This window comes from Tardiphaga sp. GW821-FHT12E02, assembly GCF_058807155.1.
Genome location: NZ_JBXAQK010000001.1, coordinates 2,584,021 through 2,641,691 on the forward strand (window position 1 = coordinate 2,584,021; position 57,671 = coordinate 2,641,691).

General features: G+C 62.4%; 47 protein-coding genes (2 of these 47 only partly in view). 20 read left to right on the forward strand and 27 right to left on the reverse strand.

Features of this window, described 5'->3' with window-relative positions:
- A protein-coding gene (gene cnbZ, locus AC1RQ5_RS12155) for a 2-amino-5-chloromuconate deaminase CnbZ (protein ID WP_493199211.1) crosses the window boundary here: on the forward strand, positions 1–625 show its 3' portion. Its footprint begins 119 nt before the window's first position; 625 of the gene's 744 nt are visible here — the last part of the coding sequence; its start codon lies beyond the left edge, outside the window; the stop codon is at positions 623–625.
- A 122-nt stretch (positions 626–747) separates the two neighbouring features.
- Here cnbZ and AC1RQ5_RS12160 read toward each other — a convergent pair whose 3' ends face one another.
- Together AC1RQ5_RS12160 and AC1RQ5_RS12165 are read right to left on the reverse strand one after the other, a co-directional pair.
- The gene (locus tag AC1RQ5_RS12160; RefSeq protein ID WP_493199212.1) at positions 748–2,208 is read right to left on the reverse strand and encodes a UdgX family uracil-DNA binding protein; all 1,461 of its coding nucleotides are present in this window, start codon (positions 2,206–2,208) and stop codon (positions 748–750) included.
- 148 nt (positions 2,209–2,356) lie between these two features.
- Positions 2,357–3,598 (reverse strand): putative DNA modification/repair radical SAM protein, encoded by a 1,242-nt coding sequence (locus AC1RQ5_RS12165; protein ID WP_493199213.1) that lies wholly within the window; start codon positions 3,596–3,598, stop codon positions 2,357–2,359.
- A 221-nt stretch (positions 3,599–3,819) separates the two neighbouring features.
- Here AC1RQ5_RS12165 and AC1RQ5_RS12170 point away from each other — a divergent pair, with 221 nt between their 5' ends.
- The 7 genes from AC1RQ5_RS12170 to AC1RQ5_RS12200 all read left to right on the forward strand — a co-directional run bounded on the left by AC1RQ5_RS12170 (position 3,820) and on the right by AC1RQ5_RS12200 (position 18,241).
- Entirely contained in the window at positions 3,820–4,620 is an 801-nt protein-coding gene (locus tag AC1RQ5_RS12170; protein ID WP_493199215.1) for an ImuA family protein, read from the forward strand.
- Positions 4,508–6,100 carry a Y-family DNA polymerase gene (locus tag AC1RQ5_RS12175; protein WP_493199217.1) on the forward strand — a complete coding sequence of 531 codons (1,593 nt, stop codon included), beginning with the start codon at positions 4,508–4,510 and terminating at the stop codon, positions 6,098–6,100. The genes AC1RQ5_RS12170 and AC1RQ5_RS12175 overlap by 113 nt, the downstream gene beginning before the upstream one ends.
- Positions 6,097–9,447: an error-prone DNA polymerase gene (locus AC1RQ5_RS12180; protein WP_493199219.1), complete on the forward strand. Its 3,351-nt coding sequence runs from the start codon at positions 6,097–6,099 to the stop codon at positions 9,445–9,447. Before AC1RQ5_RS12175 ends, AC1RQ5_RS12180 begins: the two co-directional genes overlap by 4 nt.
- 90 nt (positions 9,448–9,537) lie before the next feature.
- A complete protein-coding gene (locus AC1RQ5_RS12185; protein ID WP_493199221.1) occupies positions 9,538–10,935 on the forward strand; it encodes a CoA transferase in 1,398 nt (465 codons plus the stop codon).
- A 256-nt stretch (positions 10,936–11,191) separates the two neighbouring features.
- Positions 11,192–12,328, forward strand: coding sequence for an efflux RND transporter periplasmic adaptor subunit (locus AC1RQ5_RS12190; protein ID WP_398477455.1), 1,137 nt, complete (start codon positions 11,192–11,194; stop codon positions 12,326–12,328).
- Positions 12,329–12,364: 36 nt separating this feature from the next.
- Positions 12,365–15,493, forward strand: coding sequence for an efflux RND transporter permease subunit (locus AC1RQ5_RS12195; protein WP_493199223.1), 3,129 nt, complete (start codon positions 12,365–12,367; stop codon positions 15,491–15,493).
- 195 nt (positions 15,494–15,688) lie between these two features.
- Entirely contained in the window at positions 15,689–18,241 is a 2,553-nt protein-coding gene (locus tag AC1RQ5_RS12200) for an HWE histidine kinase domain-containing protein (protein WP_493199225.1), read from the forward strand.
- Between the two features lie 119 nt (positions 18,242–18,360).
- On the opposite strand, the gene AC1RQ5_RS12205 is transcribed toward AC1RQ5_RS12200, so the two are convergent.
- Positions 18,361–19,779, reverse strand: coding sequence for a TolC family outer membrane protein (locus tag AC1RQ5_RS12205; protein WP_398477387.1), 1,419 nt, complete (start codon positions 19,777–19,779; stop codon positions 18,361–18,363).
- 300 nt (positions 19,780–20,079) lie between these two features.
- On the opposite strand from AC1RQ5_RS12205, the gene AC1RQ5_RS12210 reads away from it, so the two are divergent.
- Positions 20,080–21,921: an acetyl-CoA hydrolase/transferase C-terminal domain-containing protein gene (locus AC1RQ5_RS12210; protein ID WP_493199227.1), complete on the forward strand. Its 1,842-nt coding sequence runs from the start codon at positions 20,080–20,082 to the stop codon at positions 21,919–21,921.
- Positions 21,922–21,991: 70 nt separating this feature from the next.
- Here AC1RQ5_RS12210 and AC1RQ5_RS12215 read toward each other — a convergent pair whose 3' ends face one another.
- Positions 21,992–22,771 carry an enoyl-CoA hydratase gene (locus AC1RQ5_RS12215; RefSeq protein ID WP_398477391.1) on the reverse strand — a complete coding sequence of 260 codons (780 nt, stop codon included), beginning with the start codon at positions 22,769–22,771 and terminating at the stop codon, positions 21,992–21,994.
- A gap of 76 nt (positions 22,772–22,847) precedes the next feature.
- Positions 22,848–23,528: a hypothetical protein gene (locus tag AC1RQ5_RS12220; RefSeq protein ID WP_493199229.1), complete on the reverse strand. Its 681-nt coding sequence runs from the start codon at positions 23,526–23,528 to the stop codon at positions 22,848–22,850.
- 232 nt (positions 23,529–23,760) lie between these two features.
- Here AC1RQ5_RS12220 and AC1RQ5_RS12225 point away from each other — a divergent pair, with 232 nt between their 5' ends.
- The 5 genes from AC1RQ5_RS12225 (at position 23,761) to AC1RQ5_RS12245 (ending at position 29,279) form a co-directional block, all read left to right on the forward strand.
- Positions 23,761–24,309: a sigma-70 family RNA polymerase sigma factor gene (locus AC1RQ5_RS12225; RefSeq protein WP_398477395.1), complete on the forward strand. Its 549-nt coding sequence runs from the start codon at positions 23,761–23,763 to the stop codon at positions 24,307–24,309.
- Between the two features lie 2 nt (positions 24,310–24,311).
- Entirely contained in the window at positions 24,312–24,950 is a 639-nt protein-coding gene (locus AC1RQ5_RS12230) for an NrsF family protein (RefSeq protein ID WP_493203397.1), read from the forward strand.
- 161 nt (positions 24,951–25,111) lie between these two features.
- Positions 25,112–26,116 (forward strand): hypothetical protein, encoded by a 1,005-nt coding sequence (locus AC1RQ5_RS12235; RefSeq protein ID WP_493199231.1) that lies wholly within the window; start codon positions 25,112–25,114, stop codon positions 26,114–26,116.
- A gap of 129 nt (positions 26,117–26,245) precedes the next feature.
- On the forward strand, positions 26,246–27,979 hold the full coding sequence (locus tag AC1RQ5_RS12240; protein ID WP_493199232.1) for a type I secretion system permease/ATPase: 1,734 nt from the start codon (positions 26,246–26,248) through the stop codon (positions 27,977–27,979).
- Complete coding sequence (locus AC1RQ5_RS12245) at positions 27,972–29,279, forward strand: HlyD family type I secretion periplasmic adaptor subunit (protein ID WP_493199233.1); 1,308 nt, start codon at positions 27,972–27,974, stop codon at positions 29,277–29,279. Before AC1RQ5_RS12240 ends, AC1RQ5_RS12245 begins: the two co-directional genes overlap by 8 nt.
- Before the next feature lie 124 nt (positions 29,280–29,403).
- Here AC1RQ5_RS12245 and AC1RQ5_RS12250 read toward each other — a convergent pair whose 3' ends face one another.
- The 3 genes from AC1RQ5_RS12250 to AC1RQ5_RS12260 all read right to left on the reverse strand — a co-directional run bounded on the left by AC1RQ5_RS12250 (position 29,404) and on the right by AC1RQ5_RS12260 (position 32,899).
- A complete protein-coding gene (locus AC1RQ5_RS12250; protein ID WP_493199235.1) occupies positions 29,404–30,387 on the reverse strand; it encodes an NAD-dependent epimerase/dehydratase family protein in 984 nt (327 codons plus the stop codon).
- A gap of 171 nt (positions 30,388–30,558) precedes the next feature.
- Positions 30,559–31,671, reverse strand: coding sequence for a DUF2336 domain-containing protein (locus tag AC1RQ5_RS12255; RefSeq protein ID WP_493199236.1), 1,113 nt, complete (start codon positions 31,669–31,671; stop codon positions 30,559–30,561).
- Between the two features lie 79 nt (positions 31,672–31,750).
- Complete coding sequence (locus tag AC1RQ5_RS12260) at positions 31,751–32,899, reverse strand: GGDEF domain-containing protein (RefSeq protein ID WP_493199238.1); 1,149 nt, start codon at positions 32,897–32,899, stop codon at positions 31,751–31,753.
- A gap of 418 nt (positions 32,900–33,317) precedes the next feature.
- Between AC1RQ5_RS12260 and AC1RQ5_RS12265 the strand changes: the two genes are divergently transcribed.
- The 3 genes from AC1RQ5_RS12265 (at position 33,318) to AC1RQ5_RS12275 (ending at position 35,764) form a co-directional block, all read left to right on the forward strand.
- Positions 33,318–33,887 (forward strand): sigma-70 family RNA polymerase sigma factor, encoded by a 570-nt coding sequence (locus AC1RQ5_RS12265; RefSeq protein ID WP_398477410.1) that lies wholly within the window; start codon positions 33,318–33,320, stop codon positions 33,885–33,887.
- Complete coding sequence (locus AC1RQ5_RS12270) at positions 33,884–34,684, forward strand: hypothetical protein (protein ID WP_493199239.1); 801 nt, start codon at positions 33,884–33,886, stop codon at positions 34,682–34,684. The genes AC1RQ5_RS12265 and AC1RQ5_RS12270 overlap by 4 nt, the downstream gene beginning before the upstream one ends.
- 525 nt (positions 34,685–35,209) lie before the next feature.
- A complete protein-coding gene (locus tag AC1RQ5_RS12275; protein ID WP_398477414.1) occupies positions 35,210–35,764 on the forward strand; it encodes a TIGR03809 family protein in 555 nt (184 codons plus the stop codon).
- 63 nt (positions 35,765–35,827) lie between these two features.
- On the opposite strand, the gene AC1RQ5_RS12280 is transcribed toward AC1RQ5_RS12275, so the two are convergent.
- From AC1RQ5_RS12280 to AC1RQ5_RS12355, 16 genes are all read right to left on the reverse strand, one after another.
- Positions 35,828–37,189, reverse strand: a complete 1,362-nt coding sequence (locus AC1RQ5_RS12280) for a TIGR03808 family TAT-translocated repetitive protein (RefSeq protein WP_493199241.1) — start codon at positions 37,187–37,189, stop codon at positions 35,828–35,830.
- A gap of 333 nt (positions 37,190–37,522) precedes the next feature.
- Positions 37,523–37,786, reverse strand: coding sequence for a hypothetical protein (locus AC1RQ5_RS12285; protein ID WP_398477418.1), 264 nt, complete (start codon positions 37,784–37,786; stop codon positions 37,523–37,525).
- A gap of 127 nt (positions 37,787–37,913) precedes the next feature.
- The gene (locus AC1RQ5_RS12290; RefSeq protein WP_493199243.1) at positions 37,914–39,164 is read right to left on the reverse strand and encodes a multidrug effflux MFS transporter; all 1,251 of its coding nucleotides are present in this window, start codon (positions 39,162–39,164) and stop codon (positions 37,914–37,916) included.
- Positions 39,165–39,389: 225 nt separating this feature from the next.
- Positions 39,390–40,019, reverse strand: coding sequence for a pyroglutamyl-peptidase I (locus AC1RQ5_RS12295; protein ID WP_493199244.1), 630 nt, complete (start codon positions 40,017–40,019; stop codon positions 39,390–39,392).
- Positions 40,020–40,137: 118 nt separating this feature from the next.
- Positions 40,138–41,127, reverse strand: coding sequence for a methylmalonyl Co-A mutase-associated GTPase MeaB (gene meaB / locus AC1RQ5_RS12300; protein ID WP_493199246.1), 990 nt, complete (start codon positions 41,125–41,127; stop codon positions 40,138–40,140).
- The gene (locus AC1RQ5_RS12305) at positions 41,124–41,915 is read right to left on the reverse strand and encodes an RsiV family protein (protein WP_493199247.1); all 792 of its coding nucleotides are present in this window, start codon (positions 41,913–41,915) and stop codon (positions 41,124–41,126) included. The genes meaB and AC1RQ5_RS12305 overlap by 4 nt, the downstream gene beginning before the upstream one ends.
- Entirely contained in the window at positions 41,912–42,247 is a 336-nt protein-coding gene (locus AC1RQ5_RS12310) for a HepT-like ribonuclease domain-containing protein (protein WP_493199249.1), read from the reverse strand. The genes AC1RQ5_RS12305 and AC1RQ5_RS12310 overlap by 4 nt, the downstream gene beginning before the upstream one ends.
- Entirely contained in the window at positions 42,247–42,564 is a 318-nt protein-coding gene (locus AC1RQ5_RS12315; RefSeq protein WP_493199251.1) for a nucleotidyltransferase family protein, read from the reverse strand. Before AC1RQ5_RS12315 ends, AC1RQ5_RS12310 begins: the two co-directional genes overlap by 1 nt.
- A 35-nt stretch (positions 42,565–42,599) precedes the next feature.
- On the reverse strand, positions 42,600–44,756 hold the full coding sequence (gene scpA / locus AC1RQ5_RS12320; RefSeq protein ID WP_493199253.1) for a methylmalonyl-CoA mutase: 2,157 nt from the start codon (positions 44,754–44,756) through the stop codon (positions 42,600–42,602).
- A gap of 125 nt (positions 44,757–44,881) precedes the next feature.
- Entirely contained in the window at positions 44,882–45,349 is a 468-nt protein-coding gene (locus AC1RQ5_RS12325) for a GFA family protein (RefSeq protein WP_398477435.1), read from the reverse strand.
- A 3-nt stretch (positions 45,350–45,352) separates the two neighbouring features.
- Positions 45,353–47,218 (reverse strand): methylmalonyl-CoA mutase family protein, encoded by a 1,866-nt coding sequence (locus AC1RQ5_RS12330; RefSeq protein ID WP_493199255.1) that lies wholly within the window; start codon positions 47,216–47,218, stop codon positions 45,353–45,355.
- A 354-nt stretch (positions 47,219–47,572) separates the two neighbouring features.
- Entirely contained in the window at positions 47,573–48,064 is a 492-nt protein-coding gene (gene folK / locus AC1RQ5_RS12335; RefSeq protein WP_493199256.1) for a 2-amino-4-hydroxy-6-hydroxymethyldihydropteridine diphosphokinase, read from the reverse strand.
- 3 nt (positions 48,065–48,067) lie between these two features.
- Positions 48,068–48,433, reverse strand: coding sequence for a dihydroneopterin aldolase (gene folB, locus AC1RQ5_RS12340; protein WP_398477442.1), 366 nt, complete (start codon positions 48,431–48,433; stop codon positions 48,068–48,070).
- Complete coding sequence (folP, locus tag AC1RQ5_RS12345) at positions 48,430–49,260, reverse strand: dihydropteroate synthase (RefSeq protein WP_493199257.1); 831 nt, start codon at positions 49,258–49,260, stop codon at positions 48,430–48,432. The genes folB and folP overlap by 4 nt, the downstream gene beginning before the upstream one ends.
- Before the next feature lie 142 nt (positions 49,261–49,402).
- Positions 49,403–49,810, reverse strand: coding sequence for a DUF4332 domain-containing protein (locus AC1RQ5_RS12350; protein ID WP_493199258.1), 408 nt, complete (start codon positions 49,808–49,810; stop codon positions 49,403–49,405).
- Between the two features lie 65 nt (positions 49,811–49,875).
- Complete coding sequence (locus AC1RQ5_RS12355; protein ID WP_398469401.1) at positions 49,876–50,235, reverse strand: DUF2267 domain-containing protein; 360 nt, start codon at positions 50,233–50,235, stop codon at positions 49,876–49,878.
- Between the two features lie 361 nt (positions 50,236–50,596).
- Here AC1RQ5_RS12355 and AC1RQ5_RS12360 point away from each other — a divergent pair, with 361 nt between their 5' ends.
- The 3 genes from AC1RQ5_RS12360 (at position 50,597) to AC1RQ5_RS12370 (ending at position 54,133) form a co-directional block, all read left to right on the forward strand.
- Positions 50,597–52,225, forward strand: a complete 1,629-nt coding sequence (locus tag AC1RQ5_RS12360) for a helicase HerA-like domain-containing protein (RefSeq protein ID WP_493199260.1) — start codon at positions 50,597–50,599, stop codon at positions 52,223–52,225.
- Positions 52,226–52,279: 54 nt separating this feature from the next.
- Complete coding sequence (locus AC1RQ5_RS12365; RefSeq protein ID WP_493199262.1) at positions 52,280–53,686, forward strand: M20/M25/M40 family metallo-hydrolase; 1,407 nt, start codon at positions 52,280–52,282, stop codon at positions 53,684–53,686.
- Between the two features lie 231 nt (positions 53,687–53,917).
- Positions 53,918–54,133, forward strand: coding sequence for a hypothetical protein (locus AC1RQ5_RS12370; RefSeq protein ID WP_493199263.1), 216 nt, complete (start codon positions 53,918–53,920; stop codon positions 54,131–54,133).
- 91 nt (positions 54,134–54,224) lie between these two features.
- Here AC1RQ5_RS12370 and AC1RQ5_RS12375 read toward each other — a convergent pair whose 3' ends face one another.
- The 3 genes from AC1RQ5_RS12375 to AC1RQ5_RS12385 form a co-directional block, all read right to left on the reverse strand.
- Positions 54,225–55,007, reverse strand: a complete 783-nt coding sequence (locus AC1RQ5_RS12375) for a class II aldolase/adducin family protein (protein WP_398482552.1) — start codon at positions 55,005–55,007, stop codon at positions 54,225–54,227.
- Positions 55,008–55,105: 98 nt separating this feature from the next.
- Entirely contained in the window at positions 55,106–55,963 is an 858-nt protein-coding gene (gene bla / locus AC1RQ5_RS12380) for a class A beta-lactamase (RefSeq protein ID WP_493199265.1), read from the reverse strand.
- A 72-nt stretch (positions 55,964–56,035) separates the two neighbouring features.
- Positions 56,036–57,671: the 3' portion of a glycosyltransferase family 39 protein gene (locus AC1RQ5_RS12385; RefSeq protein ID WP_493199266.1), read on the reverse strand. Its footprint extends 14 nt past the window's final position; 1,636 of the gene's 1,650 nt are visible here — the last part of the coding sequence; its start codon lies off the right edge, out of view — the gene reads right to left on this strand; the stop codon is at positions 56,036–56,038.

Below are 57,671 nucleotides of genomic sequence, written 5' to 3' on the forward strand. Positions count from 1 at the left end.
GCCTCTCGGGGAAGGCTTTGCGCGCATCGCCGACTACATCCGCGCTGCAGGAAGACCGCTGACGTCATTCTGTGCTTGCGAATTGCGTTCACCTGCGGTCGTCGATGAAGCCGGCTTTCGCACATTCAACGAACACTATGTGAAGACGCTCGCCGAATGGGGTCTCTTCGACGGCACCAACAATCCCGTCGCACGCAGCAATGTCTGTCTCGAAATCGATCCGCCAAGTGAACCGTCGTTCTACGCATTCTCGTTCGTGCGGGAATCGAAAGGTGCGGGACCAAGCTTCGTGATCGCCGGCGGCGCCGAAGCGCGCAGTGGTCCCGGCACATATCCGGAGCGCATCGTGCGCTATCGCGAAACTTCGGCGGATGCCTTGCGCGAGAAGGCGCGCATGACAATGAATACGATGGAAGAGCGCCTCGGTGCTTTCGGCTTCGGCTGGAAGGACACGACGGCGACACAGGTCTATACGGTGCAGGATTTTCACCCGGTCGTTGCCGATGAGCTGGTGAAGCGTGGCGCTGCACGCCAGGGCATGACCTGGCATTTTGCACGTCCGCCTGTGGTCGATCTCGAATTCGAGATGGATACGCGGCGCGTGATGCGGGAGATCGTGATCTAATCTCAGCCCCTCATGGTGAGGAGGCGCGAAGCGCCGTCTCGAACCATGAATTGCTTGGCTCTGAGCGTACCACCATTCTTCGAGACGCGCGCTTTGCGCGCTCCTCAGGATGAGGGCCGAGTTTAGGCGGCTCTTGCCGACGCGCTCAAATGCGCCGCTACGATGCGCAAATCCTCAACGAAATTCGCATATTCACGCAGCCTTGCATCCTCATCCGGCAATCGCAGCAGATAGGACGGATGCACGGTCACGAGCACGCGCGTGCCGTCGGCCAGATCGATCACGCGGCCGCGCGTCTTGCCGACCGGCATGATCTTGCCGAACACGCTCTGCGCAGCCGTCGCGCCCATGGCAACGACGAGCTCCGGTTTCACCAAAGCCTTTTCGCGTTCATACCAGGGCCGACACGCCTTGATCTCAGGCGTCGCCGGTTTCTGATGCAGCCGGAATTTGCCACGCGGCACGAATTTGAAATGCTTCACCGCATTGGTGACATAGACCTTGTCGCGGATGATGCCGGCTTCCTTCAGTGCCTTGTCGAGCATCTGGCCGGCCGGACCGACAAATGGCTTTCCGGCCAGGTCTTCCTTGTCGCCGGGCTGTTCGCCGACCATCATGACCGAGGCTTGTTTCGGCCCTTCGCCAAACACGGTCTGGGTCGCATCCTTCCACAGCGCGCAGGCGCGGCAATCGGCGGCCTCATCGCGTAGCGCGCTGAGGCTGTTGTCGTTCGAGTGCTCGGCCGATGCGGTGTGTGATCTCGTCATGGCGTCCTCGCGGCGCTGCGGCTTTTTCGGCTCCTGCGCCTCGGCTGCAATCATTTCGCCCGTAACTCGTTCCGCCTTCTCGATCAGCGGCTTGATCAGCGCCGCTTCGGGCAGGTTGCGCCAGTATTTCTTCGGCATCTCTTTCTGCATCGCCTTGGTCTTCAAGCGCGCCGGATTGAAGATGTTGGCGTAATAGGTCAGCCAGACCTCCTCGAGCCGATCGCTCGATGGCGCCATGGATTTATCGACGCCCGGCGAGAACGACACTGTGTGTCCGTCCCAATGTGCACACAGATCCGGCGTCAGGATCGACCACGCCATATCGGCAAAGCGCCGCGCGAAAAACGGCGCGCCCAGTTCGACGATATGATGCTCCGGCTCGAACCAGGCGACGAAATGCGATTTCGGCTCGCGGCCGATTTCGCGAAACCGCACGAAGGCATGCATCTTGTGCTCGTCGCGGCGGATCGCCTTGGCCATGCTTTCCAGTTTTGTGGTGTCGGGATCGGTGGCGAGCTGCAGCAGGTCATGATTGCCGCGCAGCCGCCACAACATGCGATAGAGCAGGGCAAAGCGCTGCGGGTCGCGATGCAGGATGACCTGCTTGGCCAGATCGACGAATTGCGCGGGCACATTGAATGTGCCGCGAATGTCTTCGAGCGGTGCGCTCTGCGTGGCCGGAAACAGCTCCGGCTCATCGCCGCCGGCGACGAGCCACGTCACATCCGCAGGCGCAACACCATTCATCGCCAGCAGACGCGCGGCCTTGCGCCAACCGTCGAAATCAGTCTCGCCATCGAGCGTGATGGTGTGCATTTATGATCCCTTGCAACAATCTCCGTCCTCATCCTGAGGAGCCGCAAAGCGGCGTCTCGAAGGATGCTGGCCTGGCACTTGTGGCCCATCCTTCGAGACGCCGCGCGTTGCGCGGCTCCTCAGGATGAGGGAGGAGCGTGTTGCGCGTCTAGAAAGCGAAGCCCAATTGCTTGGCTTTCGGCTTAAAGCGTTCGGCCAGTTGCGCGCTGTCGAGCAGATGCACCGCCGGTCGGTGATCGGGAAGAACGATGAACGGCAATGCCTTGTTCCGCGGAATATGCAGGGCTGCGAGATCGCCCACGCGGATCGATGAAATCCGCCGCGTCTCGATGATCCGCTGCACGGCCCGCGCACCAAAACCGGGCACGCGCAGCAGGTCCTCGCGGCTGGCGCGGTTGATGTCGAGCGGGAAACGGTCGCGATGGCGCAGCGCCCAGGCGAGTTTCGGATCCATGTCCAGCGACAGCATGCCGTCATTGCCAGCCACGATCTCGTCGGCATCAAAACCGTAGAAGCGCATCAGCCAGTCGGCCTGATAAAGCCGATGCTCGCGCATCAGCGGCGGCGCGCGCAGCGGCAATGAGCGGCTCGCATCGGGGATCGGGCTGAAGGCCGAGTAATAGACGCGCTTGAGATTGTAGGAGCCATAAAGATTGGCCGAGGTCTTGATGATGGTGGCATCATTGGCGCTGTCGGCGCCGACGATCATCTGCGTGCTCTGGCCCGCTGGCGCAAAACGCGGCGCAGTTCGGCCGCGCGGCGTCGGTTTGGCGCCCTCGCGTGCTTCATCCAGCTTCAGCCGTAAACGTCCCATCGTGCGGCGGATCGCACGCACGTCCTTTTCCGGCGCCAGATGCTTCAGGCTGCCTTCATCAGGCACTTCGATATTGATCGAGAGCCGATCCGCATATTTGCCGGCCTCGGTAATCAGTGCCTCATCCGCTTCCGGAATGGTCTTCAAATGGATGTAGCCGCGAAAGTGATGCTCTTCGCGCAGTTTGCGCGCGACGGCGACCACTTGCTCCATGGTGTAATCCGCGCTGCGGATGATGCCCGATGAGAGAAACAAGCCCTCGATGTAATTGCGCCGATAAAAGTCCAGCGTCAGCTGCACCACTTCATCGACCGTGAAGCGCGCCCGCGTCACATTGCTGGAGGCGCGGTTGACGCAATAAAGGCAATCGTAATTGCAGGCATTGGTGAGCAGGATTTTGAGCAGCGAGATGCAGCGGCCATCCGGCGCATAGGAGTGACAGATGCCCATGCCTGCATCGGTCGAACCCATGCCCTTGCCGTCGCGGGAATCCCGCTTCTCGGTGCCGCTCGATGCGCATGAGGCGTCATATTTGGCGGCATCCGCGAGGATCTCCAGCTTGCGCTTCACGTCCATTCCAAATCCTTCCAAGTCCGCCGCAAAAATTTGGGTCGCGGTCCCCATCACAACCACTTGGTTGTGATCCCCATCGCGCCCGCAAAAATTGAAACGCGGCCGCAATGATCCGATTGACTCAGCCGAGCCTCTCGGCGTTATATAGAACGTATCATGAACAAATGGGCCAGTCACGGGTTCATTGAAAACCCGTCACTGGCAAAGATTTTGAGGAGCGGCGCATGACCGGCGCACGCATAGACACGCTTGCGCGCCTGCGCGGCAGCATCGAACGGATCGAAGGGCATGAAGATACCACGCGCCTCGATCGCGTGGCGCTCGGCCATGCCGAAGCGGATGCAGTGCTGCAAGGCGGCCTGATCAGCGGAACCCTGCATGAGGTGTTTGCGCTGGAGACACGGCAGGTCGGCGCCGCCACAGGCTTTGTCGCCGGCATTGCCCAGCGCCTGAGCAAGAGCAAGCCGCTGCTCTGGATCCGGCAGGATTTTGTCGCCCGCGAAGCAGGTGGCCTGTCGATGAGCGGGCTCAATGAACTCGGCCTCGATCCGCGCCGCATCGTGCTGGTGCAGGCGGCCGATCACGAGATGGCGCTGCGCGTCGGTGCCGATGCGCTGGCCTGTGATGCGCTCGGCGCCGTGGTGCTCGACCTGTGGGGCGAGGTGCGCGCCTTCGATCTCGTCGCCAGCCGCAAATACACGCTGGCCGCGCAAAATTCCGGCGTCAGCTGCGTGATGCTGCGCACCTCCGCTCTGCCGATGGTGAGTACGGCGGAGACGCGCTGGGTGGTGCAGGCCGCGCGTTCGCCGCCGACAGCCGCTTGGGAAGCCTGGGGCGCACCGATCCTCGACACGCAGCTTGTTCGCAATCGCCATGGCCAGACCGGCCGATGGATCATGGAATGGAAATGTGATGAGTGCCTTTTCCGTGAGACGGCGCATTCTCAGCCTGTGGCTGCCGCGCCTGCCGACCGACCGCATCAAGCGCCAGCGCGCCCGCAGCGGCGCGTTGCACGACGCGCATAGACCGCTGATATCAGCCGCCAAGGAAAGCAATGCCTGGCAGATCACGGCAGTGAACGATGCTGCGGCAAAACTCGGTCTTGAGATCGGCCTGCCGCTCGCCAATGCGCGCGCGGTGTGTCCTGATATCGATGTCTGCGATGCCGATCCCGTCGCCGATAGCGAGTTGCTGAACGCCATCGCCGACTGGTGCGATCGCTTCACGCCACTGGTCGCGCTCGATGCGCCGCACGGCCTGTTCCTCGACATCACCGGCTGCGCGCATCTGTTTGGCGGCGAGGCCGGCTTGATGGACCAACTCTGCGCCACGCTGACCAAGCAGGGCTTTATCGTCAGCGCCGCGATCGCCGGCACGTCGGTCTGTGCGCGCACGCTCAGTCGTCACCGGCATGGCCGCATCGTTGCGGCCGGTGATGAGGCGAGGGCCGTGAAACCATTGCCCCTGCATCCGCTCGGCGCCGATGAGGCGATCATTCGCGGGCTGCGTCGCGCCGGCCTCAAGACCATCGGCGATGTCGCCGCACGCGGCCGTGCCGAAATCACCGCGCGTTTTGGCGCAGCTTTTACGGCGTTGCTGGAAGCGGCACTTGGGCAAAGCGACAGCCCGATCAGCCCACGAAAACCGCTGCCGGATTACATCGTCGAGAAACGCTTCCCCGAGCCGATCGCGACCGACACCGTCATCACCGCAACGCTGACGTCACTGGCCGGCATGCTGATCGCCGCGATGGACAAGCAGGGCAAAGGCGCGCGCCACCTCCAAGCAGCCTTCTTCCGCACCGATGGTGTGGTGCGCGTGATCACGGCGCAGACCGGGCAGGCGGTGAATCGGGTCGAGGTCGTCGATCGCCTCTTTCGCGAGCGCCTCGACGCCATCGCCGATCCCCTCGATCCCGGCTTCGGCTTCGACATGATCCGGCTCTCGGCCAGCCACACCGAAATTGTAGTGCAGCAGCAGAGTGATCTCGATAGCCGCGCCCAGGACAATGACGAGGTGATCGGTCTCGTCGATCGTCTCTCGGCACGGATCGGCCCGCGCCGTGTATTCGTGCATCTGCCGGTCGATACGCATATCCCGGAGCGCGCGGCCGATCCGATGCCGGCGCAATGGGGCCTGATCGAAGCGTCTCTCGCGCCATGGCCGCTGCGCATCACCGGCGAACCGCCGCTGCGACCATTGCGTTTGTTCGAGCGGCCTGAGCCGATCGAAGTGGCGCTGGCCGAATTTCCTGACAAGCCGCCCAAATATTTCACATGGCGACGTGTCAATCACATCGTGCGCCGCGCCGAAGGTCCGGAGCGCATCGCCATGGAATGGTGGCGCACGCAGGAGCCACAGCCGACCCGCGATTACTTCCGGATCGAGGACGATATCGGGCAGCGGCTGTGGATTTTTCGCGATGGGCTTTACGGCGAAATCCTGGACGAGGAGGAAAAAAAGCGCGTCGATCCGAAATGGTTCGTCCACGGGATGTTCGCATGACGATTCCGGCCTATGCCGAGCTCGGCATCACCACCAATTTCTCGTTCCTGCATGGCGGCTCGCATCCGGAAAGCTATGTGCATCAAGCGAGCAGGATCGGCCTGCCGATCATCGGTATCGCCGATCACAATACGCTGGCAGGCGTGGTGCGTGCCTATAGTGAATTGGGGAACAAGGACGTTCCGCATCCCCCGCGTCTGCTGATCGGTGCGCGTCTCGTCTTTATGGATGGCACGCCTGACATCATCGTCTATCCCCGGGATCGCGAGGCTTATGGGCGGCTATGCCAGCTCCTCAGCCGTGGAAAGCTGAGGGCGGATAAAGGCGACTGTCATCTCACGCTGGCCGATCTGACCGATTTTGCCGAAGGGCAATTGTGCATCCTTTCTTTGCCGCATCGGTTCGACAAGGTCACGGCACTCAAAACGCTGGATCGCCTAACGCGCACATGTCCCGACAATGTCTGGCTCGCTGCGAGCTTCCTGCATCACGGCGACGACAAGCGGCGTCTTGCACGGCTCGAACGTATCGCAGGCACAGCCCGCGTACCGCTGATCGCGAGTAATGAGGTGCTGTATCACGCGTACAGCCAGCGACCCTTGCAGGATGTGCTCACCTGCATTCGCGAAAAGACGACGATCGACAAGGTTGGTCGTCGGTTGCAGGCAAATGCCGAACGCCATCTCAAATCGGCCGCCGAAATGGCGCGGCTGTTTAGCGATTATCCCGACGCCATTGCGGAGACGATCAGGTTTTCGGAGCGCATCACCTTCACGCTCGCTCAGCTCGAATATCAGTATCCCGACGAACCCGTTCCGCCGGGAAAGACGGCGCAGGGGCATCTCGAAGACCTGACTTGGGAAGGGTATCGCCGGCATTTTCCCAACACCGTTGATGAGGTTCTGGAAGCTACCTTGCGCAAGGAGCTCGCTCTGATCAGGGAGCTTAAATACGCCCACTATTTCCTGACCGTTCACGACATCGTCCAATATGCGCGCAGCCAGAACATTCTCTGCCAGGGGCGTGGCTCGGCAGCGAACTCCGCCGTTTGCTACATGCTCGATATCACCTCGGTAAATCCTGCTGAAGTCGACCTCCTGTTCGAGCGTTTTATTTCCAAGGAGCGTCTCGAGCCGCCGGATATCGATGTCGATTTCGAGCACGTTCGCCGCGAGGAGGTGATGCAATATGTCTATCGCCGCTATGGTCGCCATCGCGCGGCGATCATCGCCACCGTCATCCATTATCGTCCGCGCTCGGCGATCCGCGATGTTGGCAAGGCGCTCGGGTTGACGGAGGACGTCACCTCATCGCTGGCCGACACCGTATGGGGCAGCTGGGGCAAGGGCCTCAACGAGATGCAGGTGAAGCAGGCCGGGCTCGATCCGTCCAATCCGGCGATCGTGCAGGCGGTTGCGCTGGCAACACAGTTGATCGAATTTCCGCGCCATCTCTCTCAGCATGTCGGTGGCTATGTCCTCACGCAGGATAATCTCGACACCTATGTGCCGATCGGCAATGCGGCGATGGATGATCGCACCTTCATCGAATGGGACAAGGACGACGTCGATACGATGAAGATGATGAAGGTCGATGTGCTCGCGCTGGGCATGCTGACCTGCATCCGTCGCTGCTTTGAACTGATCTTTCGGCACAAGGGGCTACGTTATGAGCTGAAGGACATTAAAGCAGAAGCCAAGGACGCGCCGCCGGTTTTCGCGATGCTCCAGCGCGGCGAATCTCTTGGCGTCTTTCAAGTCGAAAGCCGCGCGCAGATGAACATGTTGCCACGGTTAAAGCCAAAGACGTTTTATGACCTTGTCATTGAGGTCGCGATCGTGCGTCCTGGGCCGATCCAAGGCGATATGGTGCATCCCTATCTAAAGCGCCGAGAGATGAATCCCGCGGATATCGAATATCCTGCACCAAAGGGCGCCGACAAGAATAAGAACGAGCTCCGAGATGTCCTGCATAAAACGCTTGGCGTTCCACTGTTTCAGGAACAGGCGATGCGCATCGCGATCAAGGCGGCAGAATTCACGCCTGAAGAAGCCAATGGCCTTCGTCGGGCAATGGCGACATTCCGTAATGTTGGCACCATAGGAAGTTTCGAAGAAAAGATGGTCGGAAACATGGTCCGCCGAGGCTATGACAGGACGTTCGCCGAGAATTGTTTCGAGCAAATCAAGGGCTTCGGCAGTTATGGTTTCCCGGAAAGCCATGCGGCTGCTTTCGCGCAACTCGTTTATGTGTCGTCATGGCTTAAGTGGTTTCATCCTGACGTCTTCTGTTGTGGTCTTCTGAATTCGCAGCCAATGGGGTTCTACGCACCGTCGCAGATCGTACAGGATGCCCAGAAAAACGATGTCGAGGTCCATCCGATCGACATCTCGTATAGCCACGCGCAAAACACGCTTGAGGGCATCGGCGGCAAATTTCACGCCGTCCGTCTCGGTTTCCGCCAGATCGATGGTTTCAAGTGGGCCGATGCAGATGAGGAGCGGCTAAGGCAAAGCAAGAACAATCCGCCGCCTCCTTCAGAAGACTGGGGCGCCCGCATTGTCGCTGCGCGTGAGAAACGCGCCTTCACCACCCTCGAAGATTTTGCCCGCGACACTGCATTGCCGAAGCGCGCGCTGATCATGCTGGCCGATGCCGACGCATTTCGCTCCATCGGGCTCGATCGCCGCGCGGCCCTGTGGGCTGTGCGACGCATGCCGGATGACGTGGCGCTGCCGCTGTTCGAAGTGGCAACCGCACGCGAACTGTCCGATGAGAACGCAGCGCCGCTGCCGCAGATGCCGCGTGCCGAAGAAGTCGTGGCGGATTACCAAACCATCCGGTTGTCGCTTAAAGGCCATCCGATGGAGTTTTTGCGTACGATGTTTGCGGCGGAAAAGGTGATGACCTGCGCGACAGTTGCTGCGTCGCCGAACAACACGCCGGCGCGTTGTGCCGGCGTCGTGCTCGTGCGGCAGCGGCCCGGCAGTGCCAAGGGGGTGATCTTCATGACGCTGGAGGATGAGACCGGCATCGCCAACATCGTGGTGTGGCCAAAGGTGATGGAGACATTCCGCAAGGAGGTGATGGGCGCACGGCTGATCTGGGTCGAGGGGCGCATCCAGAGCAGCAAGGAAAACGTCGTGCACCTCGTCGCCGAACGGCTGGTGGATCGATCGGACGAGCTGAAATTCCTCGCCAATGATGCGCTCGGATCGCCGCGTCGCATGCTGCCAGGTCCCGAACCGCTCAATGACGATCGCCGCGAACATCCCGACAATCCCGCCCAGCGCATCCGCCATCCGCGCGACGTCCGGATTCTGCCGCGCTCGCGGGACTTTCACTGACCTCGTTCAACAACCGTTCAGCCGTTGACCTGCACGATGCGAATACGGTCTGCTGGGAGGCACCAGCCACCGTCCTTCAGGCTCAACATAATGCAGACGCCGCGCGCAATTCTTGCCGAGCTGTGGACCGATCTGGGCGGTGATCGCACCGCGCTGGAGCGCGTCACGCTGACCGGCGCGGAGCCCGCGCTGCCATCCTCGTTCCGTACCGGTGCTGCCGCGCAGGTGTCGATCGCAGCCGCTGGTCTCGCTGCTGCCGAGATCTGGCGCGCGCGCAGCGGGCAGGCGCAGGATGTCAGCGTCGATATGCGTCACGCCGTCGTCGAATGCCGCAGCGAGCGTTATCTGCGCTGCGATGGCCATCCGCCGCCGCCCGCCTGGGATGCGATTGCCGGCGTCTACAAGACCGGTGATGGACGCTTTGTCCGGCTGCACACCAATTTCCCGCACCACCGCGATGCCGTCTGCAAGGTCCTGTCCTGCACAGCAGAACGCGAAGCCGTGCAAGCTGCGCTGATGCAGTGGAAGGGCGAGGCTTTCGAGACCGCAGCCTATGCTGCCGGCGGTGTCGTCGCGCTGATGCGCAGCCACGATGAATGGATGGCGCTGCCGCAGGCAAAAGCCATCGCCGGGCTGCCGCTGATCGAGATCACCAAAATCGGCGACGCCGCGCCAAGACCATGGCCCGCCGGCGAGTGCCCGCTCAAAGGCCTGCGCGTGCTCGATCTGTCGCGTGTCATCGCCGGCCCGGTTGCGGGACGCACGCTGGCCGCCCACGGCGCTGATGTGATGCTGGTTTCCAGTCCCAATCTGCCGGCGATCCCTTGGCTCACCATCGACACCGGTCGCGGCAAGCGGTCATGTTTTGCTGATCTCGACACCGGGCAGGGCAGGGAGACGCTGCGTGATCTGCTCACCAGCGCCGATATCTTCTCGCAGGGTTATCGCCCGCAATCGCTGGCCGCACGCGGCTTCGCGCCGGCCGATGCGGCGCGCATCAGCCCCGGCATCGTTTACGTCTCGCTCTCCGCCTATGGTCGCAGCGGTGATTGGGCGCAGCGCCGTGGCTTCGATTCGCTGGTTCAATGCGCGACGGGCTTCAATGATGCCGAAGGGAAAGCTGCGGGTGTCGAAGGTCCGAAGGAGTTACCCGCGCAGATGCTCGATCATGCCACCGGCTATTTGATGGCCTTCGGCGCCATGATGGCCAGGCTGCGCCAGGCCAGTGAGGGCGGCAGCTGGCACGTTCAGGTGTCGCTGGCGCGCACCGGCAAATGGCTGTGGGATATGGGGCGCCTTGAAAATGGCTTGAAGGCGCCGGATATCCCGGGCGACGCCGTGGCCTCATGTGTTGAGGATATGCCGTCGGGCTTTGGGGCCCTGTCGGCTGTTCGTCATGCAGCCGTGTTAGGCGGCACTCTGGCAACCTGGGCCCGCCCGGCGGTCCCGTTAGGGACAAACCCGCCGGTATGGGGGTCCGCGCCATGACACTTGTTTGCATGATAACGAAAGTTTAAACAAAAATGCGGGTCAGACCTGCGTTTTTTGATTGTCTCAACGTCCATATGCGCACTAATAGCGGCGCGTATGGGACAAAACGCCGCGGCATAAGCGGACTCGTATTCTAAGGGCTCGGCAGGTGACGAACGTGAACCAGGGATCTTCGAAATTCAGCCGCAAACAGCTGGCCATCAGCGTCTGCGCGGCCGTCGTTCTTGTCGGCGCCGGCTATGCCTATACGCAGATGACCGCGACGCCGCAGAAGCATTCGGACGTCTCCAGCCAGTCCCGCAAGAATCCGCAGCGCTACACGCCGAGCGCGTCCGAATGGGCGAGCCTGACCATCGAGCCGGTCAGCGTGAAGTCGTTCCGGTCGGAGTCGGTCACCGAAGGCAAGATCGCCGTCGATGAAGACAAGTCCACGCCGATCTTCTCGCCCTATGCCGGCCGCGTCACCAAACTGCTCGCCAAGCCCGGCGATCAGGTGGTCAAGGGCCAGCCGCTGTTCGTGGTGGAAGCAGCCGACACCGTTGGCGCGCAGAACGATTTCGTCGCCGCTGTCACCGCTGCGAATAAAGCCAAGTCACAGTTTGACCTCGCCACCATCCAGGACAAACGCGCCAAGGATCTGTTCGAAGGCAAGGCCGTGCCGCTGAAGGATTATCAGCAGGCCCAGGCCACGCTGCTCCAAGCCCAGAACGATCTGCGCACCGCCGATACCGCGCTGGAGGCTTCGCGCAACCGCCTGCGCATTCTCGGCCTCACGGAAGATGCGATCACCGCCTTCCAGGAGAAGGGCCGCATCAATCCGGAAACCACCGTGTTCTCGCCGCTTGCCGGCACCGTGGTCCAGCGCAAGGTCGGTCCGGGCCAGTTCATCAGCGCCGGCGCCAGCGATCCGGTGTTTGTGATCGGCGATCTCTCCACCGTCTGGCTCAATGCCTTTGTGCGCGAGACCGAGGCGGCATCAGTGCAGATCGGCCAGGAAATGACCTTCTCGGCGCTGGCATTGCCGGGCCGCATCATGACCGGCCGCATCGACTATGTCGCTACCGCGCTCGATCCGGCCACGCGTCGCCTGCTGGTGCGCGCCACGCTGAACAACAGCAACGGCCTGCTGAAGCCGGAAATGTTCACCACGGTCACGATCTATGCGCCGGGCGAACAGCCGACCGTCGGCGTGCCGAAGACCGCTTTGATTTATGAAGGCGATCAGGTCCGCGTCTGGGTCGCCAATGACGACAAGACCATCGAACTGCGCACCATCAAGACCGGCATGACCAATGCGGGCCTGGTGGAAGTGTTCGGCAACCTCCGGCCGGGCGAAAAGATCATCACCCGCGGTAGCCTGTTCATCGATCGCGTGGCGTCTGCTAGCTAAGTTCCAGCTTCGGCTTCTCTGAAAGGTCCGATCTGGATGGATCGTCTCGTCTCTATTGCCGTCGACCGTCGCTTCCTGATGGTTGGCATGTTCCTCGCCGTGTTTATCGGCGGCATCTTCGCCTTTCAGCAGCTGAACATCGAAGCCTATCCCGATCCGACGCCACCGATGGTGAACATCGTGACGCAATCGCCCGGCCTGTCGGCCGAGGAGATCGAGCGTTACATCACCATTCCGATCGAGACGCAGGTTGCCGGCATCAAGAACATGAAGATGATCCGTACAATTTCCTTGTACGGCCTGTCGGACGTCAAACTGCAATTCTCCTTCGACTACACCTATGATGAAGCGCTGCAGCAGGTGTTGAACAGGCTGGCGCAGCTCGGTCCGCTGCCCAACAATGCGCAGCCCGGTATTTCGCCGCTGTCGCCGGTCGGTGAAATCTTCCGTTATCGTCTGGTCGGTCCGCCGAATTACAGCGTGCTCGATCTCAAGACCTTGCAGGACTGGGTGCTGCAGCGTCGCTTCCGCGCCGTGCCGGGCGTCATCGATGTGGTCGGCTGGGGCGGCAAGACCAAGACCTATGAAATCCAGGTCGATTTCAACAAGCTCGTCGCCTATGGCCTGACGCTGCCGCAGATGCTGACGGCCGTCGGCAACGCCAACATCAATGTCGGCGGCAATACCGTCAATATCGGCCCGCAATCGGCAGTCGTGCGCGGCGTCGGTCTGATCCGCTCCATCGACGACATCTCCAACACGATGATCTCGCAGACCAATGGCAATCCGGTGCTGATCCGCGACGTCGCCTCGGTCACGGTGGGCGAGAAGCCGCGGCTCGGCATTGCCGGTCTCAACAATGACGACGACATCGTCCAGGGCATCGTGATGATGCGGCGTGGCGAGAAGAGTTCGCCGACCATCGCCAATGTCGAGAAGGCCGTGCGCGCCATTAACAATGGCAATGTATTGCCGCCCGGCGTGCGGATCGAGCGCATCTATGACCGCAAGGATCTGATCGATCTCACGACGCATACGGTGCTGCACAATATGGTGGTCGGCATCCTGCTGATCGTCTTCCTGCAATGGCTGTTCCTCGGCAATCTGCGCAGCGCATTGATCGTCGGCGCCACGATTCCGTTTGCGCTGTTCTTCGCCGTCATCATCCTTGTCGCGCGGGGAGAGTCCGCAAATCTGCTCTCGGTCGGCGCCATCGATTTCGGTCTGATCGTCGATGGCACCGTGATCATGGTGGAGGCGATCTTCCGGAGATTGACGCAGACGACGCCGCTATCGGACGCCGAGAAGAGTCACATCTCGCCCGAAACCATCATGGGGATGAAGAAACACGGCATCCTCAGCGCCTCCGCGGACGTCTCGCGATCGATCTTCTTCGCCGCGGCGATCATCATCGCGGCCTTCCTGCCGCTGTTCACGCTGTCGGGCGTGGAGGGCAACATCTTCGGCCCAATGGCGCGCACCTATGCTTACGCGCTGGCCGGCGGCCTGATCGCCACCTTCACCATCACGCCGGCGCTGTCGGCGCTGATCCTGCCCGCGCATGTGCAGGAGACCGAAACCTGGATCGTCCGCAAGCTGCACCACATCTATGTGCCGGTTCTGAACTGGGCGGTGAAGAGCCGCGCCGTGGTCATGGGGCTCGCCGTTGCGCTGCTGGTGGCCACCGCCATCATGATCCGGCTGCTCGGCCTCGAATTCCTGCCGAAGCTGGAAGAAGGCAATATGTGGATCCGCGCCACGCTGCCGCCGACCATCTCGCTGCAGGAAGGCAATACGTACGTCAACGAGATGCGCCGCTTCATCCGCCAGCAGCCCGAAGTGGAATCGGTGGTGTCGCAGCATGGCCGTCCCGATGACGGCACCGACGCTGCCGGTCTCTTCAATGCCGAATTCTTCACGCCGCTGAAGCCCGTCGCCCAGTGGCCGACGACGCAGGACAAGGACGTGCTGACGGCGCGCCTGCTCAAGGATTTGCAGACCAAATTTCCGGGCGTCGAATTCAACTTCTCGCAATATCTGCAGGACAACGTCTCCGAAGCCGTGTCCGGCGTGAAGGGCGAAAACTCGATCAAGCTCTATGGCAGCGATCTCGAAACGCTGACCAAGACGGCGAATGAGATCAAGGACGTGCTCTCCACCGTGCAGGGCGTCACCGATCTCGCGGTGTTCACCTCGCTCGGCCAGCCGACCATCCAGATCGACATCGACCGCGCCAAGGCCGCGCGTTATGGCCTGGCACCGGGCGATATCAATGCCACCATCAAGGTCGCGATCGGCGGCGACAGCGCCGGCGACCTCTATGAGGGCGGCAGCGATCGTCACTTCCCGATCGTGGTTCGTCTCGCACCAGAATTCCGCCGCAGCGCCGAGGCGATCCAGAATCTGCGCATCGGCGCACCCGGCCCGAATGGCACCATCACGCAGATCCCGCTCAGCGAGGTCGCCTCCATCAACCTGATTTCCGGCGCGGCTTACATCTATCGCGAGAACCAGGAGCGCTATCTGCCGATCAAGTTCTCGGTGCGTGAACGCGATCTCGGCAGCGCGATCCAGGAAGCGCAGGACAAGGTGAATGCGCTGGTCAAGCTGCCGCCCGGCTCGCGCACCGAATGGGTCGGTGAATTCGGCAATCTGCAGGATGCCATCGCGCGCCTGTCCATCGTGGTGCCCATCAGCCTGCTGCTCATCGGCGTACTGCTCTGGTTCAATTTCGGCTCCATGGCCGACACATTGCTGGCCATGAGCGTGATTCCCATGGCGGTGTTCGGCGGCGTGCTCGGCCTGTATATTTTCGGCATCCCGTTCAGCGTCTCGGCCGCCATCGGCTTCATCGCGCTGTTCGGCATCGCCGTGATGGACGGCATCCTGATCATTTCGCAATACAACCAGCTCATCGATGAGGGCATGGAGCGCATCAAGGCGGTCATCAAGACCGGCGAGCTGCAGCTGCGGCCGGTGCTGATGACATGTATCGTGGCGGGCATCGGCCTGTTGCCAGCTGCGCTGTCGGAGGGTGTCGGCTCGCAGGTGCAGAAGCCGCTGGCCGTGGTCGTGGTCACCGGCATGATGCTGGCGCCCCTGGTCATCCTCATCACATTACCAGTGCTGATGACCTTCTTCGCCAAGCGCTCGCGGCAGGGCTAAGATCTGACATAGGTGGCAAAGCGCAGCGTGCCCACCTACGGGTGCGCATGAGCGTGGACCCAAATCGCATCTCGATTGTTATCCTGATCGTGCGTTAGCGCGCCCTGGAACTATTCGCGCCAAGGGTCGTGCCGTTGTTTGTCAAAGTCTCCGGACGTGGCATTCTCCTGCTTATTGCCGTTCCCGAGACACTTGATGCTAACCACCTCCGATACCGTCGATCTCACCAATTGCGACCGCGAGCCGATCCATATCCCCGGCAGCATTCAGCCCCATGGCTGCCTGCTGGCTTGCGATGGCTCAGTCGGCATGGTGCGGCGCCATTCGGCCAATGCCGGCGCGATGCTTGGGATCACCGGCGAAATCAATGACCGCCGCCTCGACGATCTGATCGGCGAGAAGCCGGCCCATGACATCCGCAATGCCATCGCGAAATGGGGGAGCCAACAGCGCGCCGGGCTCCTGATCGACTTCAAGGTCGCCCACACAGACATCTCGTTCAACGTTGCGGTGCATCGCCATCACGGCGTCAACATCGTTGAATTCGAGCCGGTCGATCCCGTTGAGGCGACTCCGCCGCTGGAATTGTCGCGCCTGCTGATCGGCCGCATCGGGCAGTGCAACGATCTCGACATCCTGTTCGACAATGCATCGCGCCTTCTGCGCGGCGCGCTCGGTTATGACCGGGTCATGGTCTACCAATTTGCCCAGGACGGCTCCGGCCGTGTGATCAGCGAAGCCAAGCGTAGCGATCTCGAGAGCTTTCACGGCCAGCATTTCCCCGCCAGCGACATCCCGCAACAAGCGCGCATTCTCTATGTGCAGAACACCGTGCGCATCGTGTCGGACTCGTCCGGCGCGCGCGTGCCGATCGTGCCAGAGCGCGACAGTTCGGGCGAGCCGCTCGATCTATCCTTCGCACATCTGCGCAGCGTGTCGCCGATCCATTGCGAATATCTGCGCAATATGGGCGTCGGTGCGTCCATGTCGATCTCGATCATTCTCGACGGCGCGCTGTGGGGCCTGATCGCCTGTCACCATTATTCGACACGCGTCCTGTCGATGGAGAAGCGCGTCGCGGCCGAAATGTTCGGCGAATTCTTCTCCATGCAGCTGGCGTCGCTGATCCAGAAGCGCAAGCTCGCCGCCAGCGAACGCGCGCGCCGCTATCTCGATCAGCTGCTGCACAATGTCTCGCATCACGGCAATGTCGAGGATCTGCTGAAGAACAGCATTCGCGATTTCCGCGAACTGATGCCATGCGACGGTGTCGGCCTCTTCTTCAACGACAGCTGGACTGGATTCGGAAAGGTGCCGCCGTCAGACGCCGTGCCGGCGCTGATGGCCCTCGTGAATTCGGCCGCTGAAGGACGCGTCTGGGCCACCAGCGCCTTGTCGGATCGTTTGCCGGAAGCGGAAGACTACAGCGAGCTGGTCGCGGGCGTGCTGGCCGTTCCGCTATCGCAATTGCCGCGTGACTACCTGCTGTTCTTCCGCAGCGAAGTCGCGCAGACGGTGAACTGGGCCGGCGATCCCAACAAGACCTATGAGACCGGCCCGCTCGGCGATCGCCTGACGCCGCGCAAGAGTTTTGAAATCTGGAAGCAGACGGTCGAACACCAGTCCGAGCCGTGGCTGCAGAATGAGCGCGACACCGGTGAGGCCACGCGCGCTGCGCTGGTGGAAGTCGTGCTGCGTCACAACGAACTGCTGGCCGACGAACGGCATAAAGCCGACCTGCGCCAGAAGATGCTCAATGAGGAGCTCAACCATCGCGTCAAGAATATCCTGGCGCTGATCAAGTCGCTGGTTTCGCATCCGGTGGACGACGGTCGCAGCATCGAGGATTACGTCGCCTCGCTGAAGGGGCGCATCCAGGCGCTGTCGCTCGCCCATGATCAGGTGATCCGTGGCGCTGGCGGCGGGGCGCTGAAGAGTCTCATCGATGCAGAGCTGTCGCCTTACCGCGAAGCGGTGAAGGAGATCGAGGTCGCTGGTCCCGACGTGATGCTCGATGCGCGCGCCTTTTCGGTGCTGGCGCTGGTGCTGCACGAGCTCGCGACCAATGCCGCGAAATACGGCGCGCTGTCGGCCAGTCCTGGTCGGCTGTCGCTGACATGGCAGCGTCTCGATGGCGGCGACTGCGAGATCCGCTGGCTGGAGCGCGACGGCCCCATCGTCACGCCGCCGAAAACGCCCGGCTTCGGCTCGACGCTGATCGGCCGCAGCATTCCCTATGATCTCGGCGGCGAGAGTGATGTCGATTACGATCCTGCCGGAGCGCGCGTCCGCCTGCTGATCCCGGCGCGCTTCGTCACCTGGCCTGCGGCTGCGGTGACGCGCACGCGACAGACCAAGCGCAGTGACGACAGGCCGATGGCCTCCATGCGTGGGCTCGATGTGCTGATGGTCGAGGATCAGTTGCTGATCGCCATGGATGTCGAAACCATGCTTGCGGGCGAGGGCGCTGCGCGCGTGGAAACGGCAGCATCCACCAAGGAAGCGCTGGCGCTGCTTGCGAGCTTCAAGCCGGATGTTGCAATCCTTGACGTCAATCTCGGTACGGGCACGTCGATGCCGGTGGCGCATATGCTGAGCGAACTCGGCGTACCCTTCGTGTTCGCGACCGGTTATGGCGAGACGAGTCTCATCCCGGCGGCGCTGGATGCCGTGCCGGTGATCCGCAAGCCGTATGATCTGATGTCGCTGGTGACGGCGCTGGGCGCCGCGATCGCGCGCAAGAAGTAGCAATCGTAGGATGGGTTGAGCGCAGCGAAAACCCATGCTGCCCTTCGATTGCGGCAAGCTCCGCTGATGGGTTGTCGCGCCGGCCTTCGGCCGCCGTTCAACCCATCCTACATCCGTGCTTACTTCCCGTCCGGCGTGCGCAGCCCGTGCCAGGCGTCGCGCACCTGGTGATAATGCACTTCCGGCAGATAGTCCGGCGTTTTCAGGCCGAGCGTCTTGACGTCGAGGCGGCCGATGGCGCTAAGGAGCGCATAAGAGGCGATCACGCGATCGCGTTGCGCGCCGATCAGGCGCGCTTTCGCCTGGATCAGGTCCTGCTGGGCGTTCAGCACTTCCACGGTGGTGCGCTGGCCACCTGCGGCTTCGCGCTGCACGCCCTGCAGGGCCACGCCGGCGCCGCGGACTTCGGCCTCGGCAGCGGTCACAGCGGTCTTGGCGCCTTCATTGGAGACCCATGCGCCGATGGCCGCGGTGCGCGCCTGGTTGCGCACCATTTCAAGCACCAGCCGGCTCACAGTCGAGAGCTGTTTGGCCTGACGCGTCTGCGCAGCACCGAGACCGCCATCATAGATCGGCGCATTGAGCTGGCCGATGATGGAGGCCTGATCGGTGCCATAGGTGCCGAGCGTCGAATCCGACTGGCTCGATTTGCTGGCGCTGCCCTGCACGGTGAGGGTCGGCAGCAGGCTGCTTTCGGCGACCTTGATGGTGGTGGTGGCCACATCGACGTCGTAGCCGGCCGCAAGCACGGCCGGGTGGCCCTTAAACGCCTGCGTGACCGCATCTTCGCGGCCGCGGGGCAGCAGGCGATCCACCGGCTCGGCAGGGGTCAGCCGGCTCGGCAGCACGCCGACGACCTGGGCATAGGTGGCCTGGCTGATCGACAGCGCGACTTCCGCGGCATTGAGATCGGCCTGGCCGCGGGCGAGACGTGCTTCCGCCTGTGCGGTATCGGTCGGCGTCACGTCGCCGGCATTGAGGCGCTTCTTGGCGATGTCCAGCGTCTCGCGCAGCGCGGTGACGTTGGAGCGCTGCGCTTCCACCAGCGACTGGTTGGCGAGCACATTCATGTAGACGGTGACGGCATCGAGCAGCACGCCCTGGCCGACATTGCGCAGTGCCTCGCGGCCGGACTGCACCTGGAATTCGGCGACGCGCACGCTGTTGGCTGTCTTGTTGCCGTTATAAAGCGTCTGCGTCACGGTGACGCCGATGGTCCATGGCTTCAGCGTCGCGCCCTGAATCGTATTGTCGACTTGCAGGTTCCGCACGGCCTGGAGGCCGGCGCTCAGCGTGGCCATGACCTGCGGCCGATAACCGGCCATCGCCTGCGGCACGTTCTCATCGGTGGCGCGCTGGCGGGCGCGCTCGCTGTTGAGTTGCGGGTTGGTCTGGTAGGCCTTGACGAGTGCATCGGAGACGGTTTCAGCGCGTGCGTCCGCGATGGCGAAAACGCTGCAGCTCAACAATCCCAGGGCCGTTCCGGTCCGAAGCACGTTTCGTGCGACGCGGCCCATTCTTACGCGATGACTGGTCATTTTGTCCCAAAGCGATCTTCGGATATCCGCCCCCGCTGACATCCACTCGTATGTTTAGAGGGCGTTGCCTACAGTGGCAAACCTTCCGGCGAAGAACCTCCGGGCTTTCACGCGTTCCCCACAGGGCATTTCAAGGCCCTGATCTTCTTGCTTGATCAAGACCCTAGCTGCATCGGGGAGACGATGGAATGCGACCACGTGACCGCGCAATTCGCGCGCGGCTGTTGCATCATGGGCACATTCGCAGTTACTCGCAGAGTGGTACCCAATTCCGGTCCGCGCTGTTCAATCGGGATCATCATGCCGAAGATTTTTTCCGACCCTGATGCCATCGCCGAGGACATCATCCGCGATGTCGGCACCAAGCTTGTGGTCGGATTGCCGCTCGGTCTCGGCAAGGCCAATCACGTCATCAATGCGCTGTATCGGCGCGCGGTTGCGGATCGCAATATCAATCTCACATTCTTCTCCGCGCTGACGCTGGAAAAGCCGCGGCCATCGAATGAGCTGGAAAAGCGTTTTATCGGTCCGGTCATCGATCGCCTGTTCGGTGGCTATCCCGATCTCGATTATGCGAGCGCCATTCGCAAACGCGAGCTGCCGCCGAATATCCGGGTCAACGAATTCTTCTTCCTCGCCGGCAAATGGTTGCGTGTCCCCGATGCGCAGCAGCACTACATCTCGGCGAATTACACCCATGCCGCATCCTATCTTCTGGCGCGCGGGCTCAATGTGATCACACAGCTGGTCGCCAAGCGTGTTGTTGATGGCACTGCGCGCTACAGTCTGAGCTGCAATACCGACACCACGCTCGACCTGATGCGCGCCCGTGCTGAAGGCCGCGCGTCGTTCAAGCTGATCGGGCAAGTGAATTCCGAACTGCCTTATATGCCGGGGCAGGGCGATCTAGCCGGCGATGAATTTCATGCGGTGCTGGAGAGTCCGGACACGGAGTTTCCGCTCTTCGCACCGCCATCAGAGCCGGTGAGCGACACCAAATACGCCATCGGCCTGCATGCCGCGGGTCTGATCCGTGATGGCGGCACGCTGCAGATCGGCATCGGCCAGATCGGTGATGCGCTGGCGCAGGGATTGATCGCGCGCCATCGCGACAATGTAGCGTTCAAGCAAGTGATGCAGCGGCTGTCACCGGCCGTGCAGGTGCAGAGCGCGCCATTCACGCAAGGCCTCTATGGCGTCAGCGAGATGCTGTTCGAGGCGTTTCTCGGGTTGATCCAAGCGGGCATCCTCAAGCGCGAGGTCGATGGGACCATCCTGCACGCGGCATTCTTCCTCGGACCGAAAGCCTTCTATACGGCCTTGCGCGACATGCCGCCGGAGCGGCTGGCAAAAATCCAGATGATGCCGGTGTCGTTCACCAACGAGCTCTATGGCGAGGAAGCCGACAAACGCCGCGCCCGCGTGTACGCGCATTTCGTCAACAACACCATGATGGCGACGTTGATGGGAGCTGCGATCTCCGATGGCCTCGAAGACGGGCAGGTGATCAGCGGCGTCGGCGGCCAGTATAATTTCGTCGCGCAGGCCTTTGCGCTCGAAGGCGCACGCTCGATCCTCACGCTGGAAGCCACGCGTCCGGGCAAGAAAGTCGCATCGAATATCCGCTGGTCCTATGGCCACCAGACAATTCCGCGTCATCTGCGTGATGTGTTTGTGACGGAGTATGGCGTCGCTGACCTGCGCGGCAAATCTGATGCGGACACGATTGGCGCGATGCTGGCGATCGCCGACTCGCGCTTCCAGCCAGAGCTGATGCAGCAGGCCAAGGATGCCGGCAAACTGCCGAAGCAGTTTGAAATCGGAGCTGCGTATCGCGACAATACACCGGAACGGATCGCCGCAGCACTGAAGCCGGCGCGCGATGCCGGCCTGTTGCCGATGTTTCCGTTCGGCAGTGATTTCACGGATGTCGAGCAGCGCTTGATCCCGGCACTGCAGATATTGAGCGCGGCCGTGAAGGCGCCGTCGAAACTCGCCGGATTGTTTTGGGAGGGGCTGACAGCGGTGCCGGATGTGCAAGACGAAGCATGTCTTGCACGCCTGAAACTCGATAGGCCGACCACGATGAAGGAGCGGGCCTATCGATTGCTGGTTTTGGCAGCGTTGAAGCACCGTCGATAAATATCAAACCAACAGCGACGCTCGATCGACCTCTCCCCGCCAGGGAGAGGTGAACGAAGTGCCGTCGCTCTTACCGATTCTTATTCACCGGCTTCCGCTTCTCGATGAACGCCGCCATGCCTTCGCTGCGGTCTTCAAGCGCAAACGTCGCGTGGAACAGGTCGCGCTCGACTTTGAGGCCTTCGGCGAGTGACGTTTCCAGCGAACGATTGACGGCGTTCTTGGCCATCGCGGCCACAGGGCGCGACATCGCGGCGATCTTCTCGGCCATGGCCAGCGCTTCTTCCAACAGCTTGTCGGCAGGCACCACGCGGCTGACGAGGCCGGAGCGTTCGGCTTCCGCGGCATCCATCATGCGGCCGGTGAGGCAAAGATCCATCGCCTTCGACTTGCCGATGGCGCGTGTCAGGCGCTGGGTGCCGCCGATGCCGGGAATGGTGCCGAGGGTGATTTCCGGCTGGCCGAATTTTGCGGTGTCCGAGCAGATCATGATGTCGCACATCATCGCCAGTTCGCAGCCGCCGCCGAGCGCGTAGCCGGACACGGCCGCGATCGTCGGCTTGGTGCAAGTAGCGACGCGATCGCCGCCGATCTTGGTAAAGTCTTCGGAGAACATGTCGATGAAGCCCTTCGGCTGCATCTCCTTGATGTCGGCGCCGGCGGCAAAGGCCTTCTCGCTGCCGGTGACGATGATGCAGCCGACCGAGTCGTCGGATTCGAGATCGTCGATAGCGACTTTGATCTCGCTGAAGACGCCGAAGGACAGTGCATTGAGCATCTTCGGACGGTTCAGGGTCACGATGCCGACGGCGCCTTTGCGCTCGACGAGAATGTGTTCGAAGCTGCTCATGTTTCATCCCGCGGTTTATTGCTACAGCCGCCGGACCCGGCGACCGCGCGCAATTTGCCCGCTCAGGGGATGAGGTTCAAGCGATAAACATCCGCGCTGCAGACGCCAGCGTGAGCAGTCCGCCGAGCGCGATGAAGACCTTGCCGATCAGCGAGGTCTGCTCCCACGGCTTGCTGTTCTCGACCGTCGCGGAAGGGATAGCTGCAGGCGGCGTATCGATGGTGGCCTTCGCAAGCGTCAGCGGCGGCTGTTCCTCGGCGGCGCGGTCGAGATCGTTGAGCTGATCGGGGGCAACCACCTGTTCGGCATGCGCGCTGTCAGCTGCGGTTGCCTGCGGTTCAGGCTGTGCGCCCATCTGGCTCAGCACAGTCCCAGCCTGGGCGGACATGTTGTAGGTGTCGGTCGGTTTGGCCTCATTGGCCCACTGCGCATTCGCATTGGCGACGGCAGGCGACATCGTGTCGTCCTGCGTCGGCTTCAGTTCTTCCGCCTTGGCGGTCTCTTCCTGGGCCGGCTTCTTGGCCTTGGCCTGGCGCTCCGCCTTGCGGGATTTGCTTGCCGTCTTTTTCGGATGCAGGCGGGTCGGCTGGGCTGGGGCGGCGGTGACACCGGTGGCGCTGCCGACGGCAGCAGCGGGCTGTTCGGGCGCCTGGGCTGCTTCCTGCGCTGCGGCATGGGTGGCAGAGAACAGGGCTGCAGATACGCACAATCCCGCCGCAAGAATCCAGGCGGCGTGCCCGGTGGTGTTGAATTTCATTCTAGTCTCCCCAAGGATACCCGCCCCAACGGGTCCATAAGGAAACTGCGCGCGTGACCACATGGGGGCAAAAAAGGGGAATCTTCGGGTCCCTTCGCGCCGCAATGGTGCTATGAGCCGGAACACAGGGCAGGCTCCGGCAGCGCGCAGCGCAGCGGGTCACGCTTCTGTGATCTCTCAGGCGCGGGCGTAACATTCTGATCCCGCCGCCGAAATGCCTTCAGGAGCGCGCGTGCGCGGACGTGACGACGAGGAATGGACCGATCTGATGCGGTCGGCCAATGCCGGAGACGGCGCGGCCTATCACCGCCTGTTGAAGTCGATCACGCCCGTGCTGCGCGCGGGTGCGCGGCAGGGGTTGTCGCGCGCCGGACAGCCGCCTGACCAGGCCGAGGATATCGTGCAGGACATTCTACTCGCGGTGCATCTGAAGCGGCATACATGGGACGCCAACGCGCCCTTTGCGCCGTGGCTGTTCGCGATCGCGCGAAACAAGCTGATCGATGCCCTGCGCAAGCGCGGCCGCCGCATCTTCGTTGATATCGAGGATTTCTCCGAGACGCTGCCGAGCGAGCCGCAGGCCGAAGCTTTGCCGAGTGTGGATATCGCCAGCCATCTCGGCGATCTCTCGCCGCGCCAGCGCGATGTGCTGCAATCCATCGCGGTGGAGAATGCGTCGATCCGGCAGACAGCAGAGAAACTATCGATGACCGAAGGCAATGTGCGCGTCGCTCTGCATCGCGGGCTTGCGAGCCTTGCTGCAAAATTGCGGGAGGATTGATGATGGATACCGACCGCTTGCTCCTGGCGCTCGCCGCCGACAATGATCACCGGCCGCAGCCGGTACGCACGCAACTGGCCGTGGCTCTACTCATCGCACTGCCAGTGGTCGCAGCGATGATGCTTGTCACCATCGGCCTGCGTCCGGATTTCATGGCCGCGATGCGCAATCCGTTCTTCGATCTGAAATTCGTCATCGCGCTGGCGCTGGCGATTCCCGCCATCGTCATCAGCGTGCATCTGTCGCGGCCCGAGGCCGTGCTCGGTCGCTGGGTGTGGATGCTGCTGCTGGCACCTTTCATCCTGATCGGCGCCATCATTGCCGAGATGATGATGCCGCAGCGCTCGCCGATGATGACTCGGATGGTGGGCAAGGGCGCGATGCTATGCACGGCGGCGATCTCACTGCTGTCGCTGCCGATCCTCGGCGCCGCCTTGTGGGCGCTGCGACAGGGCGCAACGGCGCGTCCGGCTTTTGTCGGCGCACTGGCGGGCCTGATGTCGTCGGGATTGGCTGCCACCGTCTATGCCACGCATTGCACCGACGACTCGCCGCTGTTCGTCGCAGTTTGGTACACGATCGCGACGGCGGCCGTGACGACGCTTGGCGCATTCGCCGGCACGCGTGTGCTGCGCTATTGATAGAACACACGGCGTTCCATCTATCTAAGACTTTCACAAACTCCGCTCGATCCGCGTAGCCGTGCGTTACCCAACGAGCCCGTAGGTAGCATCCTCCCTGCAACAACCCGCACGACTTGTCGTTCTCGTTTCACGTCTGACCAAGCGTGGAGCTGCACCTCATGACGACACCTCTGAATGGAAGCGATAACAACCGGCTGGCCGAAGTGCTTGCCGGATCGGCCGCACTGTTATCAGGAACCAGCGCCGATGCCGCGTCTCAATTGTCTCTCACCGCATTGCTGAATGACGACGCCATCTCAGCAGACGCGAGCCTGGATGCCACGGCGTCGACGACGGACACGCATCCGCTCCTCGATCCGATCCAGCTTGATCTCTCTGCAGATGCGAGCGCCGATGCGTCGAGTCCCGATCTGTCTCACCTGCTCGGCATCGGCGACATCCTCAATGCGGAACCGGATTCGCAAATCGACCTGACGCACCTCCTGCAGCCGGCCACCCACACCGTGCAAAGCGTCGTCAGCGATCTGCACCTGCCGACCGATCTGCTCGGCGATCAGGGCGATCTCATCCAGTTGCCCCTCGATCTCACCCAGCAACTCACCGACACTGTTGCGCAAGGTGGAAGCCTTCTGCCAGCCGCCACAGGCAGTCACGCCGATCCAATCGGTGGCCTGCTCGGCGCGCCGTTGGGATTGTTGAGTGGGGGACTTCTGAATGGCGGCCTCGGCGACACGATCGAGCATGTCGGCGAGACCGTGGGCTCCGTCGTTCACGCCCTCGATGATCTGCTCGGCAATACCGGCCTGCTGGATCCCGTTGCCGATCTGGTCACCGGCCTGACCGGCAGCCTGCATGAGCTGCCAATCCTCGGTAACCTGCTCGGCGGCGCCAGCGGCGCGGGCGGCTCGCAAGGCGGCCTTCTCGGCGGTATCCTCGACATCCCCGGCCTCGGCGGTGCAGGAACAGACTCGCTCACCGGCACGCTGCTCGGGCCGCATGGCCTCGTGGGCGGTCTGCTCGGCGGTGAACTCCTCGGTGGCGAAGCGGCGTCCGACACTGCAACATCCGCTCACGCGGCCGCGCCGCTCGACCTCGGCGGCATCACCGATGCCCTGATCGGCGATCACGGCATTCTCGATCTGCACGGCACCCACATTCTCTGAGCCGCAATACACCGGCAGGGGCAGCGATGCCTCTGCCGGTGCCGCGCACATCCCCCATCACCCGGTGCGTCAGCCGAGAGGATGTCAATGAGTAGCCTGCGTTTTCGGCCGTCAGCGTTGCCGGCCCCCATGCGTTCTGCCCTTGGCGAAACACGTATTGCATTGATTGCGGTTGCGAGTGCGAGCTTCATCGTCAATCTGTTGATGCTGGTCGGCCCGCTTTTCATGCTGCAGGTCTATGATCGCGTGCTGCCGAGCCGCAGCCTGTCCACGCTGATCGGCCTGTTGCTGATCGCGGTCACGCTGCTGCTGATCCAGGCTGCCGTGGATGTCATGCGCAGCCGCCTGCTGGCGCGCATGGGCGATGGATTCGATCAGTCCATCCGCGGTGCCGTGTTCGATTGCGTGCAGCACCAGGCGCTGACCAAACCCGGCACCGATGGGCTGCAAAACATTCGCGATCTCGACACGGTGCGCGGCTTTATGTCCGGCAGCGGTCTCATTGCCGCCTGCGATCTGCCGTGGACGCCGCTCTACATCCTCGTCTGCACGCTGTTTCATCCGCTGATGGGCGCCGCCGTCGCTATCGGTGCGATCATGCTTGGCGCCATCACCTGGGCATCGGAGACTTTCAGCCGCAATCCCACGCAGGCGCTGGTCGGGCTTGCCTCGGCGCGGCGCAGCATGTCGGAGACCGTGTTCAATCATGCGGAGGTCGTGCATGCGCTCGGCATGAAGCGCCGCATGGGCGATCTCTGGGCCGGGCGCACCGATGCGTTTCTCGACGGCCAGCGTGCGACGTCGGATCTCACCGGCGGCTTTGGCAGCGCGTCGCGTTTCCTGCGCATGATCCTGCAATCCGGCGTGCTGGCGCTCGGTGCCTGGCTCGTGATCAATCAGCAGGCCACACCGGGCGTGATGCTCGCTGCCACCATCCTGTCGATCCGCGCGCTGGCGCCGATTGAACTGGCCATCGCCAATTGGCGCGGCTTCATTGCAGCACGCGCCAGCTTCGAGCGCCTCAGCGACGCGCTGGCATCGCTGCCGGCGAAGAAAGAGCCCGTCGATCTGCCAAAACCCACGCGACAGCTCCGTGTCAATTCCGTCAGCCTCACGGTGCCGCGCGCCGAAGCGCTGATCCTGCATGATGTCTCCTTCGCCTTGCAGGCGGGCAGTGCGATGGCGGTGGTTGGCCCCAGTGGTTCCGGCAAATCCACGCTGGCGCGCGCGCTGGTTGGCATCATGCCGCCGGTGCGCGGTGTCATCCGCATCGATGGCGCGGCACTGGCGCAATGGGATCCGCAGGCGCTCGGCGCGTGGATCGGCTTTCTGCCACAGGATGTCGCACTGTTTCGCGGCACCGTGGCGCAGAACATCTCGCGCTTCGCCGCTGAGGGCGATGCCGAGCGCCTGCTTGCGGCCGCCCAGCAGGCCGGCGTGCATGATCTGATCCTGCGGCTGCCCAATGGCTATGAAACGGAAGTCGGCGAGGGCGGTCTGATGCTGTCAGGTGGTCAGCGCCAACGCATCGCGCTGGCGCGTGCGCTTTATGGTGATCCCTTCCTCGTCGTGCTCGACGAGCCCAATTCCAATCTCGACAGCGAAGGCGAGCGCGCCTTGGTGCGGGCCATTGCTGGTGTGCGGCAGCGCGGCGGCATCGTGGTGGTGATCGCGCATCGGCCAGCGCTGCTGGCGGTGGTGGATCACATGCTGGTGCTCAATGAAGGCCGGCAACAGGCTTTTGGAAAGACCGATGCAGTGTTGCCGCTGCTGGCACCAAAGCCTGTAGCGCAGCCGGTCGCAGCCAACGAACAGCCCGCGGCAGAGCACAAGGGCAGAAAGCGTGCGGTAGCCCATGAGTAGGGATGTGGCGCAGACCAAGCAGTCGATCCGTCGCCATATGTTCGCGGTCGGTGGTGCGGCGATCTTCATGGTCGCCAGCATGGGCATCATGGGCGCGGCAACGGACATGTCGGGCGCGATCATTTCGAATGGTTCGCTGGTCGTGGAATCCAGCGTCAAGAAGGTACAGCATCCCGCCGGCGGCGTGGTGAAGAACTTGTTGGTGAGCGAAGGCGCGCAGGTGAAAAGCGGCGATCTGCTGATCCGCCTCGACGAAACCGTGGCGCAAGCCAATCTCTCCGCCGTCACCAAGAGCCTGTGGGAGCTTGAAGCACGCCGTGCGCGGCTGCAAAGCGAACGCGACGGGCTCGCCGAGATCGGCTTTCCCGAGGAACTGACATCCTTGCCGGAGGAGTCCCCGGCGCGCGTGATCATGTCGGCGGAGCAGCGTTTCTTCCAGCTCCGGCACGATGCATCGGATGGGCAGCGGCATCAATTGCGCGAGCAGGTGTCGCAGCTTAAGGAGCAGATCACCGGTCTCGACGATCAACTGACTGCGAAGAAGCAGGAGGCGGAGCTGCTGGCCAAGGAACTCGTTGGCGTCGAGCAGTTATGGGAGCAGCGGCTGGTTTCCATCACCCGCCTCGTCACCTTGCAGCGCGACTCCGCGCGGCTGCTGGGCGAGCGCGGCCAGCTCACGGCCTCCATCGCTCAAGCCAAGGGCAAGATCTCCGAGACCGAGTTGAAGATCATGCAGATCGATCAGGATTTTCGCAGCGATGTCGCCAAGGAGCTGGCAGATGTCCGTGCCAAATATGCCGAGACTTTCGAGAAGAAGGTCACCGCGCGCGATCAGGCCGAGAAGCTGGAAATTCGCGCGCCGCAGACGGGTCTGGTGCATGATCTCAACGTCCACACCGAAGGCGGCGTCATCGCCGCCGGCGAGACCGTGATGATGATCGTGCCGGACAGCGACAGCCTGATTGTCGAGACCCGCGTGCCGCCGCAGGAGATCGATCAGGTCAAGCTCGGCCAGAACGCGGTGCTGCGCTTCACCAATTTCAACCAGCGCACCACGCCGGAGATCGATGGCGTGGTCTCCCGCATCGGCGCCGATGTGTCGCGCGAGGACAAAAGTGGGCCGACTTATTTCGTGGTCCGTATTGCCATCGGTCAGGACCAGATCAGCAAATTCAACGGCACCAAGCTGATGCCCGGCATGCCGGTGGAAGTGTTCATCCGTACAGGAGAGCGGACGCTGCTATCCTACCTGATGAAGCCGATGGCTGATCAGATGCACCGGGCGTTCAGGGAGAAGTGATACTCTAACCCTCATCCTGAGGAGCGGCCGAAGGCCGCGTCTCGAAGGATGTCCACAAGCTCCGAGCCAGTCCAGCTCATGTTCGAGACGGCGCTTACGCGCATCCTCACCATGAGGGGCGGCGCTAGGCCGCCGAGATCTTCGCCTGCGTCCCCAAATGCCGCTGATAGCTCATGATGATCTCGTCAAACGTCTTGTCTGCGACCACACCAACGAGTGGCGCGCGTGTCGAGACAAAACCCTTCGGCCAGCCATCGACGATCCTCTTCAAATCCGCATCTGGCTCGAACGTCACGCGCGGCGCCACCTCTGCCACGATGTTCAGCGCAGTGACGATGTCGTCCATGCTCACCGTGAGCGCCGGCTGATTGAGCACGCGCTTGCCACGCAATGCCGCCGTATCGGCATCATGCAGCGTGATCAGGTTGCGCACCACCGTATCCACCGACACCACCGGCACTTTGGTATCCGGCCGCAGTGGACATATCGACGGCTTGCCGGCGACGCTGTCGCGCACCAGGCCGGCGATGCGGTCGGAAACCGAATTGGTGGGCGGGCCCGGATGCACCAGCACGATCGGCAACCGCAATGCGCGGGCATCGATCACGCCATGCCGCGTCGCATCGGCCAGCATCAGTTCGGCAATGGCCTTGTGCGTGCCATAGGAGGTCTGTGGTTTCTGCAGGTGATCGTCATCGACATTGTCGGGCAGCAGCCCGCCGAATACGGCGATCGAACTCGGGAAGATGAAGCACGGCGGTGACGTGTCGCTGCCGACGGTCTCGATCAAAGCGGCGAGAGACGAGACATTGACGGCGAGGGCGGCGGCAGGATCTTCCTCGGCAGCACTGGTCAGCACGGCGGCAAGATGAAACACGCTATGCGGTTTCCAGGCCGCGATCTGCGCACGCGTATCGCGATCGGAAATATCCGCCTGCATGCGCGTGAGGCGCGGATCGGATGTTGCGGGCAGATATGTATCCAGCAACAGGATCTCGTCGATCCGCTCGCTCTCGCCTTTGGCATTCTTCAGCGCACCGCCTTGCAACAGCGCTGCGGTAAGTGTCGTGCCGATGAAGCCACCGGCGCCTGTAATCAACACACGCATGGAGTCCGCCCTGTTGTCGTTGCGCTCTTGCGGCGTTGATCGCCGCGACGGCATCACTATCAACGCCTACCGAGGCAAGTCGATGCCTGCTGGGCGAATGGCAGCTCAGCGCAATTGGTGTTGCTGTCGATGCGGGCGATGGCACAGACTGCCGCGCGGAGCGGCGCGTGGTCAGGCGACGGATGTATCCGCCGTCGCCTGCTGCATGCGGTGGAAGCGCAGCACCTGCTGGGCGGTCGACGGCCGCAAGCGTTCATAAGTGTCGCGCTCGGCAATGTTTTCGGACAGCGGCTGGTTCGCCAGTCGCTGCCTGAGGTCGATGATCGCCTTGACGGTGGGCCATGAGAAGTTGGCGACCTTCGACAGGATGAGGATGCCTTCGTTGCTGGCCTCGATCATCATGGCTTCGACAACGGATACCGGCACGTGGGCCAGGCATGCGATCGCTGCATTGGCCTCGTCGAATTTGTCATTGATGGCGAATTTGAGCACCTCGTTCTCGTCGAGGCGGCCGTCCTTGTAGAGCAGGCGCACCAGCTCATGGGAGATTGCGGCTTCTTCGCTCAGCGTGGCCGATGCCGAGCGTGTCTGTCGCGTAGCCTTCTGGATCGCGGCGGAGATCTCGCCGGCGAGCTTCGGATTGGCGGCTGCCATCCGCGCGCGCACCGATGCCGAGGCGCGGCTGATCAGTTTCAGCAGATGATGGCGCGGGATCGACGGACGCAAGGCGACGCAGGAGGCGATGCCGTCGCTGGTTTCGGCGCGTTGCACCAGCCGGTTGTAGCCCAGCTCGGAAAAGGATGCGCCCTGATTGTTGACGGTGCTCATGACCACCGCGTCATTGCCGCGCTCGACCAGGATCTCGGTGACGGCGCCGCTCAATGTCTTGCGCGTCGAAATCGCCATCAGGTGCCCCTGGCTCTTGGTGCGGGCATTCTCGATCAGCGCATTTTCGTCGAGCTGGCTTGACTGTGACAGCAGCGGGGCTGCGACTTCGACAAGATCGTCGAAAGCGAGGCTGCGCACCACGCGCGGCGGCGCACTGCTGGCAAGGCCGAGACGTTGGGCGAGCAGAATCTTGGTATGGGATTCCAGATGGTCGATCAGGCATTCGAACACATCGTCGAACACGGCGATCTGTGCCGCCGAGTATTCCGCGGCATGATCGATGAACAGATCGGTGACCTGGCGCAACATGTCGACACGGCGTGCGACATTTCCATGCGCTAATGCGGTCTGCAGGTCATCCAGCAGATTGGCCGATAACGGCGATTTGAAAACCATGACTCTGTCCTAGAGCATTCAAAACAGGCGCCCGTTCTCGGTCGCCCAGGGGTGGTCAAACAGTGGTCGTCAAAAAAGATCAGGCGGCTGCAATACGGTTCCGGCCGCGCTCCTTGGCTGCGTAAAGGGCAATGTCGGCGCGAGCAAGCAGGGATTCCGATGTCTCGCTTGCGCGAAGAGTCGCAACACCCGCCGAGATGGTGACGGTCAGCCCGTCGGAGAACGCGCTCCAGTCGAGCGTCTCGACAATGACACGCAACCGATCGAGCATCCGCGTGGCGCTGTCATGCGAGGTCTCCGGCAGCAACATCAGAAATTCTTCGCCGCCGAAACGTCCGAATTTGTCGATGCCGCGGATATTGGCGAAGATGCTGATGGCAAAGGTGCGCAGCACCTCGTCGCCGGTGAGATGGCCGAACCGGTCATTGATCTGCTTGAAATGGTCGAGATCGATCAGCGCGATGCTGCAGGGCAAATCGTCCTGCTGGCAGCGGGCGATCTCGTCGTCGAGCAGCTTCATGATGCTGCGGCGGTTCAGCGCGCCGGTGAGCTCGTCGACTTCGGCCAGCTCCTCGATGCGCTTATAGGCGGTCTCCAGTGCGGCGCTGCGACGGAACAGACCATCGCGCACGCGGCTCGCGAAAATATTGATGAACATGATGCGCGCCAGCGTTGCCGCGAAGGTCAGCAGCGTCGCAAGCCGTTCGAGCGCATTGCCCGATGGCGCGACCAGCGGCAGGTCTGCCAGCAGATAGAGCGCGATGACGCCGCCGCTGATCATCATGCAAGCGATGGCACCGCGCAGCGGCTCGGCGCGGAAGGCGATGACATTGGCGATGAGAAAGAAAGCACAAAGAAAAACGACGGCGACCTGGGGCGCAGCATAGATGAAGCCCAGCATCATCGCGCAGGTCACGGCCGTATAGGGGGCTGCGAGGAAGTGATCCTTCCAGCGGTCGCTCAGCCCGCTTTCGGAAACCGCCATGAAGGCCGCAACCTTTGCGATCGCGCAGCAGGTGAACACCATCACCAGCGTCACGGAGATGGTGCCGGCTGCGGCGAAGACCGCAAGCAAGGCAATATTGATGACGTGGCTCGCGCCGGCCACGATGAAGGTCTGGCGCCGACGTCGCAACCGGCGCGCGCGCATCAGCGGCAACGACTCGCCGTCGACGGCTTCGAAATCGCCGTTTGCGGGATCGTAGAGTGAGCCGGCGATTACTGTCATCGATCCCAGTCATTGGGTTTCATAGATGGAACATTAGGTTCCAAAGCCTTTAAGTTTGGTATCTATGGACGCGCAACCGTCCTCGATCATTGGGCTATGTCACTAGATTGTCGAAAGAATTTCCCGTATCTGAGTAGGGTCGCCAGGCGGACCGCCGATCTGCGAGACTGAATCCGGCAGCAGATCGGGCAGGGAAGCTTGCCGCTGTCGATTTCGTAAGCTTGTTTGGGTGAATGATGCGGACATACTCGGAAACGAACGAGCTCTATGGTACCCATCCACCCACGCTTCCCAGCCGGAACGTCCCGCCGCGACCTTGTCGGCAGCCTGTGGTGTATTCCGCGCGATTTTGAGAAGAATTTGCCTTGCCAGTCGAACCTCTTGTGATTTCAACCCGACCAACCTTGCGAGACGGAAAGTGAGCGCGACCCAGGCGACATCAGATGAGACCCTGATCAGCCGGATTGCGCAGGGCGACCGTCTCGCGATGCAGGTGCTTTATGGGCGCCATCACGTCCGGGTGTTTCGCTTCGGCCTCAGGCTGGTGCGGAACGAAGCGATTGCGGAGGACCTTATCAGCGAGGTGTTCCTGGATGTGTGGCGTCAGGCCGGCAAGTTCGAGGGGCGTTCGGCCGTCTCGACCTGGTTGCTGGCCATTACGCGGTTCAAGGCGCTCTCCGCATTACGGAAGCGCAAGGATGCCGAACTGGACGACGAAACCGCCAATGCGATCGAGGACACGTCCGACGATCCTGAGGTGACCGTCCAGAAGAAAGATAAAGGTGACGCGTTGCGACGTTGTCTGTCGTCGCTGACCGCAGATCACCGCGAGATCGTTGACCTCGTCTACTACCACGAGAAATCCGTGGAGGAGGTGGCCGAGCTGATAGGAATTCCAGAGAACACCGTGAAAACGCGTCTGTTCTATGCGCGCAAGAAATTGGCCGAACTGCTGAAGGCAGCCGGCATTGAACGAGGCTGGCCATGATGGCGATGACCAACAAACTGCCGGAGCAGGAGCCGGGCGAGATCGAGGCCTTGCTGCCTTGGCACGCCGCAGGCACGCTCAGCGCGCGCGATGCGCGACGCGTCGAGGAGGCGCTCGCCCGCGATGCCGATCTGGCGCGCCAGTATGACGTGATCCGCGAGGAATATGCCGAGACCATCGCGCTGAACGAAAGCCTCGGCGCGCCCTCGGGCCGCGCCATGCAAAAACTGTTTGCCGCCATCGATGCCGAGCCTGTTCGCAAGGACACCTCGAAATCGGTCAGCTTCGGCTCGCGCCTTACGAGCTGGTTTGGCGGCCTGTCGCCGCGCACGCTGATGGCGGGCACTGCAATCGGCTGCCTCGCGATCATGCTGCAGGCCGGTGTGATCGGCAGCATCGTCATGCAGCGCGAGGAGGGCGGTTTCCGTCCGCTGAACCAGGAGGCCGTGGCGCCCAAGGCTGCCGCGCCCACCACGGCAGCGCCAAGCGTGGCGCCCGCTCCGGCCGTGCGCAGCGCGCCGGCGGTCACCACGCGATCGATGCAATCATCGGCGCCTGCGGTCGAAGCTGCTGTCGGCGGTCCAACGCGCCTGGACGTCCGCTTCGCCCCCACCGCGCGGATGTCGGACATCACCGCTCTGCTCGACGCCTATCAGGGCACGATTGTCGGCAATGATAAAAGCGGTCTGTTCCGTCTGCAGTTCGGCAGCCAGATCATGACCAAAGACCAGCAGGCCGGCCTGATCCGTCGTCTCGAAAACGAGAAAATCGTCAGCATGGCGGTGCCGGCGCAGTAGTTGGGCCGTAGGGCGGATGAGGCGAAGCCGTCATCCGCCGCGCTTCGCCACACCACTCGGTCCGTGGATGACGCTGCGCTCATCCGCCCTAGAATTGACCATCGAATTCTTTGAACGTTTTGCGCCCTGCGCGGACTCATGACCATGGGAGCGGCTTTCCCCTCCCCAGCGACGCCAGTCTTTGGCGCAAGCGCCCAATTGCGCCCCAGGTATCGCTCGACCCGTCCGGTTGTCCCCCCGGGCGGGTCTTTCCATTAACGGTGCGTTAACGATCTCAGGGTTAACAATGCACTAAGACGCTCTGTGAATTTGTTCCAACCTTCTGTGACATACAGCCATTCGCCGACTCGGCTTGACAGAAGAAGTGCAGATTTCACGGAGCTTTTGCGAGGCTTGCGCCCGGAAAATGACTTGTTCCGGACACATTTCGCTAGACTGAGAACGTTTTTCCACAGATCGTTCTCGCATTAACCGATCAGTGATTCTGTTGCGTTGATTCCGTTTTTCTCTTTCGCGGACATGCACATGTCATTGCATCCAGCACGCTTTCAGAATGCCTTGCCTTATCCCGGCGACCTCAAATCCCGCAAGGTCGTGCAGCGCTGGGCCGTCCTCGCTGAACAGCGTTTGAGCTACCTCACCGAATTGTTCGAGAGCGGCCGCTGGCGCCGCTTTCACACCGAAACCGATTTTCTCGACAATATCCAGGAAGCCAAGGATGCAGCCGAGCGTTGGCGGGCCTTGGCCAATGGTGAATATGTCGCGCCCGTGATCCGCGAGACGCCACGCGTTCAGCCGCTTGTTGCCGCCATCGAAATCGCAGCTGCCGAGGTTGCTGAAGCGACCGTGCAGCACGAGGCAGAAGTGCTGTCCTTCGAGGATCACGCCGCCCAACGCGACGCCGCGCGAAAGCCGCCGCTCGTCGCCATGAGCGAGGTGATCGTCGATCATTCCGCCGCAAACACTGTGGTGGAGATGCGCGAGATCGAGCCGCCGGTGCATGCGGTGTCGCCGCTCGATCTATTCGACCACGACGCTATCGTTGCCCGCTACCCTATGCTCCGCGCCGCAGCGATGTAACGCAACTGGCGCTGCAGGGTGGGCACGCTTCGCTTTGCCCACCCGACAATCGTCGCTCACCCGCTAACGCACGACATTCCCCGCCAATGCGATCTGCGCAAAAACCTGCGCGCCCTTGGCCGTAAGATCCGGCGTCGTTGGCTTGGCGTGATCGAGCCCGACCACGGCGCCGCGCGCAGCTCCCGAGATCATGTTGTTACTGACCAGCGCCGTGCCAGCGCCAGGCATCACAGACACGCCGATGCCGACAAAGGCATTGCGCACCACGTTTCCCGAGATCGCGATATCGCGCAGATAGCGGCCCCAGCCAGCGATGATGCCGCAGCTTGGCGCATTCTCCACCACATTGCCGCTCACCGTCGCATCAGCCTCCACATAGATGCCGACGCCGGCTTCGTCATCCGGGATCGTCCCGGCCGGCCGGCGCGGGATCAGGTTGCGGATGATATTGCCTTGCACGACGGCGATGCGTCCGCCTTCGTTGAAGTTGCAAACCGACACACCGAACGCCGCGCCATCCACCGTGTTGTTGGCAATCACGGCGCCCTCGAAGGCAAATTCCGAATACAGCGCGACTTCGCGGACCTGTGACACACTGTTGCCGGTGATGTGGATATTCGACGCCGAATTGCCGCGCACCGCCGAGTAATCGCAGTTTCTGATGCGATTGCCGGACACGATGACATTGCCGGCACGAAACGCATTGATGGCATTGCCATACTGGCCGGAGCCGCCGGGGCCGGCCTTGATGTCCTCGATGCGGTTGTCGATCACCTGCGTGCCGTCATCGCCGATGGCGCTGCGCAGGATCTCGATGCCGTTGCTGCGCGTATTGCTGATGGTATTTTGCGCCACCAGCAGGCCATTGCCGTCGAAGGACACGATGGCGGTGGTGGCGATATCGCTGAAGCCATTGCCGCGGATCGTGCCGGCGCAACGTTCGAGCCAGATGCCGGCATTGCCGCTTTTGAGGATGGTGCAATCCTCAAAGCGGATCTCGTTGCTTTGGCTGATCTGCACAAGGCCGGTGCGCGGCGCCAGCTTCGCATAATTGCCGTCGAGGGTGAGGCCGTTGAGGCTGAGATAGTCGGCGCCATCGGCTTGCAGCAGGGGTCCGCCGCCGAGCGAGGTGAGAGTGGTGGCGCCGCGAATGCCGACCAGTTGCGTGCCGCGCGAAAGCCTGAGCGGCCCGGTGCGATAATTGCCGGGCGGCAGCACCAGCGGCGCCTGCAGCCGCGTGGCATCATCGATGGCGCGCTGCAGGGCGCGGCTCTGGTCGTCCTGCGTATTCGAGCGCACGCCATATTGCGTGACATCGCGCCCGAGCGCCGAGGGCAGGGGTGCTGCTTCGGCACGCGATGCGATCAGCACGCCGGCGGCACCAAGCGCGGATGCGTTGAGGATCTGTCGGCGGTCGGTGATCATGGCGCGGTCCGATGGTGAAAGTCGGCCGAGCATACGCGATTGCGCGAGTGCATGAGGTGGCACCGCGAGGCACGGTTAATGGCCTGTCGTCCGTCCGGGACGGTCGCGATCGTCACGATTACCGGGCGGGATGCGATAAAATGCCATAAGGATGAGGCTCGCGCGGACAGTAGTGCTCTCCCTCAAGCGGCGAAACCGCGCAGTAGGGGGAGCCGGGCGGGGCGCCCCACGTGACGTCCGAGCCTGGGGAAGCACCCCACCCGTCTCGAACCCCACCCGTTCGATCCACCCTCCCCATTGGCTTCGCTCAGAGGAGGGAGAAGACCGAGCGCCTCAGACAGTGCGCCCCTTCAAAAGCAGCTGAAAATCCTTCTGCTCCTGCGCATCGCGCTCATTCTTCTCAGGACACTCGCCGGCTTCCGCCTGGCACGGCCGGATCTCGTAATCATTATCGAGAATGCGGCGTGGAGTCGGCTGGCCGCCGGCGCTCTCCACATCGGTAACCAGGCCGCTTTCGGATGCGAGTTTCCACACATCGGCTTCGGTTGGATAGGACTTGCTCAGTTTGGCGTCGTCGCAAAATAAGGCATAGGGCATCGGATCGCTCCGGAAAATCACGGGTGAATAACGTCCATCGCGGCGCCGGGTTTCTCACCGCGCACCGCAGGCATTCCAAAGGGCATTGCAGTTTTGCGCGGCTGCCAGCGGCTGCACGCGCAGGCGTTCAGCTCACCACTTTGTGAGACATGAACAGGCGACCTTTTTCCGCCACCAGCACCACCGCCAGAGCGATGAGCGTGCAGGCGAACAGGCCGGTCGTGAACGGCAACAACGTGCCGTCATAGTGCTGGCCGATGAACGCGCCGATGGCGATGCCAAGCAGAGTGGTCAGCGTGCCGTAAAGCGAGGAGGCCGTGCCGGCGATATGGCCTTGCGGCTCCATCGCGAGCGCCGTGAAATTCGAGAACATCAGGCCGAAGGCGAACATCATGATCATCGACAAGGCCATGAACAGCCACAGCGGCATGAAGCCCGCGAGCACGCCGAGCAGCATCAAGCTGCCGACGGTGACGAAGCCGAACAGCGCCGCATGTGAGATGAAACGCATGCCGAGCCGGTTGACGACACGCGAATTGAAGAACCCGGCAATCGCAACGCCGAAGGCGATGGAGGCGAAAGCGAGCGGAAAATAATGGCCGAGATGGAAGATCTCGGTGAACACCTGCTGCGAGGTGAAGACAAACGCGAACAGGGCACCCTGCAGGACACCGGCTGCGACGCCGTAACCGAGGGTCTGCCGATGGCTGATCGTCTGCCGATAGGCAAAGAGCACGTCCGGAATCGCCAGCGAACGGCGGTTGGCGACCGACAGTGTCTCCGGCAGGCGCCAGGCGCTCCAGGCAAAGGTCAAGAGGCCGTAGAGCATCAGCACGACAAAGATGCCGCGCCATTCGGTGAGTACCATCAGCGCCTGTCCGAAGGACGGCGCAATCACCGGCACCGAGATGAACACCATGATGGCGAGTGACATGACACCCGCCATGCTGCCGCCGGAATAGCAATCGCGCACGATCGAGACTGCGATGACGCGCGTCGCCGCGGTGCCCAGGCCCTGCAGCAGGCGGGCCAGCAGCAGCATCTCGAAGGACGGCGCAAACAGAGCCAGCACGCTGGCGATGCAATAGACGCCCATGCCCGCGAGCAGGATCGGGCGGCGACCATAGCGATCCGACAGCGGGCCGATGGCGAATTGCGCAAAGCCAAATCCGAGCAGGAACACCGACAGCACCGCCTGCAAGTGATTGCCATCGGCAATCTTGAAGGCGGCGCCGAGATGCGGCAGGGCCGGCAGCATGATGTCCATGGCGAGCGGATTCAGCGCCATGATCGCAGCGATCATGGCGACGAATTCGGCAAAGCGCATAGGGAGGTGCGCGGGCGAGGCCGCCGGCGCATCGGCATTGATATCGGTCACAAAACAGTCCCTGAAGATGGGCGTCATTTGATCGGTGATGCTGCGCTGCACAAGGCGGGTTTCGGCATGGCTGCCTCGCGAAAGCCGCCCGAATTGGGTAGTAATTATCGGGAATGCCCGAATTTCAGGCGATTTCCGTAGGGGATATGTAGGGTGGGCAAAGCGCAGCGTGCCCACCACCCCCTGCCGAGCGCGTGTTGGTGGGCACGCTACGCTTTGCCCACCCTACAAACGGGCCGTCCTGACGAGACGGACCATCTCCAGCAGAATAGCTTCGCCGGCATCGGTCAGCTCATCCACGCTCATCCGCCTGGAGGCCGTGTCGGCGGCCGTGAGCGGCACATGGACGAAGGCGGCAAGTTTGGGTCCACCGGGCGCACGGCTCGCCTCGATGGCCCGCCAGCACAGGTAATTGCAGAGATAGCGCCCAGCATCGCGGGAGGCGCGGACATCGACCCCGGTGAGGCGGGCAGCCTGCAGCAGGCGGGAGGTATGCGGCCCGAACATCTGTGCATCGGTGCCGGGCTCGATAAAGCCGCGGCGCACCGGCGTGCCATCGGCATCGGGCCACAGCATGGAGCGCGCATTGCGCGCCCGCGTCTCGATGCGGATGTAGGGTGTGCGCGCAGCGAGGCCGAAACTCAGCAATGCATGAGGGCGATGGCGCGCGATCAACTCGGGCAGTTCGCGATCGACGGTGGCATAGGTCACGTCGAAAATGTGAGGAATGCGGATGATGTCCGCGAATGCAGGACGCCGCAGCGTCGCGAGCGTCGTGACCAGCGGCATCGTCGGATTGACCGGCGCGCCGGGAAACGGGCCAAAGCCGGTCATGAGGATGCGTGGTGCGTTCATCGCCGCGCTCCGCAGCGTAGGATGGGTAGAGCGCAGGCGCAACGCGCCGGAGCGAAACCCATCACTCCACAGCATAATGGTGATGGGTTTCGCTTCGCTCTACCCATCCTACGCATCCTCAATCCTTCAGCAGATCCACGATGGTCTCCGCCGCAACCGCCGGCGTCATCTTGCCGTCGGCGACATCGCGCTCGGTCTGCTTGACCTTGCCGCGAATGATAGGATCGCTGCGCAGCCGCGCCTTGAGGCGATCCTCCAGCATGGTCCACATCCACTTCACCTGCTGCTCGCGCCGTCGCCCCGCGAAATCGCCCGACGCATTCATCGCCGTGCGATGCGCGACGACTTTCTCCCACAGTTCGGCGATACCCGTCTTCGCGAGCGCCGAATAGGTGACCACCGGCGGATGCCAATGCTCGGATCGCGGCGCGAGGATATGCAGCGCGCCCCGATAGTCGCCCGCGGTGATATTGGCGCGCTTGAGATTGTCGCCATCGGCCTTGTTGATGGCGATCATGTCCGCGAGTTCGATCAGGCCCTTCTTGATGCCCTGCAACTCGTCGCCGCCACCCGGCAGCATCAAGGCGAGGAAGAAGTCGGTCATGTCGCAGACCGCCGTCTCGGACTGGCCGATGCCGACCGTTTCGACCAGCACCACATCGAAGCCGGCAGCCTCGCACAACAGCATCGCCTCGCGCGTCTTCGCCGCCACGCCGCCCAGCGTGCCGGACGATGGCGAGGGACGGATGAACGCATCGGGATGTGCGGACAGATCGTTCATCCGCGTCTTGTCGCCGAGGATCGAACCGCCGGTCCGCGCCGAGGAGGGATCGACAGCAAGCACGGCGACTTTGTGGCCCTGTTCGATCAGATACATGCCGAGCACATCGATCGTCGTCGATTTGCCGACACCGGGCGAACCCGTGATGCCGACACGAAATGCCTCGCCGGTATGCGGCAGCAGCGCCTGTACAAGTTCACGCGCCGCCGCCTGATGATCCGCACGGCGGCTTTCCACCAGCGTGATCCCCCGTGCCAGTGCTGCGCGGGAGCCGGCGCGGATGTCGCGGGCGAGGGCGTCGATCTCGATGGGTTTTGCGGGCGTCACTGTGGCTTGTCACTCGCTTGAGGCGACTGAGCGCCACCGAAGATCGCCGTGCCCTCCGCCGAGAGATAGGGCTTCAGTGTCTCCCAGGGCACGAAGGCGGTGTAGTCGCCCTCCGCATAGGCACCGACCGCGTAAGGGCTGTAGTGGAAGGCCAGGCCCGAACTCTTGCCGGCAACCGTCGAAGGTGCCAGCGACACCGGGCCGATGGTCAGCAGCTTCGGCTCCAGCGCATCGACGAGGCTCATATCCGGATTGTCGCCGTCGCGCTTTTTCTTTTCGATCTTGAGATCGGCCACGACCGCATTGCGGATCGCCGTCATCGCCGGCCCGCCATCGGCAAGCTCGGTGAAGAACGGCCGGATGCTGATCATTTTGCCGGCCTGCCTGTCCCACAGCAGCGTGTCGCTGCCATGATTGGGATGCGCGCCGCCGGTGTAGCTGAATTCGCCGCGAATGATGCTGGCATAGCGGGCGGCGACCAGCGCATCCTGCGTATAGCCGCGCTCAGAAGACCAAGGCCGGTTGCGGATATCGGCGGGCAGATCATTCATGTCCTTGCGCTGCGCAACAAGCTCTTTGAGCGTCTTGGCGGCCCATGTCTTGCCGGCCGCGGTCAGATACTTCAGCAGCGGCGCATCGGCCTTGATGGCGTCGTCGAAGGAGACGGTGACCTCGGTAAATTTGGCCTTGAGCAGGATATCGGGCTTGCGGTCGGCAGCGAGGGAGGATGTGGAATACAGGGCAAGCAGCAGCGCGCCGGAAAGCAAATGAGGAGAGACACGTTTCATTTGCGAATCTGACTTTCGACAAAGGCTTTGAGCGCAGGAAGATGATTGTGGATGATGTCCCAGAGCAAGTTGATCCGGGTTGTGTGATAGGCATGCCTGAGAATATTTGCGAAGCCGTTCATCTGGCGCCAATCAACCCCAGGGGCTTCCTGCTTCATCTCGGCTGGCAGCTTGAGAGCTGCTTCGCAACACATCTCGAGATATCGTTCGACAAGATGGCGGATGCGCCTTTCCCTGCTGAAGGTTTCGTAATCGACACCCTTCATGATGTCTTCGATCTCGGAAACGAAATCGAGAATGTCCGCAAACCTATCTTCCGTAGAGGGCGGCATCAAAACACCTCGATCAGATCGTCGGCCATACGCTCCCGGATGCGTGGGGTCAGTTCACCATCGGTCATGACATGGGGCCACACCCCGATGTCATCCTCGATCATGTTCATGACATTGAATATATTGAACGAGGCTCTGCCATTCTCGCGCGGCTTATACTCAACGAGAATATCCAGATCGCTATCCGGCCGCGCATCGCCGCGGACACGCGAGCCGAACACAGCCAGCCGCGTCACGCCCTCGGCCTTGATGGCAGGCGCCAGCGCTCGCAGTTTTGCGAGGATCGTGTCCAGGGAGATGTCGATCACCTCGGTCATCCCGTGACCCTATCACAAATGCTGTGACGCCGCAGCTACTCCGCTGCCTGACTATGCCCCAGCCGTGCATTCAGCTTGTGAATCAGCTCTTCCGCCGCTTCCGAGATCACCGTGCCCGGCGGGAAGATCGCCTCGGCACCGGCTTTGTACAGCTCTTCATAATCCTGCGGCGGCACGACGCCGCCGATGATGATCATGATGTCCTCGCGACCCTGCTTCTTCAGGGCCTCCTTCAACTCAGGCACCGCGGTGAGATGTGCGGCGGCGAGGGACGAGACGCCGAGAATGTGGACGTCGTTCTCCACGGCCTGACGGGCGGCCTCATCCGCGGTGGCGAAGAGGGGCCCGATATCGACGTCGAAGCCGACATCGGCGAAGGCCGAGGCGATCACCTTCTGGCCGCGGTCATGACCGTCCTGGCCGATCTTGGCGACGAGAATGCGCGGACGGCGGCCTTCGGCATCTTCAAACGTGTCGATCAGCGCCTGAACCTTGGCGACATTGTCGTTCATGGAGGATGCTTCCCGCTTGTAGACGCCGGTGATGGATTTGATCTCGGCGCGGTGGCGGCCGAACACCTTTTCCATCGCGTCGGAAATTTCGCCAACGGTGGCCTTGGCGCGGGCAGCGTCGATGGCCAGCGCCAGCAGATTGCCACTGCCTTCCTGCGCGCTGCGGGTGAGTGCGTTGATGGCGGCATCCACATCGGCCTGATTGCGCTCGCCGCGCAGGCGCTTGAGCTTGTCGATCTGCAAACGACGAACGTTTGAATTGTCCACCTTGAGCACGTCGATGGGCGTCTCGCTCTCGGGCTTGTATTTGTTGACGCCGATCACGGCCTGCCGACCGGCATCGATGCGCGCCTGGGTCTTGGCCGAGGCTTCCTCGATGCGGAGCTTGGGCACGCCGGCCTCGATGGCCTTGGCCATGCCGCCGAGTGCCTCGACTTCCTGGATGTGGCCCCAGGCCTTGACGGCGAGATCATGGGTCAGGCGTTCGACATAATAGGAGCCGCCCCACGGATCGATGATGCGGGTGGTGCCGGTTTCCTGCTGGATGAACAGCTGGGTATTTCGCGCGATGCGGGCGGAGAAATCGGTGGGTAGCGCCAGCGCTTCGTCGAGGGCATTGGTGTGCAGCGACTGCGTATGGCCTTGCGTCGCCGCCATCGCCTCGACGGTGGTGCGCATCACATTGTTGAACACGTCCTGCGCGGTCAGCGACCAGCCGGAGGTCTGCGAATGTGTGCGCAGGCTCAGCGACTTCGGATCCTTCGGATTGAACTGCGTCAGCAATTTCGCCCACAGCAGGCGGGCTGCGCGCATCTTGGCGACTTCCATGAAGAAGTTCATGCCGATCGCCCAGAAGAACGACAGCCGCGGCGCAAACTTGTCGACATCGATGCCCGCAGCCATGCCGGCGCGCAGATATTCGACGCCGTCGGCGAGCGTGTAGGCGAGTTCGAGATCCTGCGTCGCGCCGGCTTCCTGCATATGGTAACCGGAGATCGAGATCGAATTGTATTTCGGCATCCGCTGCGAGGTGTAGGCAAAGATGTCCGAGATGATCCGCATCGAGGGCGTCGGCGGATAGATATAGGTGTTGCGCACCATGAACTCCTTCAGAATGTCGTTCTGAATCGTTCCGGTGAGTTTTTCCGGCGGCACGCCCTGTTCTTCGGCGGCGGCGACATACAACGCGAGGATCGGCAGCACCGCGCCATTCATGGTCATCGACACGCTCATCTGGTCGAGCGGGATGCCGGCGAACAACGTGCGCATGTCGTAAATTGAATCGATGGCCACGCCGGCCATGCCAACGTCGCCGGCGACGCGTGGATGGTCCGAGTCATAGCCGCGATGGGTGGCGAGATCGAACGCGACCGACAGGCCCTTCTGGCCGGCGGCGAGGTTGCGGCGATAGAAGGCATTGCTGTCTTCGGCGGTGGAGAAGCCGGCATATTGCCGGATCGTCCATGGCTGGTTGACATACATGGTCGGGTAGGGGCCGCGCAGGAACGGCGCCGCGCCCGGCCATGTGTTCAGGAAGTCGATGTCTTTGACGTCGGCCTCGCCATAGGCCGGATTGACCAGAATGCCTTCCGGCGTCAGCCACGGATCGGCGCGGCCTGCGGGCGCAGCCGGGGAAATGGGCGCGAAAGCGATGTCGGCGAAATTCGGGATTTTGGTCATTTCCTCAGTCCTATCAGCCGTCATTGCGAGGAGCGTAGCGACGAAGCAATCCAGCCTTCGTTCGCGGCTTTCCGGATTGCTTCGCTTCGCTCGCAATGACGATCATTTTATTGTCTCGTTCGATCTCAATCATGATCCGGATGCTGATAGCTGAACACGTTCGCCATCTTTTCCGGTCCGTAATTCTGCGCTGTCGTCTTGCTCGGCAGGTTCGAGACATTGCCGACCCAGCCGAGACGTGACTCGCTGCCGAACTGCTTGGTCGGGACCACGCGGTCAGGGCGATCAAACGCGCCGGTCATGATCTCGATATTCGGGCCGTCGATGCGGCGATAGCTCAGTGGCGTGCCGCACTTCGCACAGAAGTCGCGCTCCGCAATGGATGACGACTTGAACGCCGACGGCGTGCCGCGGGTCCATGTAAATTGCTCGTGCGGGATGTCGGCCAGCGAGGCGAAAGGCGAGCCTGTCGCCTTCTGGCACATGCGGCAATGGCAAATGCTGACCCGTGTCGGCGCGGCGCTCAGCGCAAAGCGGATCGCGCCGCATTGGCAGCCGCCGGTCAGCATGGGTTTGCTCGCCACTGCCGTCATCACTCACTCCATCCGGGCATAGGCCTGCACCAGCATCGCCAGTGCATCGCCGCCTGCGACGATGAAATCCTGCACGCCGGCCGCGCGCAAGTCAGCTTCGAGATCGCCGGGGCGGCCTGCGAGATAGATATGTTTTGCGCCGGCCTTTTGCAGGGCCTGAGCGGCAGTAGCGGCATAGGCGGGATACTGCTTGTCCGAGGAGCAGATGCAGGCGAAGGCAGCGCCCGATGCTTTGAAGGCGTCGGCCAGTGCGGCTGGGTCCGTGAAGCCGTTGGTATCAATGGCCTCGATGCCGCCGGTCTCGAAGAAGCTCTTGGCAAAAGTGGCGCGGGCGGTGAAATCCGCGGGCGTGCCGAGATTGGCGAGAAACACCCGAGGCCGCGCGCCCTTGCAGGCGAGCAGGTGGTCCGACTTGTCGCGCAGTGCCTCGAATGGCTCGGCGAGACGGATCGGCTCCAGCGCGGGGAACTTGATCTTGTCCTTGCCATAGGGCTTGCCGGGGATCGGCTTCACTTTCAGCACGGAGGCGCGGGCCTCGCCCAGATTGGGAAACTCGCTGGCGCCGGTCAGCACGTCGCGGCGCTTGGCGACGGCAGCCTGTCGCGCCTTGCGGGTGGCGGCGACCTTGGGCTGGATCAGGTTGTTGCCGAGCGCATGGAAGACGCCGCTGGCCTTTTCGATTTCCTGGAATTGCGTCCAGGCGGCATCGCAGAGTTCGCGCGTCAGCGTCTCGATGCCACCGGCACCGGCCGCGGGATCGGTGACCTTGGCGAGGTTCGACTCTTCCAGCAGCACCAGCTGTGTGTTGCGCGCGATGCGGCGGGCGCCGGAGTCAGGCAGGCCGAGGGCCAGCGTATGGGGCAGCACGCTGATCGAATTGGCACCGGCGAGACCGGCGGAGAAGGTCGCCATGGTGGCGCGCAGCATGTTCACCGAGGAGTCGCGCTGGGTGAGCATGCGCCACGCAGTCTCGGCGGCAATGAACAGTGGCTTCGGCTTCAAACCGCAGCTTTCCTCGACGCGCGCCCATAGCAGGCGCAACGCGCGGAATTTTGCCATGGTCATGAACTGGTCGGCATCGGCGGCGAGCCGCGCATAGATCATGCCGCGTGCGGTTTCGAGCGGCACGTTGTGGTCTTCCAGTGCGCGCAGATAAGCGAGCATCGTGGCCAGAGTGTAGCTCAACTCCTGCACTTCGGAGCCACCGGCATCATGAATGATGCGACCATCGGCGACGGCGAACGGGCCTTTGAAACCCTGATCGGCAAGCTTCTTGATGGTGTCGGTGACAGCTGGCGCCATCTCCCACCAGTTATAGGCGCTGGTGCCCCAGACGGCGGTGGCGCCGATGGGATCGAGACCGAAGCGGATGTCACACTTCGCGGGATCGATGCCTTTGGCTGCGATGTAGTTGGCGAGCCAGGTGACGGCCATGCGCGATTGCGGGCCGGCCTGAATCTCGATGCCGATGCCGGCGTCGAGATAGATGCCGTCGAACAGCGTTGCGATTGTTTCTTCTGAAGCGACAAGGCCGAAGCCGCGCGCACCATTGGCGCCCTCGAACACCAGCGTCAGGCCGGTGGCGCCGTTTTCGAGATCGTGCAGGGCCTGGCGGTTCGATTTCGCTGCATCCGGGTGATCGATGCGCTGCATGACCTGCCATGGCGCGGCAGCGGGGCGGCCTGCGATCGGCTGCGCGTTCTCGGCGCGCTCATAGATCGGCTGGATGGCGATGCCGTCATAGGTCTTGCCGATCAGCTTTTCGAACGGCGCGCCTTTCAGCACGCCATCGACGAGCTTGCGCCAGTCGTCATGGGTCGCAGGCGCAAAATCGGCGGCCAGCCGCAGGTCGTCAGTCGCAGTCGACATGTGAAAAGGTTCACTCCCGGCAATGGTTCGTGTTTGACCGGAAAATGCCATGGGACGAAGGGGTTGCCAATGCCTGTTCAGGCATGGGGCTGCGCGGATTTGGGGCGGGAATTTCCAGATCTGGCGCTGGTTCCCTCTGCCCGCATCTTGCGCGGGGAGAGGGTGGCCGCGTGCAGCACGGTCGGGTGAGGGGCGGGGCAGGCGAGTAGTGCCAATCTGGTTTGAACGGGGCGCGTCGCGAGATCCGAGAGAACGTGAATGAGGTTAGCTCGGCGTGCCGCCCCTCACCCGCCGCGAAGGCGCGGCGACCTCTCCCCGCATAAGATGCGGGGAAAGGTTAGGAGAGGCCGGTGCCTAGTCCAGATCCGGCAGCTTCACGATGCCTTCGGTGGACAGCTTCGCCAGATGCTCAGCCACCGTCTTCCCCGCAATCACTCGCTCGGGCGCAATCTCGGCCAGCGGCACCAGCACGAAAGCGCGCTGTGTCGCGCCGGGATGCGGCAGCACCAGTTCCGGCTTCAGCATCACCACATCATCATAGGCGATCATATCGAGATCCAGCGGGCGTGGGCCCCAATGGCCCTCCGCGGCGCGGTTACGGCCAAATTTGTGCTCGATCCTGTGCAGCGTGAACAGCAGCGCGTGGGGATCGAGTTCGGTATCAATTTCGATCACCGCATTGATGAAATTGTCCTGCGGAACGTCGCCGACTGGTGGCGTCTCATAGTCGCTCGAGCGCGCGACAAGGCCGGCCTGGGTCATGCCGCAGATATTGCTGATGGCCTTGCGGAAGGTGGTGCGGACATCGCCGACATTGCCGCCGAGCGCGATCAGGACGCTGGCCATGGCCTATGCTCGCGAACGGCGCAGTACCACGCCGACATCGTCGAAGATCGCGGCGATAGGCGCGTGCGGCTTGTGCACGGTGATCTTGACGGAGCTGATCTTCGCAAACTTCGCAAGAATGGCATCGGCCACGGCGCCGGCGGCGCGCTCGAGCAGCTTGTAATTGACATCCTTGAACGCGGCGACGGCGGTGGCCACCACATCCGCATAGGACACCGTGTCGGCAAGGCGATCGCTGCGCGAGGCGAGCTCGATATCGGTGTCGAGTTCGAGGTCGATGATAAAGCGCTGGCCGACGACGCCCTCATAGTCCAGCACGCCGTGATGGGCATGTACCGAAACGCCCTTGATGAAGATCATGTCGGTCATCGGAAATCCTCGATGGCGGCTGCGACGCGCAGCGCCTGGCTGGTCTCGGCCACGTCATGGGCACGGATGATCTTTGCGCCGCGCTGCACCGCGAGCAAGTGAGCGGCAAGCGAGCCACCGAGCCTTTGTTGCGGTTCGGACGGCACGATGGTGGAGATAAATTTCTTTCGGGAGGCGCCGACCAGCACCGGCAGGCCGAAGCGCGCGAGTTCGTCGCCGCGAGCCAGTGCGATCAGGTTCTGCTCCGGCGCCTTGCCGAAGCCGATGCCGGGATCGAGGATGAGGCGGTTCTCTGGAATGCCGGCTTTGGCCGCGATCTCCAGCGTGCGTGCGAAGAAGGCAACAATGTCGGCCATAATGTCGATGGTTGGATCGACGTTATCGCGGTTGTGCATCACGACGACAGGCACGCCATGTTCGGCGACCACGCGCGCCATGTCGGGATCGCGCTGTAGGCCCCAGACGTCATTGGCGATGGCGACGCCGGCTGCGAGCGCGCGCGCGGTGACGGACGCTTTCATGCTGTCGATGGACAGCGGTACGCCGAGCGCAACGATATCGGCGAGAACCGGCGCGAGGCGCTGCCATTCTTCATCGGCCGAGACAGGCTGTGATCCATAGGGGCGGGTGGATTCCGCGCCGATATCGATGATGTCGGCGCCGGCGGCGATCATCGCGCGGGCATGGGCCAGCGCGCGCTCCGGGGCGTTGAAATTCCCACCGTCCGAGAAGGAATCCGGCGTGACGTTGAGGATGCCCATCACAGCCGCCACCGGCCGCGCCAGCAGGGCAGTGAGCACGGGCGGAGTTGTGGCGGTCGCGATCATGCGGTCGCTTTGCGCGCGGGCGGGGAGGGAGTCAAGATGGGGGGCGGGTCGTAGGGCGGATTAGCGAAGCGTAATCTGCCGGCCGATTTCATGGTTGAAAGTCCGCGGCGGATTACGGCGACGCCTAATCCGCCCTAGGCTCTCAATACGAAATCTTCAACGGCAGCTGCCGTGCCTTCTCGATCAGCTCGCCGACGGACTTTTCCGAGGGCAGCACGCGCACCAGCTTGCGTGTCTCATTCGCCTCGCGCATCGCCTGGGCGAGGCGTGAGGGATTGCGGTGCTTCAGTTCGCGGACGGTGGAAACGCCGGAGGCGCGGAGCAGCTCAGCCTTGGCGGCGCCCATGCCGGGGATGCGGAGATAGTCGGCGAGATTGGCCCATTCCAGCAATTGCTGCTCGGTGAAGCCCGTCTTGGCGGATAGCTCCTTCCGGCATTTGGCGGAGTGGGCGGCTTCCAGCAGACTCTCCATGGTGCGGATGCCTGCCTTTTTCAGCCGGGTCGCGGCGAAAGCCGTCAAACCGTCGATCTCGGAGATGGAATAAGCCATGATACTCGAACGTTCGAAGAAAGGTGCTTGACGCTTTAAGGTGGATGATCGCGGGAGTGGCGTCGTCAGGCGAACTGACTGAGGCCGGGTGTGCCCGCAATGATCTGGTCCATAGCATCGGAGCCGATCTTCTCACGTCCAAACTTGAACAGTTCCCGCGATACGCTCTGGATCTCACCCATGCCGAGCCCCATGCCCATCAGCTTGCTGCCGAGTGCCATCAGGCCGCCGCCCATCAGGCTGAACCCGCCGCCTTCATTGGCAGCGATGGCGGCCTCCGCGCCGGGAATATGCGCGACCAGTTGATTGAAGGGCTCGGGAGGGGCTTCGCGTTTCAGGAATTCGAGAATGCTGCCAACAGCTTTCTCGGCCACAGCTTCATCGATGCCGACCTTTGCGGTCAGCGCTTTGATCAATTCATCCATGATGCCCCGCCTCACACCGGTTGAACCGGTGCCCTTCGTTTGAAAAATCATCTTGATCCGGTGTGATTCGAATTACAAGCACACGCGGTGGTCCAACGGTCGATTCAATGTGATCGCGCGCCGGGTGTTGCAGCAATGCAATCGCAAACGTGAAATTTTGGTCAATTGTTCGCGCCCGCGAGAGCGCTTGAGTTTGGAAAAAATCTGAACGGCGTTTGCCATGCGCGTATGCTGCATGGCCATCGGACATCGTGACGCGCATCGCTGGCCTTAGTTCCGCAACATGCGGTAAGATCATGAAGCGCCGCGAATTTTCTTCGAATTTTTTTGATGCGCGATAGGCGATCCCAGAGGCGATCAGATGGCACCGAGCACCGCAGTTTCGACATCGGGCGATACCGACAAGCAGATTTTCATTGGCAAGGGCGAACAGCAAGCATGGCTGACGCTGGCGCTTGGCAATCGCCATGGCCTCGTCACGGGCGCGACGGGAACAGGCAAGACCGTCTCGCTGCAGGTGATGGCGGAAGGCTTTGCCCGTGCAGGTGTTCCGGTTTTCGCATCCGACATCAAAGGCGATCTGTCCGGCATCGCTGAGGTGGGTGAAGGCAAGGATTTTATCTTGCAGCGCGCGAAGGAGATGGGGCTGAGCTTCCAGCCCGATCAGTTCTCGACCATTTTCTGGGACGTGTTTGGCGAGCAAGGTCATCCAGTTCGCGCCACGGTTTCAGAGATGGGGCCACTGCTTCTGGCGCGTTTGCTCGATCTCAATGATGTGCAGGAAGGTGTGCTCAATGTCGCCTTCCGCGTCGCCGACCAGAACGGGCTGACGCTGCTCGACATGAAGGACCTGCGCTCGTTGCTCGATGCGATCGTGCCGAAGGCTGCCAAGAAAGACGAATTCGATCCGCTGGCGGAGATCCGCGCCTCTGCATCGAGCTTCGGAAATGTCTCCAAGGCCACAGTCGGCACCATCCAGCGCCAGCTGCTCGTGTTGGAAAACCAGGGCGGAGAAAAATTCTTCGGCGAGCCGGCACTGGAGCTGAAGGATTTCATCCGGACCGATCGCGACGGCCGCGGCATGGTCAATATCCTCGTCGCCGACAAGCTGATGGCGAGCCCGCGCCTCTATGCGACATTCCTGCTGTGGCTGCTCTCGGAGCTGTTCGAGGAATTGCCGGAGGTCGGCGATCTGCCGAAGCCGAAACTGGTGTTCTTCTTTGACGAGGCACATTTGCTGTTCAACGATGCTCCGAAGGCCCTTATGGACAAGATCGAGCAAGTGGTCCGCCTCATCCGATCGAAGGGCGTCGGCGTTTATTTTGTGACCCAGAACCCGATCGATGTGCCCGATCGCGTATTGGCGCAGCTCGGCAATCGCGTGCAGCACGCCTTGCGCGCCTTCACACCGCGCGACCAGAAGGCAGTCGCGGCAGCTGCGGAAACATTCCGCGCCAATCCGAAACTGGACACGGCGAAGGCGATCACCGAACTCGGCAAGGGCGAAGCGCTGGTGTCGTTCCTCGAAGGCAATGGCACCCCGTCGATCGTCGAGCGCGTGATGATCCGGCCGCCGGTGGCGCGCATCGGGCCGATCACGGCGGAGGAGCGCAAGGCGATCATCAATGCGAGCCCGGTGAAGGGCAAATACGACACGGCGGTGGATTCCGAGTCCGCCTATGAGATGCTGCAGAAGCGGATCGCCGGGACCGCCGCGACGCCGGCTGAAGCGGGCACCGCTGACGGCGCATCCGGCGGTGGTTTCCTCGGCACGCTCGGCGGCATCGTCGGCAGCATTTTTGGCACCGGCACCCGACGGGGCCGGCTCACCACGGGGCAGGTCATCGCGCGCAGCGTCACGCGCACGGTCACCAACAAGGTCGTGGGCAGCATCGTCGCCAATGTTGGCAAACAGATCGGCGGCTCGCTGGGCAGCACCATCGGTCGCGAGATCGTGCGCGGCACGCTCGGCGGAATCATGAAACGCTGATCCTGAAGCTCTGCCAACCCACTATTCTAACTGTCTGATTCAAGGGAAGTCGCCATGTCCGCATCGTCGCAACTGAACTCCGTCCTCGCGCATGTCGATGGCGATTTTGATAAGGCGCTGGAGCGCCTGTTCGCCTTGTTGCGGATCAAATCGATTTCCGCTGATCCTGCCTTTGCCGATGACTGCAAGAAGGCTGCAGCCCATCTCGCCGGCGAGATCGAAGCGCTTGGCTTCAAGGCCGAGGTGCGGCCGACTGCGGGCCATCCCGCGATCGTGGCCACCGCGAAGGGCAATAAGGGCAATCGTCCGCATGTGCTGTTCTATGGCCATTACGACGTGCAGCCGGTCGATCCGCTGGAGCTGTGGCATCGTCCGCCCTTCGAGCCAGTGGTGACCAAGCATGCCGATGGCCGCGACATCATTGTTGCGCGCGGCGCGCAGGACGACAAAGGCCAGCTCTCCACTTTCGTGGAGGCCTGTCGGGCCTGGGTGAAAGTGGCGGGCGAATTGCCGATCGATCTCACCATCTGCATCGAGGGTGAGGAAGAAGTCGGCTCGAAGAATTTCGTGCCATTCCTCGAAGCGAACAAGAAAGAACTGGCTGCCGATTTTGCCGTCGTCTGCGACACCGGCATGTGGGATCCATCGACGCCGGCCATCACGACGGCGTTGCGCGGCCTCGTCTATGAAGAGGTGAAGATCACGGCCGCCAATCGCGATCTGCATTCCGGCATCTATGGCGGCGGCGCGCGCAATCCGATCCGCGTGCTGACCCATATTCTCGGCAAGCTGCATGACGACCGTGGCCGCATCACCATTCCCGGCTTCTACGATGGCGTGAAGGATCTGCCGGCTGATATCCTGAAGCAGTGGAAGGGACTTGGCCTGACGCCGGAAACGTTCCTCAAGCCGATCGGCTTGTCGATCCCGGCAGGCGAGACCGATCGAGAACTGATTGAACAAATCACCTCGCGCCCGACTTGCGACATCAATGGCATTGTTGGCGGCTATACCGGCGAAGGCTCGAAGACGGTGATCGCCTCGCATGCGTCGGCAAAGGTGTCGTTCCGCATTGTCGAGGGCCAGGATCCGAGCAAGATCCGCGATGCGTTTCGTAAGTTCGTGACGGATCAGCTCCCCGGCGATTGCACGGCTGAATTCCTCGATCACTCCAACGCACCGGCCATCGCGCTCGACTGGAACATGAAGCCGCTGGCGGCGGCGCGCGATGCACTGACCGAGGAATGGGGCAAGCAAGCGGTGCTGATCGGCTCCGGCGCGTCGATTCCGATCGTCGCAGATTTCAAGCGGACGCTCGGGCTCGACTCCCTGATGATCGGTTTCGGTCTGGACGACGACAACATCCATTCGCCGAATGAGAAATACGATGTGCGCAGCTTCCAGAAGGGCATCCGCTCCTGGGTCCGCATCATCGCGGCGCTGGCCGAGGTGAAGAAGTAACTCTGCCCCTCATGGTGAGGAGCGCGCCATTGCGCGCGTCTCGAACCATGAGCTGGCCAGGCTCCGGCGCTCCGGGCCATCCTTCGAGACGCGCGCCAACGGGCGCGCTCCTCAGAATGAGGGGTGAGCTTGGGGTGAGCGTGAAGGTGATGTGAGATCTTGACCCAAATCAAGGGCGCTCCCGCAGCCTCATGATGCAAAGAACAACAAATCAAACCAGGGAGCACGCCAATGTCCGCCAGCGAGATCGCCAACACTCATTTCTCTGCCGCCATGGCAGCTGCGCAGGCAACGGGCATAGATCAGGACGGCGTCTGTCGTTCGATGCTGGGGCTGATCGTCAGCAAATATCTCGAAACCCGCAGCGCCACCGACGTGCAGTCGGAGCTTCATTTCCTCGCCGATAACTGCGATCCGGACACCGACTTCGCCTTCATGCGGCCGTAAGCCATAGGCCCAAAACGTAAAAACGCCGCCCGGAATTGGGCGGCGTTTTGTAGTCTGCGTAGAGGTTTGTGGACCCCTTATAGCACGAATCTTACGTCCTGTAAGACGGATCGCGGCGGTCGAGCTTGCGCAGCATGGGCGGCCAGACCAGCCGGGTCGATCGCAGTTCTGCCTTTTCAGGGTTACCGACCAGGGCGGCATTCTTCTCGATGACGATCTGGTCGACTGGATAGGCGGTCGGGCCGAGCATGCGGGTGCGGACCTGCATGGTGCAGGCGCGTTCCAGATAGTACATGCGCTCGAAGGCCGAGGCGACGGAGCGGCCGACGGTCAGCGTGCCATGATTGCGCAGCAGCATGATGTTCTTGTCGCCGAGGTCCTTCTGCAGGCGTGGGCGTTCGTCGTGATCGAGCGCGACGCCTTCATAGTCGTGATAGGCCAGTTCGGGGATGACCAGCTGCGCCGTCTGGTTCAGCGGCTGCAGGCCTTCCATGCAGGACGCGACAGCCGTGCCATCCGGCGTGTGCAGATGCATCACGCAGCCGGCGTCTTCGCGCACTTCGTGGATCGCCGAGTGAATGGTGAAGCCGGCGGGGTTGATGGTGTATTCGCTGTCGGACAGCTGGTTGCCGTCAAGGTCGACCTTGACCAGCGACGAGGCCGTCATTTCTTCAAAGATCAAGCCGTACGGATTGATCAGGAAGTGATGCTCGGGGCCGGGCACGCGCGCGGAGATGTGGGTATCGATCAGGTCGTCCCAGCCATAGAGCGCGACCAGGCGGTAGGCCGCAGCAAGGTTGACGCGCTGGGCCCATTCACCCTCGGTCATGTTCGAAGGGACGGCTTTGAGATGGGCAGCTTCGGCTGGTGACATAAGTCATCTCCGGTTCAATTGTTCGAGTTCCGTGACCGCAGCCTATTATTACGCGGGTCATGCAGCAAGGCTGCGGTGTCGCGCAGCAGTCATGCTGCTCAGGCGAGACGCTCGCCGACCAGTTCGCCGATCGCCTTGAACACGGTGTTGAGCTGCTCCGGCGTCGGCTTTCCGCCACGCGTATATGCGGCGATGATCACCGGGCGGTCCGGCGCCGGCCACGCCACGGCGATGTCACCGGCGGCGTCCTTGCCGTTGTTGCCGGTCTTGTCGCCGATCTTCCAGGACGGGGGCAGGCCGGCGCGCAGGCGATTGGCGCCTGTCTTGCAATTCACCATCCATTCGACGAGTTGCGCGCGCGATCCCGGTTGCAGCCCATCTCCCAGGGCGAGGTGTTCCAGGCTCAAGGCCATGGCGCGCGGCGTCGTTGTGTCCTCGAGTTTGCCTGGCGGTGTGCGATTGAGTTCGGGCTCGTTGTGATCGAGACGTGAGGTGACATCACCGTGGTCGCGCCAGAACCGGGTCAGGGCCAATGGACCGCCAATGCGCGCGAGCAGCAGATTGGCGCAGGTGTTGTCGCTGAGTTCGACAATGGCCTTGGCCATCTCGCCGACCGACAGCGCGCCCCTGGCGAGATTGTCTTTGGCGACCGGTGCGTAGTCGAGCAGGTCTTTCTGCGTATAGGGGATCATCGCCTCGAGACGATCCTGGCCGCGATCCACGCGCGCCAGCACGCAGGCGGCAAGGGACGCCTTGAAGGTGCTGCACATGACGAAGCGTTCCTGGTCGCGCCAGCCGAGTTCGGCGCCGCTGGTGACGTTCCTGGCATACAGTCCGATCCGCCCCCCGCAGTCGCGCTCATAGGCGAGCAGCGCAGGTGGTGTCTCCTTGGCAAAAACGGGAGTGGCTGCGAAGGCGGATGCGGTGAGCAGGAAAACGCGGCGATTGATCATCATCCCATCTCGCTCGCAGCCGATCGGGGAGAAATGATGGCGCTGCGTCACGCCCTCGCGATGGATTTCCGGCGCTTACGGCGCCGGGATCGCAAGCAGGCTGGAGATGCTGCTGCCACGGATATCGTACACGCGGGCGAAGACGACGTCGTCGCGCTTGATCTCGGCGATGACGGGCGCGGTGAGGCCCTTGCAGTAGAACTCGCCAAGGGTCATCGCAAAGTCAGCAGCATGGCTGTCCCAGCCGATGGTGAAGTCAGGGCCAAGTGCGACCTGTGCCGGACGCTGCGGGCCGCAGACGGCGACCTTCCACTTGCGGCCAACCGGCGCGTGTTCCTGTCGCTCGTCGATCTGCTCCTTGAGGGCGTCCGACGCCTGTTTCAGGGCGAGGCCCCAATAATCCAGCATGTACAGCGCGTCGGCCTGGCGCACAGTGCCGGCGACATAATTGAAGTGCGTGTACTGATACGGGTGCAACCGGATCATTTCGGCCATCGGCAGCATCAGGCCGAACGACAATGCGGCGACAGCCGCCGCCTGCGCGCCGCGATGATGAATGCGCAGCCAGTCCATCAATGATGCGAAAGCGACGCCGGCAAGCACGGTCATCGGCGGGATCACGAAAATGAAGTGGCGGATGCCGTTATACAGCGCCGGGCGCTTCACCATGGCGATGATCAGCGGCAGCATCGCAGCGGCGGTGAGCATCAGCAGCACCGTCTTGCGGCGCGCCGGCACATCTTTTCGCGAGGTCACAACGATGGTCAGCACGATGCCGCCGGCCAGCAGTGTGATCAGCACTTCCGGCAGTTGCAATGCGAACAGCGTCGGCAGATAGGACCACGGCATATCCGGCACCGAGATCATGGCGCCGTCGAACATTTCCTTCCACGGCTTCTCGAAGAAGTGCGAGAAGTAGGTGAGGGCGCGCAGCGGATTGGCAGGTTCGAGGATCGACCACGGCCAGATCAGGCCCATGATCAGATAACCGAAAGCAAGGCCCGGCAGCAGCAGATAGACGACGTGGAGCAGGCGTCGAATCGCTTCGCGCGGGCCCTGCGTTCGCCACTCTTCGAGGAGCAGCGGTGCAAAGCCGATCAGCGCGTAGATCAGCGTCAGGCCGGCAAGGATGCGGCAGCCGATGGCGCAGCCGGCACCGATGCCGAGGATCAGCACGGTCCGCGTCGATGGCGCCGGATATTCCTGCACCAGGCGCACGAGGCCCAGCATCAGCACGATCATGGCCACCGCGAAGGGCGCGTCCTTCGGATTCATGAACATGTGGCCGTAGAAGGTCGGGCAAAGTGCCAGCAGCAACAGCGTGACGAGGCCGGCCACCGGCCCCGCAATACGGCGGCTGACGCGCCATGTCACTGCAAGGCCGATGATGCCGACGACGGCGCCGAGCAGGCGGCGCGTCTCGAACAGTTCGAGCGGGATGACTTTGTGCAGCAGGGCCGCGGCCATATCGAAGCCGCCGCCATACATGTAGAGATTGGCGAAGGAGAGGGCGCCCGTATCGCGAAAGCCGGAGCCGTACATCTTCAGCAGAAGATCGGCATATTCGGCATGGGTGTAGTCGTCCCATCCGAGGCCGTAATCGCGGAATGTCAGGCTGGCGATAATGCTGACCACGACCAGCACCAGAATGGCGAGGTCGTCACACGTCTTTTCCACGGAGCGCCGCAGGGGCGTTTCGATGGCCGCAGTC

Bases quoted from the DNA above. Each gene is read 5' to 3' on its own strand.
- AC1RQ5_RS12160 (WP_493199212.1), bottom strand. From the start codon at position 2,208: ATGCACACCATCACGCTCGATGGCGAGACTGATTTCGACGGTTGGCGC.
- AC1RQ5_RS12165 (WP_493199213.1), bottom strand. From the start codon at position 3,598: ATGGACGTGAAGCGCAAGCTGGAGATCCTCGCGGATGCCGCCAAATAT.
- AC1RQ5_RS12170 (WP_493199215.1), top strand. From the start codon at position 3,820: ATGACCGGCGCACGCATAGACACGCTTGCGCGCCTGCGCGGCAGCATC.
- AC1RQ5_RS12175 (WP_493199217.1), top strand. From the start codon at position 4,508: ATGAGTGCCTTTTCCGTGAGACGGCGCATTCTCAGCCTGTGGCTGCCG.
- AC1RQ5_RS12180 (WP_493199219.1), top strand. From the start codon at position 6,097: ATGACGATTCCGGCCTATGCCGAGCTCGGCATCACCACCAATTTCTCG.
- AC1RQ5_RS12185 (WP_493199221.1), top strand. From the start codon at position 9,538: ATGCAGACGCCGCGCGCAATTCTTGCCGAGCTGTGGACCGATCTGGGC.
- AC1RQ5_RS12190 (WP_398477455.1), top strand. From the start codon at position 11,192: ATGACCGCGACGCCGCAGAAGCATTCGGACGTCTCCAGCCAGTCCCGC.
- AC1RQ5_RS12195 (WP_493199223.1), top strand. From the start codon at position 12,365: ATGGATCGTCTCGTCTCTATTGCCGTCGACCGTCGCTTCCTGATGGTT.
- AC1RQ5_RS12200 (WP_493199225.1), top strand. From the start codon at position 15,689: ATGCTAACCACCTCCGATACCGTCGATCTCACCAATTGCGACCGCGAG.
- AC1RQ5_RS12205 (WP_398477387.1), bottom strand. From the start codon at position 19,779: ATGACCAGTCATCGCGTAAGAATGGGCCGCGTCGCACGAAACGTGCTT.
- AC1RQ5_RS12210 (WP_493199227.1), top strand. From the start codon at position 20,080: ATGCCGAAGATTTTTTCCGACCCTGATGCCATCGCCGAGGACATCATC.
- AC1RQ5_RS12215 (WP_398477391.1), bottom strand. From the start codon at position 22,771: ATGAGCAGCTTCGAACACATTCTCGTCGAGCGCAAAGGCGCCGTCGGC.
- AC1RQ5_RS12220 (WP_493199229.1), bottom strand. From the start codon at position 23,528: ATGAAATTCAACACCACCGGGCACGCCGCCTGGATTCTTGCGGCGGGA.
- AC1RQ5_RS12230 (WP_493203397.1), top strand. From the start codon at position 24,312: ATGGATACCGACCGCTTGCTCCTGGCGCTCGCCGCCGACAATGATCAC.
- AC1RQ5_RS12235 (WP_493199231.1), top strand. From the start codon at position 25,112: ATGACGACACCTCTGAATGGAAGCGATAACAACCGGCTGGCCGAAGTG.
- AC1RQ5_RS12240 (WP_493199232.1), top strand. From the start codon at position 26,246: ATGCGTTCTGCCCTTGGCGAAACACGTATTGCATTGATTGCGGTTGCG.
- AC1RQ5_RS12245 (WP_493199233.1), top strand. From the start codon at position 27,972: ATGAGTAGGGATGTGGCGCAGACCAAGCAGTCGATCCGTCGCCATATG.
- AC1RQ5_RS12250 (WP_493199235.1), bottom strand. From the start codon at position 30,387: ATGCGTGTGTTGATTACAGGCGCCGGTGGCTTCATCGGCACGACACTT.
- AC1RQ5_RS12255 (WP_493199236.1), bottom strand. From the start codon at position 31,671: ATGGTTTTCAAATCGCCGTTATCGGCCAATCTGCTGGATGACCTGCAG.
- AC1RQ5_RS12260 (WP_493199238.1), bottom strand. From the start codon at position 32,899: ATGACAGTAATCGCCGGCTCACTCTACGATCCCGCAAACGGCGATTTC.
- AC1RQ5_RS12270 (WP_493199239.1), top strand. From the start codon at position 33,884: ATGATGGCGATGACCAACAAACTGCCGGAGCAGGAGCCGGGCGAGATC.
- AC1RQ5_RS12275 (WP_398477414.1), top strand. From the start codon at position 35,210: ATGTCATTGCATCCAGCACGCTTTCAGAATGCCTTGCCTTATCCCGGC.
- AC1RQ5_RS12280 (WP_493199241.1), bottom strand. From the start codon at position 37,189: ATGATCACCGACCGCCGACAGATCCTCAACGCATCCGCGCTTGGTGCC.
- AC1RQ5_RS12285 (WP_398477418.1), bottom strand. From the start codon at position 37,786: ATGCCCTATGCCTTATTTTGCGACGACGCCAAACTGAGCAAGTCCTAT.
- AC1RQ5_RS12295 (WP_493199244.1), bottom strand. From the start codon at position 40,019: ATGAACGCACCACGCATCCTCATGACCGGCTTTGGCCCGTTTCCCGGC.
- AC1RQ5_RS12305 (WP_493199247.1), bottom strand. From the start codon at position 41,915: ATGAAACGTGTCTCTCCTCATTTGCTTTCCGGCGCGCTGCTGCTTGCC.
- AC1RQ5_RS12310 (WP_493199249.1), bottom strand. From the start codon at position 42,247: ATGCCGCCCTCTACGGAAGATAGGTTTGCGGACATTCTCGATTTCGTT.
- AC1RQ5_RS12315 (WP_493199251.1), bottom strand. From the start codon at position 42,564: ATGACCGAGGTGATCGACATCTCCCTGGACACGATCCTCGCAAAACTG.
- scpA (WP_493199253.1), bottom strand. From the start codon at position 44,756: ATGACCAAAATCCCGAATTTCGCCGACATCGCTTTCGCGCCCATTTCC.
- AC1RQ5_RS12325 (WP_398477435.1), bottom strand. From the start codon at position 45,349: ATGACGGCAGTGGCGAGCAAACCCATGCTGACCGGCGGCTGCCAATGC.
- AC1RQ5_RS12330 (WP_493199255.1), bottom strand. From the start codon at position 47,218: ATGTCGACTGCGACTGACGACCTGCGGCTGGCCGCCGATTTTGCGCCT.
- folK (WP_493199256.1), bottom strand. From the start codon at position 48,064: ATGGCCAGCGTCCTGATCGCGCTCGGCGGCAATGTCGGCGATGTCCGC.
- folB (WP_398477442.1), bottom strand. From the start codon at position 48,433: ATGACCGACATGATCTTCATCAAGGGCGTTTCGGTACATGCCCATCAC.
- folP (WP_493199257.1), bottom strand. From the start codon at position 49,260: ATGATCGCGACCGCCACAACTCCGCCCGTGCTCACTGCCCTGCTGGCG.
- AC1RQ5_RS12350 (WP_493199258.1), bottom strand. From the start codon at position 49,810: ATGGCTTATTCCATCTCCGAGATCGACGGTTTGACGGCTTTCGCCGCG.
- AC1RQ5_RS12355 (WP_398469401.1), bottom strand. From the start codon at position 50,235: ATGGATGAATTGATCAAAGCGCTGACCGCAAAGGTCGGCATCGATGAA.
- AC1RQ5_RS12360 (WP_493199260.1), top strand. From the start codon at position 50,597: ATGGCACCGAGCACCGCAGTTTCGACATCGGGCGATACCGACAAGCAG.
- AC1RQ5_RS12365 (WP_493199262.1), top strand. From the start codon at position 52,280: ATGTCCGCATCGTCGCAACTGAACTCCGTCCTCGCGCATGTCGATGGC.
- AC1RQ5_RS12370 (WP_493199263.1), top strand. From the start codon at position 53,918: ATGTCCGCCAGCGAGATCGCCAACACTCATTTCTCTGCCGCCATGGCA.
- AC1RQ5_RS12375 (WP_398482552.1), bottom strand. From the start codon at position 55,007: ATGTCACCAGCCGAAGCTGCCCATCTCAAAGCCGTCCCTTCGAACATG.
- bla (WP_493199265.1), bottom strand. From the start codon at position 55,963: ATGATGATCAATCGCCGCGTTTTCCTGCTCACCGCATCCGCCTTCGCA.